General features: G+C 62.9%; 51 protein-coding genes, 4 tRNA genes and 2 pseudogenes (1 of these 57 running past the window's edge). 21 read left to right on the top strand and 36 right to left on the bottom strand.

From position 1 onward, the window contains the following. A protein-coding gene (gene rpsT, locus MHX66_RS05815) for a 30S ribosomal protein S20 (RefSeq protein WP_005296442.1) crosses the window boundary here: on the top strand, nt 1–156 show its 3' portion. Its footprint begins 108 nt before the window's first position; the window shows 156 of its 264 coding nt (coding positions 109–264); the start codon falls outside the window, past its left edge; the stop codon is at nt 154–156. A 213-nt stretch (nt 157–369) separates the two neighbouring features. Continuing rightward, complete coding sequence (locus MHX66_RS05810) at nt 370–1,407, top strand: ADP-ribosylglycohydrolase family protein (RefSeq protein ID WP_239201106.1); 1,038 nt, start codon at nt 370–372, stop codon at nt 1,405–1,407. A gap of 16 nt (nt 1,408–1,423) precedes the next feature. On the opposite strand, the gene holA is transcribed toward MHX66_RS05810, so the two are convergent. The 7 genes from holA to nadD all read right to left on the bottom strand — a co-directional run bounded on the left by holA (nt 1,424) and on the right by nadD (nt 8,491). Next, nucleotides 1,424–2,407 (bottom strand): DNA polymerase III subunit delta, encoded by a 984-nt coding sequence (holA, locus tag MHX66_RS05805; protein ID WP_239201104.1) that lies wholly within the window; start codon nt 2,405–2,407, stop codon nt 1,424–1,426. A 34-nt stretch (nt 2,408–2,441) separates the two neighbouring features. Continuing rightward, nucleotides 2,442–4,427, bottom strand: coding sequence for a ComEC/Rec2 family competence protein (locus tag MHX66_RS05800; RefSeq protein ID WP_239201103.1), 1,986 nt, complete (start codon nt 4,425–4,427; stop codon nt 2,442–2,444). After that, nucleotides 4,411–5,298, bottom strand: a complete 888-nt coding sequence (locus MHX66_RS05795) for a ComEA family DNA-binding protein (RefSeq protein WP_239201102.1) — start codon at nt 5,296–5,298, stop codon at nt 4,411–4,413. Before MHX66_RS05795 ends, MHX66_RS05800 begins: the two co-directional genes overlap by 17 nt. 136 nt (nt 5,299–5,434) lie before the next feature. Beyond that, entirely contained in the window at nt 5,435–6,490 is a 1,056-nt protein-coding gene (locus tag MHX66_RS05790; RefSeq protein WP_239201101.1) for a DegV family protein, read from the bottom strand. A gap of 3 nt (nt 6,491–6,493) precedes the next feature. Beyond that, entirely contained in the window at nt 6,494–7,303 is an 810-nt protein-coding gene (locus MHX66_RS05785) for a histidine phosphatase family protein (RefSeq protein ID WP_239201100.1), read from the bottom strand. A 19-nt stretch (nt 7,304–7,322) separates the two neighbouring features. Next, on the bottom strand, nt 7,323–7,796 hold the full coding sequence (gene rsfS / locus MHX66_RS05780) for a ribosome silencing factor (RefSeq protein WP_005296457.1): 474 nt from the start codon (nt 7,794–7,796) through the stop codon (nt 7,323–7,325). Between the two features lie 56 nt (nt 7,797–7,852). Further along, nucleotides 7,853–8,491: a nicotinate-nucleotide adenylyltransferase gene (gene nadD, locus MHX66_RS05775; RefSeq protein ID WP_347934549.1), complete on the bottom strand. Its 639-nt coding sequence runs from the start codon at nt 8,489–8,491 to the stop codon at nt 7,853–7,855. Between the two features lie 146 nt (nt 8,492–8,637). Here nadD and MHX66_RS05770 point away from each other — a divergent pair, with 146 nt between their 5' ends. After that, nucleotides 8,638–9,480: a YwiC-like family protein gene (locus MHX66_RS05770; RefSeq protein ID WP_239201099.1), complete on the top strand. Its 843-nt coding sequence runs from the start codon at nt 8,638–8,640 to the stop codon at nt 9,478–9,480. A 58-nt stretch (nt 9,481–9,538) separates the two neighbouring features. Here the strand turns inward: MHX66_RS05770 and MHX66_RS05765 are convergent, their stop codons facing one another. After that, nucleotides 9,539–10,843 (bottom strand): glutamate-5-semialdehyde dehydrogenase, encoded by a 1,305-nt coding sequence (locus MHX66_RS05765; RefSeq protein ID WP_239201098.1) that lies wholly within the window; start codon nt 10,841–10,843, stop codon nt 9,539–9,541. A gap of 166 nt (nt 10,844–11,009) precedes the next feature. On the opposite strand from MHX66_RS05765, the gene MHX66_RS05760 reads away from it, so the two are divergent. Further along, nucleotides 11,010–11,372, top strand: coding sequence for a DoxX family protein (locus MHX66_RS05760; RefSeq protein ID WP_239201097.1), 363 nt, complete (start codon nt 11,010–11,012; stop codon nt 11,370–11,372). 80 nt (nt 11,373–11,452) lie between these two features. Here MHX66_RS05760 and proB read toward each other — a convergent pair whose 3' ends face one another. Together proB and obgE are read right to left on the bottom strand one after the other, a co-directional pair. Next, on the bottom strand, nt 11,453–12,712 hold the full coding sequence (gene proB / locus MHX66_RS05755) for a glutamate 5-kinase (RefSeq protein ID WP_370646280.1): 1,260 nt from the start codon (nt 12,710–12,712) through the stop codon (nt 11,453–11,455). Between the two features lie 138 nt (nt 12,713–12,850). Further along, on the bottom strand, nt 12,851–14,362 hold the full coding sequence (gene obgE, locus MHX66_RS05750; protein ID WP_239201084.1) for a GTPase ObgE: 1,512 nt from the start codon (nt 14,360–14,362) through the stop codon (nt 12,851–12,853). Between the two features lie 218 nt (nt 14,363–14,580). Between obgE and MHX66_RS05745 the strand changes: the two genes are divergently transcribed. Genes MHX66_RS05745 through MHX66_RS05735 form a run of 3 tightly spaced genes read left to right on the top strand, consistent with a single transcriptional unit; the run spans nt 14,581 to nt 17,694 of the window. After that, the gene (locus MHX66_RS05745) at nt 14,581–15,765 is read left to right on the top strand and encodes an ABC transporter substrate-binding protein (RefSeq protein WP_239201082.1); all 1,185 of its coding nucleotides are present in this window, start codon (nt 14,581–14,583) and stop codon (nt 15,763–15,765) included. Nucleotides 15,766–15,783: 18 nt separating this feature from the next. Beyond that, complete coding sequence (locus tag MHX66_RS05740) at nt 15,784–16,911, top strand: iron ABC transporter permease (RefSeq protein WP_239201080.1); 1,128 nt, start codon at nt 15,784–15,786, stop codon at nt 16,909–16,911. A 3-nt stretch (nt 16,912–16,914) separates the two neighbouring features. Beyond that, on the top strand, nt 16,915–17,694 hold the full coding sequence (locus MHX66_RS05735; RefSeq protein WP_239201078.1) for an ABC transporter ATP-binding protein: 780 nt from the start codon (nt 16,915–16,917) through the stop codon (nt 17,692–17,694). Between the two features lie 184 nt (nt 17,695–17,878). On the opposite strand, the gene rpmA is transcribed toward MHX66_RS05735, so the two are convergent. From rpmA to MHX66_RS05720, 3 genes are all read right to left on the bottom strand, one after another. Continuing rightward, nucleotides 17,879–18,145, bottom strand: coding sequence for a 50S ribosomal protein L27 (rpmA, locus tag MHX66_RS05730; RefSeq protein WP_005296479.1), 267 nt, complete (start codon nt 18,143–18,145; stop codon nt 17,879–17,881). A gap of 45 nt (nt 18,146–18,190) precedes the next feature. Then, nucleotides 18,191–18,493: a 50S ribosomal protein L21 gene (rplU, locus tag MHX66_RS05725; protein WP_005296481.1), complete on the bottom strand. Its 303-nt coding sequence runs from the start codon at nt 18,491–18,493 to the stop codon at nt 18,191–18,193. A gap of 277 nt (nt 18,494–18,770) precedes the next feature. Beyond that, entirely contained in the window at nt 18,771–21,830 is a 3,060-nt protein-coding gene (locus tag MHX66_RS05720) for an Rne/Rng family ribonuclease (RefSeq protein ID WP_239201077.1), read from the bottom strand. A 160-nt stretch (nt 21,831–21,990) separates the two neighbouring features. On the opposite strand from MHX66_RS05720, the gene MHX66_RS05715 reads away from it, so the two are divergent. Then, nucleotides 21,991–22,755, top strand: a complete 765-nt coding sequence (locus MHX66_RS05715; protein WP_239201072.1) for a hypothetical protein — start codon at nt 21,991–21,993, stop codon at nt 22,753–22,755. A 77-nt stretch (nt 22,756–22,832) separates the two neighbouring features. Here the strand turns inward: MHX66_RS05715 and ndk are convergent, their stop codons facing one another. The 7 genes from ndk to MHX66_RS05680 all read right to left on the bottom strand — a co-directional run bounded on the left by ndk (nt 22,833) and on the right by MHX66_RS05680 (nt 31,897). Further along, nucleotides 22,833–23,243, bottom strand: a complete 411-nt coding sequence (ndk, locus tag MHX66_RS05710) for a nucleoside-diphosphate kinase (protein ID WP_034973318.1) — start codon at nt 23,241–23,243, stop codon at nt 22,833–22,835. 54 nt (nt 23,244–23,297) lie between these two features. Continuing rightward, nucleotides 23,298–24,632, bottom strand: a complete 1,335-nt coding sequence (locus MHX66_RS05705; protein WP_239201071.1) for a peptidoglycan recognition family protein — start codon at nt 24,630–24,632, stop codon at nt 23,298–23,300. Nucleotides 24,633–24,745: 113 nt separating this feature from the next. Further along, nucleotides 24,746–25,144, bottom strand: coding sequence for a DUF4233 domain-containing protein (locus MHX66_RS05700; RefSeq protein ID WP_239201197.1), 399 nt, complete (start codon nt 25,142–25,144; stop codon nt 24,746–24,748). Between the two features lie 198 nt (nt 25,145–25,342). Then, entirely contained in the window at nt 25,343–26,896 is a 1,554-nt protein-coding gene (locus tag MHX66_RS05695; protein WP_239201070.1) for a folylpolyglutamate synthase/dihydrofolate synthase family protein, read from the bottom strand. Beyond that, a complete protein-coding gene (locus MHX66_RS05690) occupies nt 26,893–29,691 on the bottom strand; it encodes a valine--tRNA ligase (protein WP_239201068.1) in 2,799 nt (932 codons plus the stop codon). The genes MHX66_RS05695 and MHX66_RS05690 overlap by 4 nt, the downstream gene beginning before the upstream one ends. 20 nt (nt 29,692–29,711) lie before the next feature. After that, nucleotides 29,712–30,815 carry an alpha/beta hydrolase gene (locus MHX66_RS05685; protein WP_239201066.1) on the bottom strand — a complete coding sequence of 368 codons (1,104 nt, stop codon included), beginning with the start codon at nt 30,813–30,815 and terminating at the stop codon, nt 29,712–29,714. Between the two features lie 89 nt (nt 30,816–30,904). Continuing rightward, nucleotides 30,905–31,897 (bottom strand): malate dehydrogenase, encoded by a 993-nt coding sequence (locus MHX66_RS05680; RefSeq protein WP_239201064.1) that lies wholly within the window; start codon nt 31,895–31,897, stop codon nt 30,905–30,907. Between the two features lie 175 nt (nt 31,898–32,072). On the opposite strand from MHX66_RS05680, the gene MHX66_RS05675 reads away from it, so the two are divergent. Continuing rightward, the gene (locus MHX66_RS05675) at nt 32,073–32,882 is read left to right on the top strand and encodes a hypothetical protein (protein WP_239201062.1); all 810 of its coding nucleotides are present in this window, start codon (nt 32,073–32,075) and stop codon (nt 32,880–32,882) included. On the opposite strand, the gene clpX is transcribed toward MHX66_RS05675, so the two are convergent. The 6 genes from clpX to MHX66_RS05645 all read right to left on the bottom strand — a co-directional run bounded on the left by clpX (nt 32,879) and on the right by MHX66_RS05645 (nt 37,794). Then, the gene (gene clpX, locus MHX66_RS05670) at nt 32,879–34,153 is read right to left on the bottom strand and encodes an ATP-dependent Clp protease ATP-binding subunit ClpX (RefSeq protein WP_011273210.1); all 1,275 of its coding nucleotides are present in this window, start codon (nt 34,151–34,153) and stop codon (nt 32,879–32,881) included. The genes MHX66_RS05675 and clpX overlap by 4 nt on opposite strands. 140 nt (nt 34,154–34,293) lie before the next feature. Next, on the bottom strand, nt 34,294–34,923 hold the full coding sequence (locus MHX66_RS05665) for an ATP-dependent Clp protease proteolytic subunit (RefSeq protein ID WP_011273209.1): 630 nt from the start codon (nt 34,921–34,923) through the stop codon (nt 34,294–34,296). Nucleotides 34,924–34,926: 3 nt separating this feature from the next. Beyond that, nucleotides 34,927–35,493, bottom strand: a complete 567-nt coding sequence (locus tag MHX66_RS05660) for an ATP-dependent Clp protease proteolytic subunit (RefSeq protein ID WP_239201060.1) — start codon at nt 35,491–35,493, stop codon at nt 34,927–34,929. 206 nt (nt 35,494–35,699) lie between these two features. Beyond that, on the bottom strand, nt 35,700–37,262 hold the full coding sequence (gene tig, locus MHX66_RS05655) for a trigger factor (protein WP_239201058.1): 1,563 nt from the start codon (nt 37,260–37,262) through the stop codon (nt 35,700–35,702). A 258-nt stretch (nt 37,263–37,520) separates the two neighbouring features. Beyond that, nucleotides 37,521–37,594, bottom strand: a tRNA-Pro gene (locus MHX66_RS05650). Between the two features lie 125 nt (nt 37,595–37,719). Further along, a tRNA-Gly gene (locus MHX66_RS05645) sits at nt 37,720–37,794 on the bottom strand. A gap of 182 nt (nt 37,795–37,976) precedes the next feature. Here MHX66_RS05645 and MHX66_RS05640 point away from each other — a divergent pair. Next, nucleotides 37,977–38,213, top strand: coding sequence for a hypothetical protein (locus MHX66_RS05640; protein WP_239201051.1), 237 nt, complete (start codon nt 37,977–37,979; stop codon nt 38,211–38,213). 34 nt (nt 38,214–38,247) lie between these two features. Here MHX66_RS05640 and MHX66_RS05635 read toward each other — a convergent pair whose 3' ends face one another. Together MHX66_RS05635 and MHX66_RS05630 are read right to left on the bottom strand one after the other, a co-directional pair. Next, nucleotides 38,248–38,721 carry a ribose-5-phosphate isomerase gene (locus MHX66_RS05635; protein WP_239201050.1) on the bottom strand — a complete coding sequence of 158 codons (474 nt, stop codon included), beginning with the start codon at nt 38,719–38,721 and terminating at the stop codon, nt 38,248–38,250. A gap of 93 nt (nt 38,722–38,814) precedes the next feature. Beyond that, nucleotides 38,815–39,477 (bottom strand): disulfide bond formation protein DsbA, encoded by a 663-nt coding sequence (locus MHX66_RS05630; RefSeq protein WP_304504315.1) that lies wholly within the window; start codon nt 39,475–39,477, stop codon nt 38,815–38,817. A 42-nt stretch (nt 39,478–39,519) separates the two neighbouring features. On the opposite strand from MHX66_RS05630, the gene pepN reads away from it, so the two are divergent. The 3 genes from pepN (at nt 39,520) to MHX66_RS05615 (ending at nt 43,504) form a co-directional block, all read left to right on the top strand. Further along, on the top strand, nt 39,520–42,216 hold the full coding sequence (pepN, locus tag MHX66_RS05625) for an aminopeptidase N (protein ID WP_239201040.1): 2,697 nt from the start codon (nt 39,520–39,522) through the stop codon (nt 42,214–42,216). A 101-nt stretch (nt 42,217–42,317) separates the two neighbouring features. Then, nucleotides 42,318–42,707: a globin gene (locus MHX66_RS05620; RefSeq protein ID WP_239201038.1), complete on the top strand. Its 390-nt coding sequence runs from the start codon at nt 42,318–42,320 to the stop codon at nt 42,705–42,707. A 2-nt stretch (nt 42,708–42,709) separates the two neighbouring features. Continuing rightward, nucleotides 42,710–43,504, top strand: a complete 795-nt coding sequence (locus MHX66_RS05615) for a TSUP family transporter (RefSeq protein WP_239201036.1) — start codon at nt 42,710–42,712, stop codon at nt 43,502–43,504. A gap of 46 nt (nt 43,505–43,550) precedes the next feature. Here MHX66_RS05615 and MHX66_RS05610 read toward each other — a convergent pair whose 3' ends face one another. The 6 genes and pseudogenes from MHX66_RS05610 to MHX66_RS05585 all read right to left on the bottom strand — a co-directional run bounded on the left by MHX66_RS05610 (nt 43,551) and on the right by MHX66_RS05585 (nt 49,913). Continuing rightward, a complete protein-coding gene (locus MHX66_RS05610) occupies nt 43,551–44,252 on the bottom strand; it encodes a hypothetical protein (protein WP_239201034.1) in 702 nt (233 codons plus the stop codon). A gap of 93 nt (nt 44,253–44,345) precedes the next feature. Next, nucleotides 44,346–44,645, bottom strand: coding sequence for a hypothetical protein (locus MHX66_RS05605; protein WP_239201208.1), 300 nt, complete (start codon nt 44,643–44,645; stop codon nt 44,346–44,348). A gap of 89 nt (nt 44,646–44,734) precedes the next feature. Further along, nucleotides 44,735–44,827, bottom strand: a pseudogene (locus tag MHX66_RS05600) (acyl-CoA thioesterase); the annotation flags it as partial. Between the two features lie 207 nt (nt 44,828–45,034). Further along, nucleotides 45,035–46,705 (bottom strand): energy-dependent translational throttle protein EttA, encoded by a 1,671-nt coding sequence (gene ettA, locus MHX66_RS05595; RefSeq protein WP_239201032.1) that lies wholly within the window; start codon nt 46,703–46,705, stop codon nt 45,035–45,037. A gap of 166 nt (nt 46,706–46,871) precedes the next feature. Beyond that, nucleotides 46,872–47,387, bottom strand: a complete 516-nt coding sequence (ssb, locus tag MHX66_RS05590; RefSeq protein ID WP_239201031.1) for a single-stranded DNA-binding protein — start codon at nt 47,385–47,387, stop codon at nt 46,872–46,874. A 183-nt stretch (nt 47,388–47,570) separates the two neighbouring features. Further along, nucleotides 47,571–49,913, bottom strand: coding sequence for a cytochrome c oxidase assembly protein (locus tag MHX66_RS05585; RefSeq protein WP_239201027.1), 2,343 nt, complete (start codon nt 49,911–49,913; stop codon nt 47,571–47,573). A gap of 199 nt (nt 49,914–50,112) precedes the next feature. On the opposite strand from MHX66_RS05585, the gene MHX66_RS05580 reads away from it, so the two are divergent. Together MHX66_RS05580 and MHX66_RS05575 are read left to right on the top strand one after the other, a co-directional pair. Further along, a tRNA-Arg gene (locus MHX66_RS05580) sits at nt 50,113–50,189 on the top strand. A 178-nt stretch (nt 50,190–50,367) separates the two neighbouring features. Next, a complete protein-coding gene (locus tag MHX66_RS05575) occupies nt 50,368–51,873 on the top strand; it encodes an ABC-F family ATP-binding cassette domain-containing protein (protein WP_239201025.1) in 1,506 nt (501 codons plus the stop codon). 195 nt (nt 51,874–52,068) lie between these two features. Here the strand turns inward: MHX66_RS05575 and MHX66_RS05570 are convergent, their stop codons facing one another. Then, on the bottom strand, nt 52,069–52,923 hold the full coding sequence (locus MHX66_RS05570) for a DUF6882 domain-containing protein (protein ID WP_239201023.1): 855 nt from the start codon (nt 52,921–52,923) through the stop codon (nt 52,069–52,071). A gap of 132 nt (nt 52,924–53,055) precedes the next feature. Here MHX66_RS05570 and MHX66_RS10625 point away from each other — a divergent pair, with 132 nt between their 5' ends. The 5 genes from MHX66_RS10625 to MHX66_RS05545 all read left to right on the top strand — a co-directional run bounded on the left by MHX66_RS10625 (nt 53,056) and on the right by MHX66_RS05545 (nt 56,012). Continuing rightward, nucleotides 53,056–53,700 (top strand): CPBP family intramembrane glutamic endopeptidase, encoded by a 645-nt coding sequence (locus tag MHX66_RS10625; RefSeq protein WP_239201022.1) that lies wholly within the window; start codon nt 53,056–53,058, stop codon nt 53,698–53,700. A 113-nt stretch (nt 53,701–53,813) separates the two neighbouring features. Continuing rightward, nucleotides 53,814–54,617 (top strand): mycolate reductase, encoded by an 804-nt coding sequence (gene cmrA, locus MHX66_RS05560; RefSeq protein ID WP_239201195.1) that lies wholly within the window; start codon nt 53,814–53,816, stop codon nt 54,615–54,617. Between the two features lie 57 nt (nt 54,618–54,674). Next, complete coding sequence (gene orn, locus MHX66_RS05555) at nt 54,675–55,307, top strand: oligoribonuclease (RefSeq protein WP_370646277.1); 633 nt, start codon at nt 54,675–54,677, stop codon at nt 55,305–55,307. Nucleotides 55,308–55,411: 104 nt separating this feature from the next. Then, nucleotides 55,412–55,487, top strand: a tRNA-His gene (locus MHX66_RS05550). A gap of 27 nt (nt 55,488–55,514) precedes the next feature. Then, nucleotides 55,515–56,012: a flavin reductase family protein gene (locus MHX66_RS05545; RefSeq protein WP_239201021.1), complete on the top strand. Its 498-nt coding sequence runs from the start codon at nt 55,515–55,517 to the stop codon at nt 56,010–56,012. A gap of 150 nt (nt 56,013–56,162) precedes the next feature. Here the strand turns inward: MHX66_RS05545 and MHX66_RS05540 are convergent, their stop codons facing one another. Beyond that, entirely contained in the window at nt 56,163–56,381 is a 219-nt protein-coding gene (locus MHX66_RS05540) for a heavy-metal-associated domain-containing protein (protein WP_239201020.1), read from the bottom strand. Nucleotides 56,382–56,584: 203 nt separating this feature from the next. Here MHX66_RS05540 and MHX66_RS05535 point away from each other — a divergent pair. Next, a pseudogene (locus MHX66_RS05535) lies at nt 56,585–56,738 on the top strand (IS256 family transposase); the annotation flags it as partial.

Genomic DNA, 56,738 nt, shown 5'->3' with positions numbered 1-56,738 from the left:
GCCGCCGTTGAGGCTGGCGACAAGGAAGCCGCTGAGGCTCAGCTGCGCGTCGCTTCCCGCTTCTACGACAAGGCCGTCACCAAGGGCACCATCCACCGCAACAACGCGGCAAACAAGAAGTCCGGCATGGCCGCTCGCTTCAACAAGATGGCCTAAGGTTTATCCAAAAGATTCTCCAGCCGGCACTTGCCTGAATCGAGGCCCGCACCCTTCTACAGAGGTTGAGACGTTGCGTCACAAAGCAACAACAGCAACAATCTCCCCCGGGTGCGGGTTTTCGTTATGCCCTAAGCTTAAGAGCTAGATTAGGGCTGGATACAGCCACAGCTGACCGCTGCTAATGACTTTTCAAAGGAGTTCGACAAAGGGATGAAGGATCGCTTCCGCTCAGCCCTACTCGGCACCGCCCTGGGCGATGCGTGGGGTTACCCGTACTTGAACGAGCCGCAGCCCGAGCGCACCCCGCTACCCGATTCGCTGGTGATCAGCGACGCTACGCAGATGACCCTGGCCCTGTGCGCCGCTATGGCGGAGATTGACGACGGGGACCTGGACCGCGAAGAGGGCATGCAGGCCATCGGCCAGCACTTCATCAACTACCACGGCGACAGGGACTACGACCGTCACCCCGGGGCTTCGAACACCGAGTCTCTGGAGCGGCTGAGCCTGCTCGGGGCGGAGCACTGGGACGATGTGGCGACGCACTCGGGTGGCGCCGGTGCCGTGATGCGCGTGGCCGCCAGTGCTTTGCTCGCTCCCGCCGATGAAGGCGTGGGCTGGTCCGTCCTGCAGGGCATCTTGACTCACGACTCGGGCGTGGCCCGCGCGGCATGCGCCATGGTGGCCTGCATGCTGGCTGCGAAGAAGGGCACCCGCCTGCTCGACGTCGCAGAGGGACTGGCTGGCGACGAAAACTTCGATAACGATAGCCTGCTGACCAACGAGGAGAAGCTGGACATCCTCACGGACCTGGACGAGGCCCTAATCACGGATCTGACCGGCCCTGACGTTCCGCTGAGTGAGCTGATCTCGCGGGTCAGCGCCGTGCACGAGCACCTCACCCCGTTCCTGCAGCAGGGCGACTTCGAGGAGCTGTACCGCCATAGCGGCAAGTTCGTGCAGATTCTAGGTCGTGGGTGGGACGCAGGCTCCTGCACCGCCTCTGCCCTACTGCTGGCGCAACTGTACCTGGATAATCAGGATCAGTACGCCCCGCACGACTTCCTGCACGTTGCCGTGAACTGGCCGGGCAACCGCAGTACTCGCGCGTCGCTGACCGGCGCGCTGATCGGCTCCCACCTGGAGGGTGGCGTTGACGCATGGGAGGAAACCCGCGAGTACGATTTCGAATCCCGCTACGACGACGCTGTGCACTGCGGCGTGTGGAAGGGCTTCAGCGCCCGGTAGCGCTATACCCGCTGCGCTATCTGCGCGCTGGCTGCCCGCCAGCGACGTAGGCGATTTTCCGCACCGCGTCCTCGACCGCGAAGTCGGGGTCGGCGCTGTGGCCCTTCACTCCCGCGTCTAGCTCCGCGGTGATCTGCACCGCCTGCGCGATCATGGGGGTGGTCCAGCGCCGGGCGGTGCGGATCGTTTTATCCAGCTTCCACGGTGCCATGCCGAACTTCGCCGCATCCCGGCGGGAGTTGATGTTGCCCGCGCCCGCCACCTTCGCGATGTCCGCGATCCCGGAGCTCAGCGCGCTGGCCAGCAGAACCGGCGCCACGCCCAGCTGTAGCGCCCGGCGCGCCAGCGCCACTGCGGCGCGGACGTTTCCGGCGATGGCGTAGTCGGCTACTTCGAAGCCGCTGACCTCCGCTTTGCCCTGGTAGTAGCGCTTCACCGCTGCAGCGTCCACGTGGCCGTCCGTATCTGCGATCAGCTGGCTGATGGCGCTGGCCAGCTGGCGGAGGTCGCTGCCCACCACGTCCAGCAGCAGCTCGCACACTTCACGGGTTACCCGCGCGCCCTGGCTGCGGAACTCTTGGTCGATGAAGGCCAGCTGTTCGCGGCCTTTGAGCGCCCCGGCTTGGAATACCACCGCGCCGAGTTTCGGCCAGCTATCCACCAGCTTCTTGTTGCGCCCCTTGCCGGTGTGCACGATGATCAGCACCACCCCGTCGGCCGGGTCCTTGATAGCTTGTTCCAGCAGCCCGACGATCTCCTTGCCCGTATCCTCCACGCCGGTGACGACCACAATGCGGTCTTCGGCGAACAGGCTGGGGCTTAGCAGTTCGGCCAGTTCGGGTGCACTGAGTTCCGAGGCTTTGCGCATCTCTACCGGCAGGTTTGGGTCTCCGCTGGCGGCCCGCGCTTGGTCGACGATGCCCTGCCTGCGCCGTTCGGCCAGGAAGTCATCGCCGCCGACGATCAGGTTGATGGGTGCGGGATGCTCGGGGCGGTTCATGGGTTCGATCTTGCCAGATCTGCGCGCGCGACTTCTAACGGATCTCCACCTTGTCCTTGCACGGGTAGTACACGGGCACCCCGTTGGGCATAAAGCTGGGTCTGTCGTGGGGTTTCCCGCACTGCGTCACAATCACCGCCACCTGTTGCGTTCCCCCTTTCTCCGCCACGGATGTGTCGATCTGTTGCTGTTGCCGCATCGCCTGGTCATCGTCTCGAACCTGAAACACTGCCTTGCCGGTAAGGTCCACCGGCCCTGTCTGGATTGCTGCGGGCGCGTCTGGTTTTTCTAGTTTTATGACGCCCCCTCGTCCCCACACCCCTATCATCAGCACCCCGCACATAAGCGTGGCCCAGCCCCACCGGAGGGTGCGCCAGTAGCTGGCGTAGCGCACGCTCGCCAGCACTACCGCCAGCAGTGCGCTGGCGATGCCCGCCCATGCCCATCCGCCTGGGGTGGCAAGCATAGGCGCGCTAGACCCCGTGCGGGCCACCTGCAGCACCCATGCCGCGCATGGCACCGCGGGGGCGACGATGAGCTTGGCCAGCAGCATCGTCACCGGTGGATAGATCGCCGCCAGCAGTGCTGCCATGAGCCCCAGTACGGTGATCACTGGAACCACCGCCGTCACCGCCAGGTTGCAGAGGACCGCGACCAGGGAGACTTTCCCCGTCATATGAACAATGATCGGAATGGTCACCAGGTCCGCTGCGATAGCCACCAGAACCATGCGCACCACCATCGCCTGCAGCTGGGTGGGCCGCTCGTGCACGGGCAGCCAGGGAAACAGCGGCATCCTCGCCAGCACGGCTTTCGACCACCAGGGAAGCACCCCCACGATGCCCGCCGTTGCCGCCACCGAGAGCACGAAGGCGTAGCTAATGGCCATGCCCGGGGAAAGCACCATCAGCGCGATGATGGCCGCACTCAAGGAGGCGATGATGTCCGTCCAGCGGGCAGAGGCCACTGCCACCAGGCCGACGCTGCCCATGATCGCCGCGCGCAGCACACTGGGTTCCGGGCCGACCAGCAGCACGAAGGCCACCAGGGCGCCGGCTGCCACCAGCAGCTGGGTGAGGCGCCCCGCCCGGCAGGCCGTGGCCAGCACCAACGCGGCTCCAGTGACTACCGCGACATTGGAGCCCGAGACCGCGCTGAGGTGGCTTAGCCCAGTGACGGTGAACTGGTTGCGCAGGGTGGAATCCTGCATGCTGACGTCCCCCATCACCATGCCGGGCAGGATCTTCCCGGCTTCCCACGGCAGGTCAGTGCACAGCGCGTGGAAGCCTCCGCGCAGCCAAGCGGTGACGCCCCATATGCCCTCCGGCTCGGTGATGTTCTCCGGCGCCCGGGTGGCGGACAGGGTGACGGGAACCATCTCTGCCCCGCGGGCGGGGCGCATGGTGGCGGCAATGTCGAAGCTCATGCCGGGTTGGAGAGCCGTGAAATCGCTTGCGTCCACTGCACGGACCGCATCACCGCCAGCGCCGACTGCGCCTGCGTCTGTGGCACCGGCTCCGGCTTCGGTTCCGGCCAAATCGGGGCGCAGAAAGAGTGGCACCTCCCCCAGGCCGTCGACGTCCACGGGGACCAGCACCGTCCCCTCAGCGACCTGTTTCGGCAAGCCCGCCACCGTTACCCGCTGCTGCACACTGCCCGCTGTAGTGGAGAGGTCCTGCAGCAGCGGCTGGGCGTCAATAAGTAAGATCCGCCACCACGTGCCCAGGCCCACCGCGCTGGCGACGGCCCCGACAGTCGCAACGCTGCGCGCGAGGAGGCGGCGCCACGGGGCTCCGTAACTGCGGCGGGAGTGCCACCACCACGCAACGCTGGCGAGCGTGATGAGTCCTCCTACGACAAGTGGCCAGAAGCTGCGGGTGAGGATGATCGCGGCGGCCATGAGCCAGCAGCCAAGCGCGACGGGGACGAGCCGCAGATCAACACCGCGGGCTTTGGTAACGGCCTCTGGACTGAACGGCTCCGGCGCGCCCAACGCCAGCGAGCTAGATAGTGACGGCATCGCGCATCGCCTCGAACTTCGCCGGGCCGATGCCGCGGACGTCCAGGAGCTGCTCGATGCTGGTGAAGGAGCCGTTGGATTCTCGCCAAGCGATGATGGCCTCGGCGGTGGCGGGGCCAATGCCGCTGATGGTCTCCAGCTGCGCGGCGTCGGCGGTGTTGAGGTTCACTTTGCCGTCTGCGCCGTCGGCTTTACCTCCCTGCGCTGCTGACCCGCTGCCTGCCCCACCAGGTTTCGTCCCGTCCGCACCTGCGCCTCCGGCTCCACCCGGCGCGGCTTGCGCTCCACCGGCGTACACCACGCGCGAGCCACGATCATCCACCACGATCTGCATGCCATCGCTGACCGGCTCCGCCAGATTGATGCCCAACACGACCGCCTTAGGCAAACCGCCGCCTGCGGCTTCTATGGCCTCGCCCACCCGGGTGCTCGCCTGCACCCGAAGCAGCCCGGGGTGATGCACCATCCCCTGCACACTCACCACGACTTCCTGGTTATCGTCCTGCTCGATTGCCTGGCCGCCATCCCCCGCCGGGGCCAACCCCGTCCCGTCTGCCGTCGCGGCACCACCCGCACCTGTTTCAGTGGTGCCACCAGGTACCCCGGGCTCGCCAGTGGTCGCCCGTATATCGGCGCCGCCTACTCCCGCCCCGTCATCCGAATCTTGCCGTTGGCAGGCGAAGAACGTGACGCTGATGAGGACCGCCACGACCACCGTGACGATAAGCCCCCTGGATGCCGTGCTGCCTATGACCGTGTGCGTGTCTAGGTCAACGTTGGCGAGCTCATGCTCCGGCATGGGCTGGGCTAAGGCTTCGGCGCGGGCGCGAACCTTGTCGGCAGAACTCTGCCGCATACGTCGTGTGGACATGCGCCGATCAGACCATGCCCTATAGACCGCCAGCCGTCAGGCACCGCAAACGGCACGTCAAAACCCCAGGAGGCTGTGGAAAACTCCTCCCCTGTGGATAACCCGCGAGTAGAAGCTCCCTGTAGTCTCTCCTGAGCTACTCGGTGTCGCTGCTCTCTGCGCTGTTATCCTCGGCCTTCTCGCCGTTCGCCTCGGGCGCCTCCGGCGCCTCTGCAGTCTCGGCGGACTTATCTGCCACTGCCTCGGCAGAATCGTCTGCTTCTGTGTCGGTCGCCTCGACATTCTCCGCCGTACCTCGCAGCGTCGCCACCACGCCCAGTGCCCCCTGCCCCACGTGCAGCTGCAGGACCTCCGGGATTCTCACAATACTGACCTCTACCTGCGGCAAGGACTTCCAGGTCTCTATCCGAACCTGCCTGCGCAGCGAGTGCGGGCGCGGCTCCGGCAGATCGGTTGGGGCCTCCAGCTGGTTCAGCTGCTCAATCATCTCCCCCAGCCGCGCCGATAGATCCACTGCCTGGTCCTCGGCATCGCTGTGGTGCACGGCAATCTGCACGTCCCGCGGGTTGCCCTTGCCCGCCACGGCCTCGTCGATCACCAGGCGGCGCACCAGGTCCACCACGCGATCCATCGCCTTGGCCTGGGTGCGGGTCTTCGCCGCCAATGTCAGCTTGCCCTCAGTCACCTGCAGAATCGGCTTGATCGCCAGCGTGGAGGTCAGCAGCGCCTGCCCCACCGACAGGCGCCCGCCCTTGCGCAGCACATCCAGCTGGTGGACGTACAACCACAGGGAGGAGTTCTTCAGCGACTCCTCCGCCACCGCCACCACGGTGTCCAGGTCCGCACCTTCGCGCGCGGCCTCGGCGGCGCTCAGCGCAGCGAAGCCCAGCACCATGCCGATGCTCTTGGTATCCAGAACTTTCACCTGGCCGTCGAACACTCCCGCCGCCACGCACGCATTGGCATAGGTCGCGGACAGCTGCTTGGAAAGGTGCAGTGCCACCACACCCGCATCCCCACCGCGTTCCATCAGGCGGGCGTAGCTCGCGGTCAACTCCAGGCTGCTCAGGCTCGAGGTTGTCTGTTCTTCCCCTTCGCCCTCCACGTGCAAGTCCAGCACAGTGATGCCGGCCTTCTCCGCAAGCTCCTTCGTCAGGCAGCAGGAGGAATCGGTGACAATCTGGACAGTCACTACCTACCTACCTTCGCTGGGGTTGTGCGGGTTGGAGCGGGTGGCGTCATTACCCAAAGAGCTAGGGGCAGCACCTGGAAGGGCACCCTCGTCCGGGCTTGCGTCGGTGGCCACGCCCAAGTTCCAGCCCTCCAGGTGCCACTGCGGCAGCTTCCACCAGTCGGCGCGGCTGGAAGGCACCAGTGGCACCGTGCTTCCGTCGACCGCCACCGGGGTGGTGCCGGCCGCCTCACCAGTAAAGCGTGGGCGGGCCAACAGCTGCGACCAGCAGGCATTACCCAGGCCGGTGAACACCGGGTAGTAGCGCACCGGCAGGTCCAGCAGGCGGGCGGTAAGAGCACCGATCGTGCCGCCGTGGGCGACGATCATCACGTCGCCCTTGTCGAAGACATCGGTAGCCATGATCTCCTCGATCACAGAGTAGGCGCGCTCGGCAACCTCCAGGCGCGTCTCTCCGCCCGGCGGAGCCCACTGCGGATCGTGGCGCCAATACGCACGCTGGCCGGGGAAGTCGCGGTCCACCTCTTCGCGCGAGGCCCCCTGCCACTGCCCCAGATCCGTCTCCCGCAGGCGGGTATCGGTCGTCACCTCGCAGCCGAAGGGCTCGGCCAAGATCAGCGCCGTATCGTAGGCGCGCTTCAGGTCGCTGGCGATCACCCGCGCGATGCGCTTATCCCCCAGCATCTGCGCGGTGACCTTGGCCTGCTGCACGCCCACCGGGGACAGGTCAGTATCCAGCTGTCCCTGCATACGCCCCGTGGCGTTGTACTCCGTCTGTCCGTGACGGACCAAAAAGACCCTGCGCTCGCCCATGGTGAAGACTTATCAGCTTCTACAGCTCGTCCGCATCCGGGGCGGGTCCGGCCAGCGGCAGGTCGTCAATGCTGGTGGCCTCCAGAACGTCCACTTCTGCATCGGCATCCCAGTTGCTTCCGCGGTCCACCTGCTCCACGCCCTCGACCTCGATCTGCGGAGCATCGCGCCACAGGCGGTCTAGCGCGTAGAACTCGCGCTCTTCCTTGCGCTGGACGTGCACCACAACGTTGCCGTAGTCCAGCAGCACCCAGTGGCCCTCGCCGCGCCCCTCACGGCGGGTTGGCTTGGGGCCGTCCTGGCCCACCTCGTATTCCACCTCGTCGACGATGGAGTTCACCATGCGCTCGTTATCGCCGCTGACGATGACGAACACGTCCGTAATGGCCAAACGGTCCGAGACATCGAGGACCAGAATGTCCTCCCCCAACTTCTCGGCCGCTGCGCGCGCCGCCACTCCGGCGAGCGCGATCGAATCTGCAGTAGCAGTCAAAAAATTTCAGCCCTTCATGATTGGTTTAAAACACATCCAGTCTAGCAACCCACCAGCTATTCGCTGGGAACGTACATGCCGTGCTTGGCGATGTACTGCACCACGCCGTCGGGCACCAGGTACCACACGGGGCGGCCATTCGTCGCCCGCTCGCGCACGTCGGTGGAACTAATGGCCATGGCGGGGATCTCCACCAAGGACAGGCGCCCGGCTGCGACTTCCTGCGATAGCGGATCGTCGCTGCCCTCGTCGCCCTTCGGCAGTTCATAGCCGGGGCGGGTAACACCCACGAAGTGCGCCAGGTCGAAGATCTTCTCCCAGTCCCGCCACGTCACAATCTTCTGCAGCGCGTCGGCGCCAGTGATGAAGAACAGCTCGGCCTCGGGGTATTGGGCGCGGATGTCCGCCAGGGTATCCACGGTGTACGTATCCCCACCGCGGTCGATATCCACCCGAGAGACCAGGAAGCGGGGGTTCGAGGCCGTGGCGACCACCGTCATCAGGTAGCGATCCTCCGCTGCGGAAACCTTCTTGTGCTTCTTCTGCCACGGCTGGCCGGTGGGCACGTAGATCACCACATCCAGGTCAAACAGGTCCGCAACCTCGCTGCCGGCCACCAGGTGCCCGTTGTGGATGGGATCGAAGGTGCCGCCCATGATGCCGACCCGGGTGGGCTGTGTGGTGGTCTTCTGCACTGTTGCTTCTGCCTTCTCTTCTTCCGGGCCGCGCTTCCGGCCGCCCGGGGCTTTATGTTTCCTGCCGGAAGATTCTAGTCTGGGGATGTGTGGGCGTTCGATCGCCCAAATTATAGGTGAAACAGCAGGGAGTGTCCGATCTAGCGATGAGTACGAACGCTTGGGTCCCAAATCAGCACGGTGCATGGGCGATGCTCATTTTGCCGATCGCCACGGGGCTGATCACCGCCGCTGTTATCGCTCCGTCCTACGGCAATCCGGTGCAGTGGTTGGCGCTGACCTTCATGCCTCTGGCCTGGATTTTCGGCTACTTCACGTTCTTCGCCTTCGGCCTGTGGTTCAAAACCCGCGCACCCGCCCGCCGTCGCGCTTACCTCTGGCCCACGCTGACGTACGGGGCTCTAACCGCCATATTCTCCGCGATTGTGCTGTATCTGCAGCCGCGATTGCTGTGGTGGTGCGTGCCGTTTGTGCCACTGATCGCGGTGGCTCTGATGGAGGTCTTCAGGAGGCGCCCCCGTAGCCTCATCTCCGGTATCTCCACCACGGTGGCAAGTGCCCTCATGTACATCGTCGCGGTCTCTGCCAGCGGTTTCTCCATCCTGCCGTGGTTCTTCAGCGAGGCCCCCGTCGCCGTTTGGGTAACCACACTGGTCATCGGCTTGTACTTCACGGGCACGATTTTCTACGTGAAGACCATTATCCGCGAGAGGGATAACGCGCCCTTCGAGCGGGTTTCGCTGCGTTACCACCGCATCGCGTTGTTGATCACGCTCATCACCTCGCTAACGGCCGCTATCGACGGTGGTTACACCGCCAGCGGCCCGCTAATGATCCTGGTGATGGCCGCCGCTGCCCTGCGCGCCAAGCTGATCCCACCGATCGCCAAGGCTAACCCCCGCGAGTGGACGCCCAAGAAGGTCGGCATGTGGGAGATACCGATGTGTCTGGTCCTGGCAGTCGGCGCGAGCCTTACGCTCGTGGTGTAGCTGTTCTTTCTTTATGACGCCCATTTATCAACCGGAGAAGTGAGCGCCAGCGCCACACTTAGGGGCGAACCTGGCCTTCGCCGTTGATAACCCACTTGGTGCTCGTCAGCTCCGGCAGCCCCATCGGGCCGCGGGCGTGCAGCTTCTGGGTGGAGATGCCGATCTCCGCACCGAAGCCGAACATCTCTCCGTCCGTCCAGGCGGTAGAGGTGTTGATGGAGATTGCGGCTGCGTCGACGTACTGCTCAAAGTAGCTAGTGGTCTTGTAGTCGCGGGCGGCAATCCCCTCGGTGTGGCTGGTGCCGTAACGGTTGATGTGGGTCACGGCTTCCTCCACGCCGTCGACGATGGCCACTGCAATGTCAAAGCTCAGGTACTCGTCGGTCCAGTCGGTTTCCTCCGCCTGGACGACGTCGTTGATCAGCGGATCCAGCTGCTTCTTCTCACCGTGCAGGGTCACGCCGGCCTTCTGCAGCTCCTCCAGTACGTAGATCTTGTCCGGGTCCGGCAGGGCGGAATCCAGCAGCACAACCTCGGTAGCGTTGCAGACGGAGCAACGGCGGGTCTTGCCGTTAATAACCAGCTTGGTGGCTTCCTCGATGTCCGCAGAGGAGTCAATGTAGAAGTGGCAGTTGCCCGTACCGGTCTCGATAGTGGGCACGGTAGCACCCAGCACCACTGCGTTGATCAGCCCAGCGCCGCCGCGCGGGATAACCAGATCCACCAGGCCACGGGCGGTAATTAGGTCCTGCACCGAGTCGTGGGTATCGCACGGCAGCAGCTGCACCAGCTCACGCGGCAGGTTGTGGCTTTCGGCAACATCCTGCAGGATCTGCACCAGTTTTTCATTGGTATGGCGAGCAGACTTGGAGCCGCGCAGCAGCGGCACGTTGCCGGACTTGATGGCCAGGCCGAAAGCATCGACGGTAACGTTGGGGCGAGCCTCGTAGACCATGCCCATCACACCCAGCGGCACACGCACCTGCTTCATACGCAGACCGTTGGGACGGGTGTGTCCGCGGACGATTTCGCCCACCGGATCCGATAGCCCGATGACCTGGCGCAGGCCGCCGGCAATACCGGAAATGCGCTCGGTATCCAGCGCAAGGCGGTCCAACAGGGAGTCGGCGAAGCCGCGCTCCTTGCCCGCTGCAATATCCTTCTCGTTGGCGGCGATAATGTCCGCCGCATTAGCCTCCAGCGCATCTGCTGCGTCAGCCAGCAGATCGTTCTTCTGCTGGGTGTTCAGCAGCAGCTGGGAACTGACCTCCTTGGCCTTTTTAGCCTTGGCTAGAACTTCGTCGCGTTCTGCCTGGCGTTCTGGGGAAAGGGTGTTCTCTTTAGCTTCGTTGGAGTTTGTCATACCAACCCATGCTAGCGAACTAGCCCCTAAGCTGCGGCACGTTGTTGGAAACCTGAATGCAGCATCGGTTCCTTGAGGGTAGTGTGACTTAAAGCACCGCTTCCCCGAAGTTGAAGCATATTTTCATGAACTGCTTTATCTTCGACTTTCGCAGAAAGGAATCCGAATGAGTTCCCTAGCAACACGCGGCAGCTACCTTTTGGCTGCCGTTCTCGCCGGTGACGCATTGATCTCCGTCAAGCCGCCTAAGTTCATACGCCGTTGCCTGGAGGGCGTTAAGTTTCCCGAAGATTGGTGGTGGGCGCTGATCGCGATCAAGTCTCTCGCAGCCACAGGGCTGGTTTACGGTGCGGCTACCGGCAACGCTTCAGTCGCGACAACCGTCTCAGTAGGTGTACTGGGCTATTTCCTTTCCGCAATCATCGCTCACATTAAGGCGAACTTCCTCGGATCAGAATTCTGGATCAACTGCCTGGGAATGACGGCTCTTAGCGCAGGCGTCCTTTCCTTTAATGCGAAGTCCATGTAGGGGCTTGCTTCGCCACACAACGGCACCGCCGCGCAGCTAACGCGGCTTCAGCCCCTCCGGGCCAAGGGATCACACCCCTACTAACCCTTTAGCTGCGCTCGGTTAGCGTAATGGGACATGTAGTCGGCGTGCACCACGGGCCTCCGGGCGAACTCGGGTAGGTCGGAGGTCGACTGGCCAATCAGGTCGTGCAGCATGGCGGAATCGTATGCCACCTCACCACGGCCGACGATGTTGCCATCCGGCCCCACCAGGTCCACCACGTCGCGCTGCGAGAAGTCGCCCTCGACCTTGGTGATACCCACCGACAGAAGGGACTTGTGATTCTCGGTCACTGCATGCACCGCGCCGGCATCCAGGTGCAGCTGGCCATAAGAATCTGCGGCGTACAGCACCCAGAACTTCCATGCGCTCAGGCGATCCTGATCCGGCCAGAAGCAGGTTCCTACCTCCGCGGTATCCAGGGCCGCGCCGATGTTCTCCGTGGAAGTCAGCAGCACCGGCACGCCCGCGCGGGAAGCCAGGCGGGCAGCCGATACCTTCGCCGCCATGCCTCCGGTGCCCAGGCGGCCACCGTCGCCAGCAGCCACGCCCTTCAGGTCCTTGGAACTCTTCACCTCGGCGATGAACTGGGCGCCCGGCTCGGCCGGGTTGCGGTCGTACAGGCCGTCCACGTCGGACAGCAGCACGCAGGCATCCGCGAAAGCCAGGTGGCTCACCAAAGCAGCCAGGCGGTCGTTATCACCGAAGCGCATCTCAGAGGTAGCGACCGTATCGTTCTCGTTGACAATCGGCACGGCCTTCAGCTGGCGCAAACGGTCAATGGTGCGCTGGGCATTGCGTGCGCGGTCGCGCTCTGCGGCGTCCGAAGCAGTAAGAAGAACCTGGCCGATAGTGCGACCGTAACGGGCGAAACTACGCGCCCACTCCTGGGCCAACAGCACCTGGCCGACAGACGCGGCGGCCTGCTTGGTAGCCAGGTCGGTGGGGCGCTGGGCGAGCTCCAGAGGCCCCATGCCACAGGCCACAGCACCAGAGGAAACGACGATGAGGTCGGTGTCGCGCGCCATGCGCGCCTCCAGCGCGTCGGCGATCATGTCGATCTGGTTCGGATCCACACGGCCGTCGTCGTCGGTCAGGGAGGAAGAGCCGATCTTCACCACCAGGCGGCGAGCGTGGGCGATGTCGGCGCGGACAGAGGAATCGTGCCCCATCGCCGGATCGTCTTCGTCCGCCTCCGGCTCGGGGAATTCAATGGACGTCGCGGGCACCACTGGGCCCGGCTCGTGCACTGGCCTTTGCCCGTAGGTCGGCACGGGCGTGGCTAATTCGGGAGTCATCTCCCCCGGTCCTGCGTAGCTAAACGCGGACTGGGCTGAACTGAACTCTTTTTCGTCTGCAATGTCGGAATCGGAGGATGACATACACACTAGTATGCCAGCCCCGCTCCCGGGGTTGTGCAGATTGGTTCAACGTGGCTACCCCTGCCAGCGTTCGCGCTCTGCGACCTCCCCGTCGCCGAAATCGTTCTCGTCGATCAGGCCGCGGCGGGCCTGCGAGGCGCGCTTGCGTTCCTCCGGTGTGGCGCGGGTGTTCTGCTCCAGGCGGATGTCAGAACCACGACCGCTGCGCATCACATCTACACCGGCAGCGGTTTGCGGGTCCCACTCGAAGGTGATCTCTCCGATCGTTACCTCGCTGCCCGCGTCCGCGCCGGCCTTGTAGAGTGCTTCCTCCACGCCGGCCTTCGCCAGACGGTCGGCCAGGTAGCCCACGGCCTCGTCGTTTTCGAAGTCGGTCTGGCGGATCCAGCGTTCGATCTTCTCTCCGTGGACGATGAAGGCATCCCCGGCGGAGGGGTCAGCTTCCACCTCGAAGTCGGCGAAACGCCCGCCGGAGCGCTTGCGCAACCCCTTCGGGGTAATCACCTGCGCGGGCTTCTCCTCCACCGGATTGGCCTTGCGGTGGGCCTTCACGATGTCCAGCAGCGCATACTTCAGCTCGTCCAAGCCCTTGTGCGCCACGGTGGAGATGCGGAAGATCGGCCAGCCGAACTCCTTGAGCTCTTCTTCCTGCAGGTCGGCCATGTCGGCAGCATCTGGCACGTCCATCTTGTTCAGGATGATCACGCGCGGGCGCTCGCGTAGGTCGCCCAGCCCGGAGTCGCTCGCCAGCTCCTCCTGGTAGTTGGCCAGCTCCTTCTCCAGGGCCTTGATGTCCGCGACCGGATCGCGGTCTGCCTCCAGCGAGGCGGCGTCCACAACATGGGCCAAAACGGCGGTGCGCTCAATATGGCGCAGGAAGTCCAACCCCAGGCCTTTGCCTTCGCTGGCGCCGGGGATCAGGCCCGGCACGTCGGCGACGGTGAACACCTCGTGGCCGACGTTGACCACACCCAGGTTCGGCACCAGGGTCGTAAACGGGTAGTCCGCGATCTTCGGCTTCGCGGCCGACAGCACGGAAATCAGCGAGCTCTTACCTGCCGACGGGAAGCCCACCAGTCCGACGTCTGCCATGGACTTGAGTTCGAGGATGACGTCTTTTGCCTCGCCAGGTTCGCCCAGTAGCGCGAAGCCCGGGGCCTTCCTGCTTTTGGACGCCAACGCTGCGTTTCCCAACCCACCGTGTCCGCCCGCGGCGACGATCATCCGCGTGCCTTTGCCTGTCAGGTCGGCGATCGCCTCGCCCTTGGAGTTAAGCACCACGGTGCCCTCCGGCACTTGGAGTACGAGGTCTTCCCCGCGCGCGCCGTGTCGGTGATCGCCAGCGCCGTTGTTGCCACGCTGAGCCTTGATGTGAGGGTGGAAGTGGAAGTCCAACAGGGTGTGCACCTGTGAGGAGACTTCCAGGATGATGTCTCCGCCGTGGCCGCCGTTACCGCCGTCGGGGCCACCGAGGGGGACGAACTTCTCGCGGTGAACAGAGGCGCAGCCGTGGCCGCCGTCACCGGCCTGCAGATGCAGCACTACGCGATCAACGAACTGTGGCATAGCTTTCCCTTGCTTTCTTTTCGCCCCAATTAATACTTCGAGCTCCGAGTCTATCTGTGTTTGGGGTAGCGGCCTAAAAGGTGGAGAATCCGAACCCTGTGTTTCCTCCATAGGCATACGTGAACTATAGTTAGCCTACCCTTGCCACTGGTAAGGCTAAGCTAAGCATGAGAGTGGGCTCGGCCCAGCCTCTCACACCCCTCACGTAAGGATGAACAATGCGTTTTTCTCCGCTTCGCAAAGTCTGCATCGGCGTCGTAGCAGCAACCACTGCCCTCGGCCTCGCAGCCTGCGGCGCATCTAACCCCAGCGACGGCAACGCTTCCGGCGCTAGTAAGTCCGGCTCCGCCATCACCATCACCGATGTGACCGGCCGGCAGGTCACCTTCGACTCTCGCCCAGAGAAGATCCTCCTCGCAGAGGGTCGCGGACTATTCGCCACCTCCATCTTGAACAAGGAAAACCCAACGGAGCACATCGTGGCCATCGGCTCCGACATGCACTCCGCCGCTCCCACCTTCGAAGAGAAACTCTCCAAGGCGGACAAAAAGTACAGCGACCTCCCGACCGTTGGAAACATTTCTAAGGGCGATGTGACCGTAGAGAACCTACTTGCCCACAAACCGGACGTCACCGTACTTTCCCTAGATCACAAGAAGGCCGCCGAAGAATCCGGCCTACTGGACAAGATGGATCAGGCTGGACTGAAGTACGTATTCAGTGACTTCCGCCAAAAGCCGCTGGAGAACACCACCAAGACGATGAGCCTCTACGGTCAACTGCTAGGCAAGGAAGATAAAGCCAAGGAGTTCAACGACTTCTACTCCGGCAAGGTTAAGGACGTCACCGACCGTGCAAACAAGGCAAAAGACAAGCCGAAGACCCTGGTCTGGCGCGCGGCGGGCATGAAGGACTGCTGCGGCACTGTGAAGAACTCCAACCTCGGCGATCTGGTCAACGCTGCGGGAGGAAAGAACATCGGCGACGACCTGCTGGACACGGAATCCGGGGACCTCACCGCAGAGAAGGTCCTCGCCGAACAGCCAGAGCAGATCATTGCCACAGGCGGCGCATGGGCCAAGGATCCCGAAAAGCCCGAGGTGCTGCCGCACGTGGAGCTCGGCTACACGGCCAAGCCCGACGTATCTGAGAAGACCCTCAAGGGACTGCTGGCCACGCCTGGTTTTAATTCGTTGAATGCTCCCAAGGAGGGCAAGCTACACGCGGTCTACCACCAGTTCTACGATTCCCCGTTTAACGTTTTCGCCCTTGAGCAGTTCGCACAATGGCTGCACCCCGAACTGTTCCAGGAACTAGACGTAGAGAAGGACTTCGCGGACTTCCACACGAACTGGCTGCCGTTCGAGTACTCCGGAACGTTCTTCACCTCCACCAAAAGCTAACCCCAAGAAGTAACCCCCATGTCCCACCTTTTAATCCCAGACAAGTCATCAACGGACGAAGGCGAGATATCCAACGCTCACGATGCTGCGCTTCCGGCCGGAGCCAGCGCAGTCGTCGAACAGTATCGTCGCCAGGCCAGGCGGAAAATCCTCGCCATTTTCGCGCTATCCATCGCTGCTTTCGCAGCCTTCGCCGTCGCCACGATCGTCGGCCCCATCGACCTGAGCTTGATGGAACTATGGAAGGCACTCATCGACCCCAACGGTGTCGATGAGACCACCCACACCGTCCTATGGAACCTACGCCTGCCTGCGTCAGTGATGGCCGTTCTCATCGGCGCCTCGCTCTCCCTATCCGGGGCGCACATGCAAACCATCCTGGATAACCCGCTAGCGGAACCGTTCACCCTTGGCATCTCCGCAGCAGCGGCGTTCGGCGGAGCCGCATCCATTGTGTTGGGCTGGACGGTGCTGGCTAACCCGCAGTTCAACCTCGCAGCCGTGGCTTGGGTGGCCTCGCTAGTGGCGGTATTTATCGTGGCGGGCGCTTCATTGTGGCGCGGTGCCAGCGCAGAATCTATGATTCTGCTCGGAATTGCGCTGGTGTTCTTGTTCCAGGCAATGCTTTCCCTGATGCAATACCGCGCGACAACCGAGGCACTGCAGCAGATCGTATTCTGGACGATGGGTTCGCTCCAGCGCGCGAACTGGACGTCTAACGCCATCATCTTCGGTGCGTTGGCAGTCGCGATTCCTTTCACCATCCTGAATTCGTGGAAGCTCACTGCCCTACGACTGGGCGATGATCGCGCGGCGGCGCTGGGAATCAACGTCCAGCGCTTGCGCGTCACCACACTCATAGTCTCCTCCCTACTGGCAGCCAGCGCGGTAGCGTTCGCGGGCGTGATCGGCTTCATCGGCCTGGTCGGCCCCCACGTCGCCCGCATGCTCGTCGGCGAGGATCAGCGCTACTTCGCCCCTGCATCCATGGCGGCCGGAGCTCTGTTGCTGGCCGCTGCACACGCGGTATCGATCACTGCGGTTCCTGGCGTGGCGGTGCCGATCGGCATCATCACATCCTTGGTGGGAGTTCCTTTCTTCCTCATTCTGGTGTTCGTCCGCCGACGCACGGTCTGGGGGTCCTAGCCCATGCTGACTATCGAAGATATCCACGTCCGCTACGGCAAGAATCCGGTTCTGCAGGGAGTATCCGCTTCCGGCTTTCAGCCGGGGTCCATCACCGGCCTGTTGGGGCCCAATGCCGCGGGAAAGTCCACCCTGGTGAAGACGATTGCTGGGATACAGCGGGCGTCATCAGGCACCTGCCGAGTCACCAGCAACGGCGAGGAACTATCCGGCACTAACCGGCGCGACGCGATTGGCTATGTTCCGCAAGACCTGCTGTCCAGTGCTTCCCTGACGGCCTTCGAATCGATCCTCGTGGCGACGAAACGATCGACACGCCGGGCAGCGGCCGCAACCGCACAGGAACAAGCGGCCGCAGTGCTGGAGCGGCTGGGGATTACACACCTGGCTTCGCGTTATGTTCACGAGCTGTCGGGTGGGCAGCGACAGCTGGTCGCCGTGGGACAGATGCTGGTGCGCGAGCCCGAGGTGCTACTTCTGGACGAGCCGACGTCTGCCCTTGATCTGCGGCACCAGGTGGAACTGTTGCAGCTCATCCGCCAAGAGGTATCCCAAAAGGATTCGATCGCGCTGATTGCGATTCACGACTTGAACTTAGCGGCGCGATACTGTGATCAGCTTATTGTGCTCCACCGGGGGCGCCTAATGGCGCAGGGGCAACCTTCCGAGGTGCTGACTCCTGGCCTGCTAGACGAGGTCTACGGACTGCGGGCGAAGGTGCTTAACGATGATGGCACGCCAGTGATCTGCCCTGTCGAGGAGTCAACGCCGAGCCTTAAGTAGCATTGACTACTCCAAGACAAGCCCCGGTTCCGCCGGGGCTATTTTCATGGCTAATATGAAGGATTTCATTACAGTATGGAAACGCAAAAACCCAGTGCACGCACTTAGTGCGTCCACTGGATTTTCAAGCTCTACGTGGGCTCAACCGAAGCTATGCCAAGAGCTAGCGAAGGCTAGCGAGAGCTTAGGCCTCGACTGCCTCGTTCTCGACGATGTTCACCACGCGGCGACGACGCTTGGTAGCGAACTGTACGGCGCCGGCCTTCAGGGCGAACAGAGTGTCGTCGCCACCACGGCCAACGTTCTCACCCGGGTGGAAAGAGGTGCCACGCTGGCGGATCAGGATCTCGCCGGCCTTGACCTGCTGGCCGCCGAAGCGCTTCACACCGAGACGCTTGGACTCGGAGTCACGGCCGTTGTTGGAGCTAGATGCACCCTTCTTGTGTGCCATTAGTCTCTCCCTCCTTAAGGAAGAAAATCGAAGTGTCTCGGTAGTTTACTTGATACCGGTGACCTTCAGAACCGTGAGGCTCTGACGGTGGCCGAAGCGGCGCTTGTAACCGGTCTTGTTGCGGTAGTGCATGCCGCGGATCTTCGGTCCACGAACATGCTCAACGATCTCAGCGTTGACGTTGACAGATGCCAGCTTGTCACCGGTGGTGACGTTTGCGCCATCGACGACGAGAACCGGGGTGAGAGCCACGGACGAACCCGGCTCACCCTCGATCTTCTCGACCTTGACGAGGTCACCTTCGGCAACCTTGTACTGCTTTCCGCCGGTCTTGACGATCGCGTACATGTAGGGCTACCCCTTTATTTCTCTAATCGGCTCAGGCAGCCCCCTGCGGGAAGGAAGCATCCTGACTGTTACTTTTGCTTAGCTGCGTTCGTTCCCCCAAAAGCGCCCGGGGCACTTCTGTGCACACTGTGCGAGCACAACTTGCTAGAAGCTAGTGCACTCGCGCAGTCCCCGGCGACGCGCGCGTTAAGGCTGGTCACCGGCGGAACGAACAGCGACTGGTTAAGACTACCCGGTCAGGGGGCTAAAAACCAAATCCCTTTGCTTTCGCTCGGAACTAGTTCGTCTTGCGCACCACTCGCCGGCGACGGCCACGCGAACGGGGCTTCTCACCGCCCTTTTCGGCGCTATTGTTTGTGACGCCGAAGTCCTCCGGTCGCGGGGCAAAATCAGACTTAGAGTTGCCTCTTGTCTGTCGCTTCCGGCGTGGGGATTCCTCGAACTTGCGCTTCGCTTCCTCGTAACTGGATTGGTTGGCGGCGGAAGAGTGGGCGTCCCGCCCCGAAGAAGAACGAGCACTGCGCGCGTTCGTGTGCGCCGAACGCACTACGCGGCGGCGACGGCGCACCCTGTTAGCCGCGACCTTATTCTGCTCCGGCCGCTCTGCGTTGTCGGCTGCCGAAGGCTCGTCCGGATCCTCCTGGGCGGACCGCTTGCGGGCGCTGGCGACGATGCCTTCGATGTCGCTGGCACGATTGCGCGCCTTAGCGTTACCTCCCCGCTTCTGTGACTGCTCCTGCTTTGGTTCCGGCTGCTCCTCCTGCCGCTCGGATCCCTGGGCAGCGAGCGGGGTACCGCGACGAACCACACGGCGCACGCGACGGCGAGTGCCCTGCAGAGACTGTGGCCGCTGAGTCTGCTCGGTCTGCTCGGTCTGCTTATCCTCGCGCTGGCCACGCTCCGGAGCCTTACCCTGGCCTCGCTCCTTGAGCTGCCCCTTGGACTGCCCCTTGGGCTGATCCTTGGACTGCCCCTTGGGCTGGTTCTTGCCCTGGTTTTTAGCCTGCTGGCGCTCCTTGCGGTGCCCGTGGTCGCGTCGCGGCTCCGGGTCCTTCTGCTCCACCGGGTCCGGATGCATGATGAACCCGCGTCCATCGCAAGCCTCACATGGGGTGGAGAAAGTTTCCAGCAGACCAGTACCCAATCGCTTGCGGGTCAACTGCACCAGACCCAGCGAGGTCACTTCACCCAACTTGTGGCGCGTGCGGTCGCGGCCTAGGAACTCCGACAGGCGGCGCAGCACCAGATCCTGGTTCTGCTGCAGCAGCATGTCGATGAAGTCCACGACGATCATGCCACCGATGTCGCGCAGACGCAGCTGGCGGACGATCTCTTCGGCCGCCTCCAGGTTGTTCTCCGTGACCGTGGCCTCGAGGTTGCCACCGCTACCCACAAAGGAACCGGTATTCACGTCGATGACCGTCATGGCCTCAGTGTGGTCGATGATCAGGTAACCGCCCGACGGCAGCCACACCTTGCGAGCCATAGCCTTTTCCAGTTGCTGGTCCAGGTCCAACGGTGCGAAGGCATCCTGGCCGTCGTGCTTGCCGCGGTTCCACTTGTGTACGCGGTCCATCAGCTCCGGGGAGGTGCGCCCCAGGTAATCGCGCACGGCCTGCCAGGACTTATCGCCGTCGATGATGAGCTCGGAGAAGTCCGCGTTGAAAACATCACGCACGACCTGGATCAGCATGTTCGGCTCTTCGTAGAGCGTCACCGGCTTGGAGCCCTTGGAGTTGCGCTCCTTGTTCTCGAGCTTCTGGATCTCCTGCCAACGCTTCTCCAGGCGCTGCACGTCCTCAGTGATCTGCTCTTCCGTTGCATTCTCTGCAGCGGTGCGGATGATCGCGCCGCCATCGCCGGTGATGACCTCACCCAGGATGTCCTTCAGACGCTTGCGCTCGCCTGCGGGAAGCTTGCGGGAAATGCCGGCGGTCGTGCCCGCCGGGAAGTACACCAGGTAGCGGCCCGCAAAGTTAATGCGGTTGGTCAGGCGCGCACCCTTGTGTCCGATCGGGTCCTTCAGCACCTGCACCAGGATCTGATCACCCGGGCGCAGCGCCTGGTCGATCTTGCGGCTCTTGGAGTGCAGGTGGGACGAACGCCAATCCATCTCGCCTGCGTACAGCACGGCGTTGCGGCCCGTGCCGATGTCCACGAAGGCTGCCTCCATGCTGCCCAGCACGTTTTGCACGCGGCCGAGGTACACGTTGCCAATCAGCGACTGGTGCGTCGCATCCGCCACGAAATGTTCAACCAGCTGACCATCTTCTACCACGCCGACCTGAGTCATCATGCCCTTGTGATCGGTGCGCTCCGAGTCACGGACGATCATCGTGCGCTCCACGGATTCGCGGCGGGCCAGGAACTCGGCGCGGGTGATGGCCTTGTAGTTCTTGTCGCGGTTCTTTGCTCGCCAGCGGCGCTGCGATTCGAGGCGGGTTGAGCCCTTCATCTTCACCGGCTCGTCCACCAGGTCTTCGGTGGCACGCTCGGCCGGGTGGAGATCCTCGGGCGCGATGTTCTTCGCGGGGGTCTCTTCGGCTTTCTCTTCTGACGCCCGCTCCTCCGCCCGGCGCGCACTTCCTACGCGGCGTACGACTCGGCGGACTCGACGGCGCCGCACCGGCTTCTGCTCGGAATTTTCTTCCTGTGCCTTCTCCTCCTGCGCCTTTTCTTCCTGAGGCTTCGCTACCTGGGCTGCTGCCCGCTCCGACTTCTTCTCCGGCTTCTGCTCTGGTTCCTCAGCCTGCTGCGGCTTCTTGGCAGACTTCTTTACAGCGCGCTTCGCCGTCTTCTTCACAGAGCGCTTGGCGGTTCGCTTGGCCGGCTTCTTCTCCGACTTTTCAGAAGTCTCCTCAGCAACCGCTTCAGGAGCCACCTCAGTAGCATCCTCTACAGCCTGCTCCACCTGCTCTTTCTGCTCGGCAGGCTCGACAGACTTGGAGGGCTTGGCATGCTCAGCAGGCTCAGAGGACTTCTTCGTCCGCTTCTTCGCAGTCTGCTTTGCAGACTTCTTAGTAGCCTTCTTCGCTGCCTTCTTAGCTGACTTCTTCGGCTTCTCGGCCGCAGGAGCCTCTACCTCCGCAGGCTTTTCGTCTGCTTGAGATGGCTCGGAGCTGGCACTGAGGGCGTCCAAAACAGAAAAGACCTGCGCCTGAGTCAGCGACGAGGCCGTCTTCTTCCCCTCAATGCCATGGTCCGCCAGAACACCCAGGAAGTCCGTCGCGCGGATCCCCAACTGCTTGGCAACGGTGTGGACGCGAATCTTCTCCCCCACACTGTCTCGATCAATTTTCGCAGCCTGAGCTGCAATTTCCGGGCTGATGGTCGCCACGAAATCTCCTTTTAAAGTCTTCAAAGTTTTCCTGATCGCCATGCCGCATCGTCGTTGTGGGCACCCGATCTGTACCCCATTGTCTCACATCGTCTCGAATCCATCCGACAACCCATCCGACAACGCTGTGTTCAAGTGCGCGACTGTTACGCTGAACGCCATGCCCAACCCATCGTCGCCCTCCGTCGCCTTCGATCAGACAGTGCTCACCGATGTCCAAAACGGCATGCGCCCCAGCAAAGCCGCGCAGTTTGTGATTTCGCTGATTTTCGGACTGATGATGTTCATCCTCTGCGCACCGATCACCGGACCATTGCCAGCGCTGGGGATCCTCGTCGCCGCCGTCCTGGCTGGCGTCGTGTGGTGGCGTTACCTGCGGCGGGGCGGCGTGCGCGGCAACGACTACTCCCCCATGAAGTCAGACGCCGAAGCCGCCCGCACCCCCTTCAGTTGGAAGGAAGAAGGCCGTTTAGTGCTAGTGCTTGCGCTCGTATTCGGCATATCGCAGGTCGCAAGCATGTTTAGCAGCCAGGGCAGGTGGGGCTTCGCCGCTATTGCCGCGCTGATCACCGTTGGGTTGATGTACTGGGTCGTTACTCTTGACGCCTGGCGCCCCACTCGCTACACCGACCCGGAAAAACTGGGGCGAGAGATGCGAATTGAGGACCCCACCGAGTGGCTACAGGCATTCCTCTACTGCCGCCGATGTGTCCCGGGCGGGCTGCAGATCCTGAGCGATACCTTGAAGGAGGATCTTTCGCGGTACGGATGGACCACTCGCAGTGCGAACGAAGCTCTGGACAAGCTAGTAGAGCAGGGCAAAGCTGTGAAAATCCGGGAGTTGCGCTCTACCGATGGGGCGAGGAAATGGGTCACGCTGACAAAGGAAGGCTCCCAAGACTTCCAGGAGCGGCACGGAGGCTAAGCCGCGCCTCGCCTTCATCAAAGCCCCTGATATGCAAAAACCGCGGACGCGCTGCGCCCGCGGTTTTTTCCAGCTGTTTACAGGTTCGGGAACCAGATGCCGATCTCGCGCTCCGCGGACTCCGGGGAGTCGGAGCCGTGAACAACGTTTTCGCCAACGGTCAGAGCGAAATCGCCGCGGATGGTGCCCGGGGTGGCCTTCTCCACTGGGTGGGTGCCACCGGCCAGCTGACGCCAAGCGGCGATAGCAGACTCGCCCTCAACGATGCCGGCAACCAGCGGAGCGGAGGTGATGAAGTCCACCAGCTCGCCGAAGAAGGGCTTATCGGCGTGCTCAGCGTAGTGCTTCTCCGCGGTCTCGCGGTCAGCGGTACGCAGGTCCAGCTCCACGAGCTTCAGACCCTTCTTTTCGATGCGGGAGATAATTTCGCCCACGTGGCCGTTCTTAACGCCGTCGGGCTTAATCAGAATCAGAGTGCGTTCAGTCATGTCAGTGATTCTACACGTGGCGTCACGGCACTACAGCGCAGCAACACCCAGGCGCTATACGCGGCTGCGCACCTGATTCATCAGTGCGTAGGCACGGTCACCCGGGCACGCGGTCGCAGTGGAGACGTCGCCCCAGTCGCGGTGACCGGTGATCGTGCGGCGGGTCAAGTTCAGGCGGGCCGCGTTGTTTACGTAGCGCACGCTACCGCGCGGGTCTAGCCCCAACCCACGGCACAGGTGGCCGAGAACGCGCACAAGAGAGTTGATGGCGGCCGGGGTGGGAGCCTGCTGCATGAAGTTCCCCAGCAGACACACACCAATATTGCCGTCGTTCGCGTTGTACACGTGACCTGCGGTGACGGACATGGGCGATGCGCCCAAGCTGCCGGACTGGAAGACCGCCTGGCCACCCGTGCCGGTGGTGCGCCCCTGGAACACAGTGCCATCCGGAGCAATCAGCAGGTGGTAGCCGATGTCTCCCCAACCGCGCCCGCCGTTGGCCCGGGAGGCGTGGAAGGCGTAGATGCTGCGGACGTTCGCGGCGTAGTCGCCGTTGGCAGGAGTGGCCATCGCCGTGTGGTGCACAGTAATGAGCTGCGCGCGGGTGAAGCGGGGAGTCCACCCCATCAGCGACTCGTTGGCACCCCACTCGCGGCGGGAAACCACGCGCAGGCCGTTGATCACGTTCGCGCCGCCAATGCCGGCACCACCCGGAGCCGGCGCACCCGGGTTGGCCAGGCCACTGGACTGCAGGATTCCGGCGATGGTGCCCGCCAGCGCCAGGGAGCCAGCCAGGCCCGCAGCTCCGGTCTCCAGGCTGCTTTGCAGTTCAGCCGGGTTGGAGGGCAGCCCCATCGGCGCAGCGTAGGGTGCAATGCCCGCGCCAAAGATCTGCTCTTCCTGCCCCTGCGGAGCCTCCACGATGTGGAGGAACAGGCGCGTCGCCGGGTCGTTCACCTCGCCGGGCAGCCATACGACAGTGGCCCCCTCGGGCAGCTCTACCGGTTCGGACTTCAGTGCGGAATCATCGCCCTCGCGGTCGTGTGCCTCGGGCTGCACCACGCGGTCCTCGGTGCGACCGTCCTGGAACTCGAAGCGCAGGGTCGCCTGCGCTGCCTCGGTCGCTGCGGGCGCAAAGGTGATGGTGAGGTACCCGGTGCCTCCGGGTAGCTCGCCCTTTTGGTTGACGCCGATTCCCGTCCCGGTGAAGCCCTCTTGCTCGGCAGGGGTCGGTGCGCCGGCAGCTCCGGCGGGATCTGCACCGGGGAGTGCGTCGTCGGCGGAGGAGAAGACCCCCATGTTGTTGCGGTTGGCGAAGAGGAGGGAGCCACCGACGCTGGCCCCCAGAGCGGTGGAGAAACGGAAAAATGCACGGCGCGTTAACGTCATGCACCGGATAATAAACCACATTCGGGGGTAGCGGGAGACTTACCCCTATTTAAGGGTATTCCCAGGTGAGTGTTACTAGTGTTAAAGGTGGTGCGAATGTGGCGTCACAAAGATTAGTCGGCGGGGGTAGTCGGGCGCCGCACGTTACCTTCCTCATCGAGGTGCTGCGAGGGCAGCAGGCCGCGCTCCATGCGGCGCATCAGGTTCGAGCGCAGGTGGTAGATGTACCACCAGCACAGAGCGAAGATCACGCCCATAGCACCCATCGCCGGGTGCACGATGAAGCCCGCGATCGCCAGCACCTGCAGGGCAATGTTCAACCAATCAGCCCACTTGGCCTTCTGCAGGAAGGCGGCGACGATCATCGCACCCCCCAGGCCGATCACGTAGGCCATGTTGAAGGTCGTGGCGGAAGCACCGGCATCCACCCGGGTGATGACGGTCAGCACCAGCAGGATCACGATGGCTTCCATGATGTGCGTTCCGGCCATCACACCGCGCAAGCCCTTCATCGGGTCGTTGGCCGGGGCCTGGCCGGGACCCAGCGGGCCGAATTCGCCCTGTCCACTGTGCCCACTCTGCCCACTGTCCTCGCCAGCCTTACTGCGGTTGTGCGGGTTCTGTGCCACGATTGTGCAGCTCCTTGGTAGATCTTCCGTTTAAAAAATTTTCCTGGCGCCGGCGAGTGTCCCGGCGCCTGTCCTGGCCGCCTACGCCGGTTCCTTGCCGAACAGCGTCCGAGCCTCCCCGGCCGTCACCACAGAGCCAGTGATCAGCACGCCAGCGCCGGACAACACGCCGTCCTCGTCGTCTTCGGCCAGTTGGGTGGCGATCTCCACGGCTCCGGGCAGGTTCGCGGCCACGTGCACGCGCTCCTCGCCGAAGGCATCCCGCGCGTACTCGGCCAGCACGTCGACCGGCAGGGCGCGCGGGGAGTTCACCTCCGTCACCACGACCTCGTCCATCACCGGCTCCAGGGCAGCCAGGATGCCGCGGGCATCCTTGTCCCCTAGCACTCCGACCACGCCGACCAGCCGGCGAAACTCGAAGTCGCGGTCGATGGCCGCAGCCAGGGCTTTCGCCCCGTGGGGGTTGTGCGAGGCGTCGATAAACACGCTCGGGGTGGAGCGCACGCGCTCCAGGCGGCCGGGCGAGGCGACGGAGGCGAAGCCCTCCCGCACCGTGTCCACGTCCAGCTGCCGCTCGGCTCCGGCGCCGAAGAATGCCTCCACGGCAGCCAGGGCCACGGCGGCGTTGCGTGCCTGGTGTTCGCCGGAGAGCGGCAGGAAGATGTCTGTGTACTCGCCAGCCAGCCCGCGGATGGTTACGGTCTGCCCGCCGACGGCGATCTGGCTGGAGACCACGCCGAACTCACTGCCGGCGCGGGCGACGGCGGAATCCTTCGCCACGGCCTCTTCCAGCAGTACTCGCATGGCCGCCGGCTCTTGCTCGGCAACGATCGTCACATTGTCCGGCGGGGTGAGCAGATCGTCAGCATCCCAGCGGGCCTTGATGATGCCCGCCTTCTCGCCCGCGATCTTCTCCAGCGTGTCGCCCAGGTAGTCCGTGTGATCCAGCCCGATCGGGGTGATCACGGCAACGTCGGAGTTCACCACGTTCGTCGCGTCCCAGCGCCCGCCCATTCCGGTCTCCACCACAGCCACGTCCACCGGCGCGTCGGCGAAGGCCGCGTAGGCCATGGCCACCAGCACCTCGAACTTGCTCATCTGCGGGCCGCCCTCGGCCTGGCTCTTCGCGTCCACCATTTCCACCATCGGCTGAATGTCGCGCCAGGTGTCCACGTAGTCGCGCGGGTGCAGTGGCTTGCCGTCGATGGCGATGCGTTCGGTGACGATCTGCAGGTGCGGGCTGGTTGTCCGCCCGGTGCGGCGGTGGAATGCGCGCATCAGCGATTCGATCATCCGCACCACGGAGGTCTTGCCGTTGGTTCCCGCAACGTGGATCACCGGGAATGCACGCTCCGGGTGGCCGAGCAGATCCATCAGCATCTCTACGCGCTCGAGCGTCGGGTCGATCTTCGTCTCCGGCCAGCGCTGATTCAGCTCCGCGTCGACCTCCGCCAGCGCGGCCAGGTCTTCGGGCGTAATGGGACGTTCTTGTACTGACGCCACCTCGGCCTCATCCGCCCCCACACCGTCGATAGGCAGGGCTAGGCCTGCCTCGTCGAGCGTGACCTCTTCCGGGTAGCTATCCCCGACCTTTTCCTCGAAGCTTTTGCCGTCGGCAATCCTGTCGTCGGTCATGCCTGCGGTAGGCCTTCCAGGCGGGCAGTGATGCGCTCGAACTCTTCCTGTGCGACGCGCTGGCGTTCGCGGATTCCTTCGACGACCTTCTCCGGTGCCTTGGACAGGAAGTTTTCGTTACCCAGCTTCTTCGCTGCGTTGTCCAGCTCCTTCTGAGCTGCCGCGAGGTCCTTCTCCAGGCGCTTGCGCTCCGCGGCAACGTCAACGGTGCCGGAGGTATCCAGCTGCACGGCGATGGTTGCCTGGGACAGTCGGACCTCAATGGACGCAGTCTCTGCGAAGCCTTCCTTCGGGATTTCCAGGCGCACCAGGGATCGCACGGCCTCCTCGAAGTCCGCCAGGTCAGCGGCAGCGAAATCCAGCGCGGCGGGCACCTTCTGGGAGGGCTTCACGCCCTGGTCGCTACGGAAGCGGCGCAGCTCGGTGACCAGCTTGTCCACGTCCGCCATGCGGCGTACCGCATCGGCATCGGTCTGCGTCCCACCGTTGGTGAGGTCGGAGGTCGGCCAGTCGGCGGTGACCAGGGAGTCGGAGTAGCCCTCTTCCCCATCGGTCAGCGCCTTCCACAGCGACTCGGTCACGAAGGGCATGGCGGGGTGCAGCAGGCGCAGCACCGCATCCAGTACGCGCCCCAGCACGATCTGGGTGCTGATGCCCCGCTGGACCTGTTCCTCCGTGGCGCTATCCCAGTCGCGCGGGATCTGCACCTTCGCAATCTCCAGGTACCAATCGCAGAACTCGCCCCAGGCAAAGCGGTATAGGTTCTCGTTCGCCAGGGAGAACTCGTAGCGATCCAGCGCGTCGTCCACCAGCTGGCGGACCTCCTCCAGGCGATCCAGGATCCAACGGTCGGCATCCGTCAGGATCTCACGGGCGGGCAGCTCGCCCACGCGCGCGCCGTTCATCAGCGCGAACTTAGTGGCGTTGTACAGCTTGGTGGCGAAGTTGCGGGAGGACTGCGCGGCATCCTCGCCCACCGGCAGGTCGGAGCCCGGGTTGGCACCGCGCGCCAGGGTGAAGCGCAGCGCATCCGCGCCGTAGTCGCGCACCCAGTCCATCGGGTCGATGCCGTTGCCCAGGGACTTTGACATCTTGCGGCCGTGCTCGTCGCGCACCAGGCCGTGCAGGAAGATGTCCTTGAACGGGATCTGCGGGCGGCCGTCCTTGCCCGTGCCCAACACCTCTGGGGTGTGCTTGGAGGCGAAGGTGGCGAACATCATCATGCGGGCGACCCAGAAGAACAGAATGTCGTAGCCCGTCACCAACACGCTGGTGGGATAGAACTTCTCCAGTTCCGGGGTCTTCTCCGGCCAACCCATCGTAGAGAACGGCCACAGGGCGGAGCTGAACCACGTGTCCAGCACGTCCTCGTCCTGGCGCCAGCCCTCGCCCGTCGGAGCTTCGTCGTCCGGGCCGCAGCACACGATCTCACCGTTCGGGCCGTACCAGATCGGAATGCGGTGGCCCCACCACAGCTGGCGGGAAATGCACCAATCGTGCATGTCGTCCACCCAGTCGAACCAGCGCGGCTCCTGGGAGGAAGGGTGGATCACCGAGTCGCCGGAGCGGATCGCATCGCCGGACATCTTCGCCAGCTCATCCACCTTGACGAACCACTGCTCGGACAGGCGCGGCTCCACGGCCTCCTTGGAGCGCTCGGAGTGGCCCACGCTGTGCACGTAGGGGAACTTGCGGGCCACGATGCGGCCCTGCTCCTCCAACGCCAGGCGGATCTTCTCGCGCGCCTCGTAGCGCTCCATGCCGTCGAACTCAGTGCCGGTGTTCGCAATGTGGCCGGTCTCGTCCATGATCACCGGCATCGGCAGGTCGTGGCGCTGGCCCATCGCAAAGTCGTTCGGGTCGTGCGCCGGGGTGATCTTCACCGCACCGGTGCCGAACTCCGGGTCCACGTAGTCGTCGGCCACCACGATCATCTGGCGGTCCGGCAGGAACGGGTGCGGCAGGGTCTTGCCCACCAGGTCCGCGTAGCGCTCATCCTCCGGGTGCACGGCAACGGCCACGTCGCCCAGCATCGTCTCCACACGAGTGGTGGCCACGACCACGTGCGGTTCGGAATCGTCCAGCGAGCCATAGCGGATGCTCACCAGCTCACCCTCGTCGTCGGAGTACACAACCTCGATGTCGGAGATCGCAGTCTGCAGCACCGGAGACCAGTTCACCATGCGATTCGCGCGGTAGATCAGGCCGGCGTCAAAAAGCTCCTTGAACATCGTCTGCACGGCGCGGGACAGGCCATCGTCCAGGGTAAAGCGCTCGCGCGACCAATCCACGGAATCACCGATGGCGCGCATCTGGCGCTGGATCACGCCGCCGTACTGATCCTTCCACTCCCAGACCTTCTCCACGAAGGCCTCGCGGCCGTAGTCGAAGCGGTCCTTGTCCTCGGTTTCCTTCAGGCTGGCCTCGACCTTCGTCTGGGTCGCGATACCCGCGTGGTCGGAGCCGGGCAGCCACAGAACCTCGAAGCCCTGCATGCGCTTGCGGCGAGCCATCGCATCCATCAGCGTGTGGTCCAGCGCGTGGCCCATGTGCAGCTGGCCGGTCACGTTCGGCGGCGGCAGCACAATGCTGAAGGGCGGCTTGTCGCTGGAAGGATCGGCCTTAAAGTAGCCGGAGTCCACCCACCCCTGGTAGAGGTTTTCCTCTACCGCGGCGGGGTCCCATGCCGCAGGTAGCTGTGCCGAGCGGTCGGCACCAATCGGGTTAGAGCCATTTGCCTTAGAACTGGAGTCACTCACGTCTGCCAAGTCTAGTAGACGGCCCGGACAGGGCATACACCCCGCCTACCACCCGCTCACCCACTGAGCGTTTGCATCTCGAGCATCGCCCGCAGCACACCCGCAGCCTCGTCCAACGCCCGCCCGGAGTTATGCCACACGCCCGAAGAATTCACGAAGGGGTGAATCAGGCCGGGGTGGCGTCGGAAAGAAACGGGCACACCTGCCTCCCGCAGCTTCTCGGCATAGGCCGTGCCCTCGTCGCGCAGCGGATCGAACCCGGCGACAGCGACATAGGCCGGAGCCACCCCACTGACATCCTCGGCAAGCAGAGGCGAAACGTCCGGGTCCAGCCGCTGCACATCGTCGGTGAGGTACTGGTCGCGGTACCACTGCATGTGTGCCTGGGTCAGGAAGTACCCCTTGGAGAACTCCTTGTGGCTGGGCGTATCCATCCTGGAAAGGTCCGTAACCGGCACAAATAGCAGCTGCGCACGCGGCTGCTCCTGGCCTTCGCGCTTACGGCGCAGGCACACCACGGCGGCCAGGTTACCTCCCGCGGAATCGCCGCCGACGGCCACCCTATTTTTATTGACGCCCTTAACCTCGCCCGCCATGGCCGCATCAACGACATCGCAGCAGTCGTCCGGCGCAGCGGGGAAAGGATGCTCCGGAGCCAGGCGGTAGTCCACGGAGAGCACGGCCACGCGGGCGGCCTCGCACAGCCAACGGCAGGTGGAATCGTGCGAGTCGAGGGAGCCGACCACCCAACCGCCGCCGTGGAAGTACACCAGGGTGGGCAGTTCCTCGTCCGGCGAGACCGCGCCAGTGGGACGGTAGTGGCGCACGCGCACGCCCCGGATCCGCTCCTCCACTACGGAGCCGACCTGGGTGACGTGCCCGCCGGCCATGTACGCAGCGTCCTCCACAACCGCGCGGGTGGCTTCGACGGGCTGCTGGGAATAGTCCGCCGGGTGCATCAGGTCGGTGACCAGGCTGGAGGCGCGGACGTCGGAATCCAGGCGATCACCGTCGGAGTTGGTGCGGGAGCCGAAGATCCGCAGAACCGGCTCGGGGATCGCGGGCAGCAGCCACCCGGCGCGGGCAGTGAGTTGGCTGAAAAGCGAGTGCTGGAGTGGTTGCGAGTGAATCGGGGCTGTGGTGTCAGTGGGATTTGTCATGCCTAACATAAAACCACCCGACCTAACGGCCGGGTGGCGATATGCGGAAAAAAGTTTTGCTACAGAAAACTACAGCGGGCTATAGGAAACTACAGCAGGCCAGCCTCCACGACAGCGGCCTTTTCCTCCTGCAGCTCCTTGATGTTTGCGTCGATGCGCTCCTGCTGCGCCGGGCTGATCTCCAGCCCCTGCACGATCTCCCACTCGCCGTTAACAGAGCGGCAGGGGAAGGAGAAGACCAGACCCTCCGGGATTCCGTAGGAGCCGTCGGAAGGCAGTGCGACGGAAACCCAGTCGCCCTCGGCGGTGCCGTTCACCCAGTCGCGCATGTGGTCCAGCGCGCCGCTTGCCGCGGAGGCTGCCGAGGAGCGCCCGCGGACCTCGATGATCTCCGCGCCGCGCTTGGCTACGCGCGGGATGAACTCATCGTTTACCCACGCCGCATCTAGCTTGTCGGCGACCTTCTCACCGTTCAGCGTCAGCTCCGTAACGTCCGGGAACTGGGAGGCGGAGTGGTTGCCCCAGACGGTCATGTTCTTCAGGTCGCGCACTGCCACGCCCAGCTTGTCCGCCACCTGCGCCAGGCCACGGTTGTGATCCAGGCGGGTCAGGGCGGTAACGCGGCGCGGGTCGAGGCCCTCTGCGTGGGCCGCAACGATCGCCGCGTTGGTGTTCGCCGGGTTACCGACGACGATCACGCGGACGTCATCGGCGGCGTGCTCGGCGATCGCCTTGCCCTGCGGGCCGAAGATCTTGCCGTTGGCGGCCAGCAGGTCGGCGCGCTCCTCACCCTTCTGGCGGGGCTTGGCGCCCACCAGGAAGACTGCGTTGGCATCCTTGAAGCCCCTGTCGAGTTCGGTGGTGGTGGTGACCTCTCCCAGCAGCGGGAAGGCGCAGTCGGCCAGCTCCAGGGCCACGCCACGGGCGGCCTGCAGGCCCTGCTCGGTCTCCAGCAGGCGCAGGTTCACTACGCGGTCGCCGAAGACCTCCCCCTTGGCGATACGGAACAGCAGGGAGTAGCCGATCTGGCCGCCGGCACCCGTGACGGTGACGGTAACGGCATTCTGGTTGTTGGTGGTCACGCGGGGCTCCTTAAGCAATGCGTTGGTGAGAATTTTCTTAAATCCTCTCCCTACTGTAATAACCTGCCCGACACCCTGCACTCTCACTGCATTCGAACATCAAACCACCCCCGCACGAGCCTGGATTAACTGCACATCGCTGCAGGCTCAGCCCCTTCATAGATAAACTGAATTGGTGCAGAATAAGCCCCACCTTCCCGCCTCTGCGGCCTGGTATGGCCTCGGCGAACAGCAGTACATCCAGGCCATGAACACCGCCGTGACCATCGCCATCCGGGTCGGTGCCGCATTCACTCCTGAACACCTGGCCGCGATCACCCAGGCCGCACGCCTGCCGCAGAACTGCGAGCTGCTGGATTCCCCGGCTCGCCTGTACGAGGAGGCGCTGCGTTATGCCCACTCCTCCATCTGGCCCGTGCCGCTAAATGGTTATGACAACCCGGAGATGGAAAGCTCCCCTGTCCGCGAGATGCGCAAGCTCGTCGCCGCCACCTACACGCGCTTTGCCACCCATCCGGACGCAGTGCGCCTGATTGTGGCGGAGAATCTGCTGGGCGATCCGGAGCTCGTCCACCGCGTAGGCGTTTTAGAGGACTCTCCAGTGGTGCTGCATCTGGATCGCGTGCTGATGCGCGGCCACGATATTGGTGCCTTCCGCAGCGGTGTGTCCGCGGAGGATACCTATGCACTCATCACTGCGCTGTGCTCCTTCGCCGTCACCCAGGGCCCAACGTTCCACGCCCTGTACGGCATGGATTCCAGCACACCCGAAAACGAGGATGGCCTGCGGACCCTGACGTGCAATGCGGTCATCGCTTTCCTCACCACCACAATGCCCACCAACCAGGGCGCGTCGTACACCCACGCTTCGCATTCTTCGGTGATTGGTACCTCGGTCGCCGCGTCGCTCTACAACCACGCACGGCATGAGGATGAAGAGGTTGATGACGCCCCCTCGGCGCCATCGGACCTATATCACGACTAGGCGCTCTTCTTGTCCCGCTTGGCGACCTCTTCGTGGGTCAGCAGGGTCGGTTCCGCCTCCCCACGGGCGCATGCGCCGGTGATGATGACCTCGCCGGTTTCCTCATCTTCAGGGATGGCGAACATGGTCGGCAGCAGCAGGGTTTCCATGATGGACCGCAGGCCGCGGGCGCCGGTCTCGCGGGCCAGTGCCTTCTGGGCAATCTCTCGCAGCGCCTCGTCCTCGAAGGTCAGGCGCACGCCGTCCATGTCGAACAGGCGCTGGTACTGGCGCACCAGGGAGTTCTTCGGCTCGGTCAGTACGCGCACGAGGGCGTCCTCGTCCAGGTGGCCGACGTGGGTCAGCACTGGCAGGCGGCCGATCAGCTCGGGGATCAGACCGAACTTCACCAGATCCTCCGGCTCCACGAACTGGAACGGGTTCGGATCCTCCTCGGACTTCGCGCTGATCTCCGCGCCGAAGCCCAGACCCTTCTTGCCGCGGCGCTCGGAAATGACCTTCTCCAACCCGGAGAACGCACCCGCCACGATGAACAGCACGTTCTTTGTGTCGAACTGGATGAACTCCTGGTTCGGGTGCTTGCGGCCGCCCTGCGGCGGAACGGCGGCAACGGTACCTTCCAGGATCTTCAGCAGGGCCTGCTGCACGCCCTCGCCGGACACGTCGCGGGTGATGGACGGGTTCTCCGACTTGCGGGAGATCTTGTCCACCTCGTCAACGTAGATGATGCCGCGCTGGGCCTTCGCCACGTCAAAGTCGGCGGCCTGGAGAAGCTTCAGCAAGATATTCTCTACGTCTTCACCGACGTAGCCGGCTTCGGTCAAACTGGTGGCGTCAGCAATGGCGAAAGGCACATCGAGCATTCGAGCGAGCGACTGCGCCAGATAGGTCTTGCCCGAACCGGTAGGCCCCAGCATCAGAATGTTGGACTTCGCCAGCTCCACCTCATCGTCGGAGCGGCGGGCAGCGGCGTTCGACTCCTCGACCTGGATGCGCTTGTAGTGGTTGTACACGGCAACGGCCAGCGTGCGCTTAGCCTCGTCCTGGCCGATCACGTAGCTATCCAGGAACTCTGCAATCGCCGCAGGCTTCGGCAGCTTCGCGGAGCTCTCCGCAGGATCGACGGCCAGCAGCTCCTCTTCGATGATCTCGTTACAAAGCTCGATGCATTCGTCGCAAATGTAAACACCAGGGCCGGCAATCAGCTTGCGGACCTGCTTCTGACTCTTTCCACAGAAGGAACACTTCAGGAGCTCTGCGCTTTCAGGCATGCGGGACATCAGGCTTTCTTGGATTGGGTAACTTGCGGGACAGCTAGATTAGCACCCTCGTAGGCCTTCAATTCTACTGCGCCACACCAAAAACCCCGCGGAAGCTGAGAGCCCCGCGGGTCGCTAGTGTTTGCCGGGCGCTAGTTCTGCGCCGACAGTTTGCGGTAGTCGAAGACCTGGTCGACGATGCCGTACTCCTTGGCCTCCTCGGCTGTCAGGATCTTGTCACGGTCGGTGTCGATGCGTACCTGCTCGGCGGACTTACCGGTGTGGCGCGCCAGGGTCTCCTCCATCAGCTTACGCATGCGCTCGATCTCCTTGGCCTGGATCTCCAGGTCGGAAACCTGGCCCTGCACACCGCCGGTGGCGGGCTGGTGGATCAGCACGCGGGCGTTCGGTAGAGCAGCGCGCTTGCCCGGGGTACCGGCGGCCAGCAGCACGGCAGCGGCGCTGGCGGCCTGGCCGAGGCACACGGTCTGCACGTCCGGGCGGACGTACTGCATCGTGTCGTAGATCGCCATCAGGCTGGTAAAGGAACCGCCGGGAGAGTTGATGTACATCGTGATGTCCCGGTCCGGGTCCAGCCCCTCCAGCACGAGCAGCTGCGCCATGATGTCGTTGGCGGAAGCGTCGTCCACCTGGGTCCCCAGGAAGATGATGCGCTCCTCGAACAGCTTGTTGTACGGGTTGGATTCCTTCGCGCCGTAGCTGGAGTGCTCCACGAACGACGGCAGGATGTATCGCATTTCTGGCATCTGCATCTCTGACATGTCTTAGCTCTCCTTCGCAGAGGTGATGACTTGGTCGACGAAACCGTATTCCTTGGCCTGCTGGGCAGTGAACCAACGGTCGCGGTCGGAATCCTTGGTGATCTGCTCAACGGTCTGGCCGGTGAACTCCGCGATCAGCTCCGCCATTTCCCGCTTGGTGTAGGCGAACTGCTCCGCCTGGATGGCGATGTCGGCGGCGGTGCCGCCCACGCCTGCGGACGGCTGGTGCATCATGATGCGGGCGTGCGGCAGGGCGTAGCGCTTACCCTTTGTGCCTGCGGAAAGCAGGAACTGGCCCATGGACGCCGCCAGGCCCATCCCGTAAGTAGCGATGTCACACGGCGCATACTTCATCGTGTCGTAGATCGCCATACCCGCGGTGACGGAGCCACCGGGAGAGTTGATGTACAGGCTGATGTCGCGCGTCGGATCCTCTGCGGACAGCAGCAGAATCTGGGCGCACAGCTCGTTGGCGATTTCATCGTCCACCTGGCTGCCCAGGAAGATGATTCGCTCGCGCAGCAGGCGCTCGTAGACTGAGTCTCTATGGTTTGGGGTTTCCGAACTCAACTTCGCTCCTTGCCGAAAGTATTACGAAAGTTCACTTTTGTATGCGCCCCAGCCTAGTCACACCCGTCGGTAAAGCGTGCCTTCCGGTGGGGTTGTTCGCTGTCAGCGCACGGTGTGGCTGCGCACCGGAGCGGGTACGGGACTGGCGGGGCAAAAAGAAAACCGCCAGAACCTCGCGTAGAGGTCCCGGCGGTCAGGGAAAACTCTTAGTCTTCCTTCTTCTCCGCTGCCTTCTTGGTGGTCTTCTTGGCAGTGGACTTCTTCGCGGTCGACTTCTTGGCCGTGCCCTTCTTGGCAGTCGACTTCTTCGCGGTGGACTTCTTGGCCGTGCCCTTCTTGGCAGTCGACTTCTTCGCGGTGGACTTCTTGGCAGGAGCTTTCTTCGGCTTCTCCTCGGCCTTATCCGCCTTGTCAGCCTCAGCCTTGTCGGCCTTCTCAGCCTCGGCCTCAACGTCACCGAAGTACTCCTTCGGGTCAACATCTGCGCCGTCGGTGTCCTTCACAGAGGTACGGGCGATGTTCAGCGCCAGTGCCTTGCCGCGGCGGACGTCAGCGAACAGGCTGCCCAGCTGGCCGGCCTGCTGTAGCTGCATGATGAACTGGTTCGGATCCATGCCGTACTGGTTTGCAGTGAAGGCGATGTGATCCATCAGCTCTTCCTGAGAAACCTCCGGCTGCTCCTTGTCCGCAACTGCGTCCAGGAACAGCTGGGTGCGCACGGAATCCTCAGCGGAGCTGCGTGCATCCTCTTCGAACTTCTCGCGCGTCATGTCCTGGGCAGCCAGCATGGACTCGAAGACCTTCTCGTCGCCACCGAACTGCTGGATGATCTGCTGGATCTGAGCGTCGACCTGCTCCTTGACAACACCCTCCGGCAGCTCAAACTCAGTCTGCTCCAGAGCCTCGGCCAGAACCTTGTCGCGGATCTCGCCCGCCTGGGTGTTCTTCAGCTGCTGCTCGACCTGACCCTTCAGGGACTCCTTCAACTCGTCCAGGGTGTCGAACTCGCTAGCCAGCTGTGCGAAGTCGTCGTCCAACTCCGGCAGCTCGCGCTCCTTGACGGAACCGAGCTTGACGGTAACCTCAGCCTCTTCGTCGGCGTGCTCGCCGGCAACCAGCTTGGAGGTGAAGGTGGACTCCTCGCCCTCCTTCATGCCAACCAGGGCGTCATCCAGGCCCTCGATCAGGGAATCGTTGCCGACCTCGTGGGACAGGCCCTCGGTGGTGGCCTCGTCGACGGTCTCGCCGTCGATGGTGGCGGACAGGTCGATGGAGACGAAGTCGCCCTTCTTCACTGCGCGATCCGCCGGCTTCAGGGTGCCGAAGCGAGCCTGCAGGTTCTTCAGCTCCGCATCGATCGCCTCGTCGTCGGCCTTCAGCGGTGCAACCTCAACGGAGATGGCGGAGAAGTCCGGAACCTCGATCTCCGGGCGGACGTCGACCTCGGCGGTGAACGTGATGTGCTTACCGTCCTCCAGCTCGGAGATCTCGATCTCCGGCTGGCCCAGGGCCTTCACGTCGTTCTCCTCGACAGCCTGGCTGTAACGAGAAGGCAGCATCTCGTTGATGACCTGATCCAGGACAACGCCACGGCCCAGGCGAGCTTCCAGAATCTTCGCCGGAACCTTGCCCTTGCGGAAGCCCGGCATGTTTACCTGCTGCGCGAGGGTTGCGTAGGCCTTGTCGAACTCTGGCTTAAGCTCCTCGAATGGAACCTCAATCGTCAGCTTGGTGCGGGTGGCGCTCAGCTTTTCTACAGAGCTCTTCACGAATGCACACTCCTGTGTATTAATAGCTTCTTTGGCACCGCGGTCTCTCGTTCATCTCGCAGCGCTTTTTACGGTCGGTGCTCAATTTTATAGAACCATCGCCAGGCGCATCACGCTGGGGTGTGGTTTTCAGGCTCCCTGGCCACGAAGCGGATCACCGAATCCCCCACCGATCCGAACTGCGAACCCCCATTTCACCTTTTCAATGCGACGAACCGCAGGGCGGCGTCACAAAGAAAAGAGTGAAAATAAAAAATGTCGGGATAACAGGATTTGAACCTGCGACCCCTCGCTCCCAAAGCGAGTGCGCTACCAAACTGCGCCATATCCCGATCCTTGCACACCCCGAAGGGACGTTGCGCCCGCTACTTTACTGGCTGGTTGCTGGGAAATACAAAACGGCAGCTCCCCCGTCGTCGCGCTCGCCTGTGCGCTCGGGGGAACTGCCTAAAAAGATTGGAGGGAATGACGGGAATCGAACCCGCGTCTTCAGCTTGGAAGGCTGAGGTATTAGCCACTATACGACATTCCCATTGGAAGCTAGCTTCCGTTACGTTGTGCGATGTTACACCATACACCCCGCTATCCAGCAAAATCGCCCCAGCACAGTTGGCGAAAATAGCCCACAACCTGCGTGGTTGCGGGGGTATGCAGGTGTAGCAAATGCGCCACTCTAATTGTACGGGTTACCTATCGGCGGTACATTCTAGTTTTATGGAACCAATTATCGTCGACAAAAACACCGGCACGGAGCTCTGGACCGCATCACAGTGCGCTGAGTACTCCGGCACAGCTCGTGGCACCTTCACCAGCTATGCAGGCCGCGGTCGCGCGCCCCGGCCAGTGGCCAAGTACAACGGGCTGACCCTATGGGATTCCAACGTGGTCAAGGAATGGCAGCAAAAACGCGATGGCGCCCCGACCTCGTCGGGCACCACCGCGCAGAAGTAGACCTCGCGAGTGGATCTCGAGGAGAAGTAATTCTTTAGCTCTCCGGCAGAGCGGGGGCCTCCCCCGTGCGCTCGTACTCAGCCAGGATGTCGATGCGGCGCTGGTGGCGCTCCGCCTCGGACCACGGCTGGGTGACGAAAGCATCGACAATCGCCAGCGCCTCCTCCTCGGAGTGCATACGACCGCCCAGTCCGATCAGCTGGGCGTTGTTGTGTTCACGGGCCAGCTTTGCGGTCTCCACGGACCACGCCAGCGCACAGCGGGCGCCCGGAACCTTGTTGGCAGCGATCTGCTCGCCGTTGCCGGAACCGCCGAGCACGATGCCCAGCGAGCCCTCGTCTTCCACCACGGACTTGGCCGCTGCGATGCAGAACGCCGGGTAGTCGTCGTTCGCGTCGTAGGTGTGGGCGCCACAGTCCACAACCTCGAAGCCCCTGGAGGTCAAGTGATCCTTGATCACGTTCTTCATCTCAAAACCGGCATGATCTGCACCTAGGTAAATACGCATGCTGCCAGTCTAGCCGGTTGCCGGCTGCTCGCGGGGCACTACTGCCCGGAGGCTAGCGCCGGGCAGTACCCCGCGGGTGTCGTACCGCGGACGCTACTCCGCGACCGGCGCTTCGGTGCGGGAACGCTTCAGCTCGAAGAAGTGCGGGTTCGCCGCCAGGGTCACGGAGGCATCGAACATCTTGCCTGCCTCTTCCCCGCGCGGGATGCGGGTGATGACCGGCCCGAAGAAGGCCACGTCGCGCAGCTGCACGACCGGGGTGCCGACCTCGTCGCCCACCAACTCGATCGCCTTGTCCTGGGATTCGCGCAGCGGCGCGTCAACGGAGCCTTCATCGTCGGCAGCCAGGTGGCCCACCTTGGACAGCTCGGCGGGCAGCTCAGCCTCTTCCAGAGCCTCGGCGATCAGTTCGTCGTAGCCGTGCGGGTCGGTTGCATCGGCACGCTCCTCGTTGTGGATCTTGGTGCCGATGGCGGTGTACCAGGCGGAGAGCTTCTCCGGGTGCTGCTGCCAAATTGCGGTGGCCACGCGCGCCGGCGCCCACGCGGCATCCATCTTCTCGCGGTAGTCAGGGTCCAGGTCGCGCCCCTCGTTCAGGACGGAGAGGCTCATCGGCTGGAACTTCACCTCCACGTCGCGAACCTCCTGGACCTCCATCAGCCAGCGGCTGGTTACCCAGGCGAAGGGGCAGATGGCGTCGAAGAACATGGTTACGGTCTGGTTCTTTGTATCGGTCATGTTCCCCACTCTAGCCATGGCGCGGGAACCCTGTCCGGCGCGCCTACTAGGGTGGTCTGCATGACTTCCATCAACCTAACCCGTACCGAGGCCGAGCATCGCGCTAGCCTCATCAGCGATGTTCACTACACCATCCAGCTGGATCTTTCCGGCGGCGAGAAGCCCGAGAACAAGCACTTCCGCTCGCTGACCCGCATCACCTTCACCTCCGGCACTGGATCGACCTTCCTGGACCTGCGTGCGGACTCGCTGTCGCGGGTGGAGCTCGATGGCGCTGAGCTTGGGGACTTTACTTATGACGCCACTACGGGCATACCGCTCGAAGGCCTGTCTAGTGGCCAGCATGAGCTGCTGGTGGAGGCGGAAATTCCGTACTCCACCACGGGCCAGGGTCTGCACCGCTTCTTCGACCCCAGCGATGACCAGGCCTACATGTACACCCAGTTCGAGACGGCGGACGCCAAGCGGGTCTTCGCCTGCTTCGACCAGCCGGACATCAAGGCGACCTATGACGTTGAGCTCACCACGCCAGCCGAGTGGACCGTGGTGACGAACAATGAGGTTTCCGTGGCGGAGGCTGAGGGCGTCAATAAGAAAAAGCACAGTGCGACCGTGGATTACCTGCTGTCGACCTACCTCATTGCGTTCTGCGTAGGCCCGTGGCACGTGGTGCGCGACGAGTGGCGCGGCACGATCACCGAGCACCCCGAGTCCGCGGCGGCGAAGGAAAAGAACCTGCAGACCAGCGGGGAGATGCGTGTGCCGCTGGCGCTGTACTGCCGCCAGTCGCTGGCGGAGTACCTGGATGCCGACGAGCTGTTCGAGGTGACCAAGCAGGGCTTCGACTACTACGCGGATAAGTTCGGCATCGGCTACCCGTTCTACAAGTACGACCAGATCTTCTGCCCCGAATACAACATGGGTGCCATGGAGAACGCGGGTGCGGTGACGATCCGCGACGAGTACGTCTTCCGCTCCGCGGCCAGCCACTACCAGTACGAACGCCGTGCGGATACGATCCTGCACGAGCTGGCGCACATGTGGTTCGGCGACCTGGTGACGATGAAGTGGTGGGACGACCTGTGGCTGAACGAATCCTTCGCCACCTGGTCGGCAGCCATGAGCCAGGCGGGGGCGACGAAGTACGACACGGCATGGGTGACCTTCAACAGCAAGGAAAAGGCGTGGGCTTATGCACAGGACCAGCTGTCCTCGACCCACCCGGTGTTCTCTGACGCAGGCGACATCGAGACGGTGGAGGCCAACTTCGACGGCATCACCTACGCCAAGGGCGCAAGTGTGTTGAAGCAGCTGGCGGCCTACGTGGGGCTGGAGGAGTTCTTCGCTGGCATCCGCGCGCACTTCGCGGCGCACGCCTGGGATAACGCAACCTTCACGGACCTGCTGGGGGCGTTGGAGAAGGCTTCGGGGCGCGACCTTTCGGACTGGTCGGATCAGTGGCTGCGCACGACGGGCATCAACACCCTGACCCCGGTCTTTGAGGTAGCCGACGGAGCCTACAGCTCCTTTGCCGTGGAGCAGTCCGGCGCGCAGCCCGGCGCGGGTGAGACCCGCACGCACCGCATTGCTGTGGGCGTGTACAGCTATGAGGGCGGCGCCACGGGCGGCAACGGCGGAGCGCTGAAGCGCACCAAGCGCGTTGAGCTGGATATTTCCGGCGAGCGGACCGAAGTTCCGGAGCTGGCGGGCGTGCCCGCTGGCGACCTGGTGCTGGTCAACGACGACGATCTGGCCTACGGAAACATGGCGCTGGATGAGGGATCCCTGGCAACTGCGGTCGGCGACAGTGATAGCGACGGAGCTGGAGCCGGCAAGCCGAGCATCGTGCGCATCACGGATCCGATGGCGCGTGCCTTGGTGTGGTCCGCGGCATGGCAGATGACGCGCAACGCGCAGATGCGGGCGCGCGACTTCATCGGCCTGGTGGCCGGAGGCGCGGCTGAGGAAACCGAGCTGGCGGTGCTGGAGCAGATCTTGGCCCAGGCCCGCGCGGCGGCTGCAAACTACGCAGACCCGGACTGGGCGGACGACGGCTGGGCGCAGCTGCGCGAGGCCTTCCTGGCTGCAGCGCGCGAGACCGAAGGCCCGGCTCAGCTGGCGTTTGTCCGCGCCTACGTGGGCTGCGTGCACTCCGCGGAGTCCGCGGACGTGCTGCGCGCGCTGCTGGGTGAAGCTGGCGCCGAGGTGATTCCGGGGCTGAACGTGGACCAGGACCTGCGCTGGGCGATCATCATTGCGCTGACCGCCGCGGCGCGTGCCACCGGCGAGACCGCCGAGCAGGTGGAGGCGCGCATCGCCGCCGAGGAAGCCCAGGACAAGTCCTCCAGCGGTGCGGCGCTGGCGCTGCAGGCGCGCTCCTCCGTGCCGGATGAGAAGACCAAGCAGCAGGTCTGGCGCGCCCTGACCGTGGAGGCCCCGCAGCAGAGCAACCTGAGCCTGCGCCACCGCAACGCGGGCCTGGTACACGTCGGCCATGCCGACCTGTTGCAGCAGTTCAGCGACGATTACGTCGCCCACGCCGTGGAGTGGTGGAAGTCCCTTAACTCCGAGATGGCTCTGCGCACCTTGGAAGGCATCTACCCCTCCTGGGATCACAGCGATGCCACGGATGCCGCCATCGCCGAACTGGTGAAGGCGGAGGACACCCCGAGTGGCCTGCGCCGCGTGCTCTCCGAAGGCCGCGACCGAGTGGCGCGCGCCAAGGCCGCCCGCGCATTCGACGCGGCGGGAAAGTAACCGTCCGGCTGCGCCCCTGCGGCGGGGCGGCTGCGCCCCTACGGCCGTGGCCGCGCCCAACCTGCCCCGCCCGCTATCGCAGAACAGATATGGTTGGAGGCATGACTTCTAGCTTCTACGACGCTGTTGGTGAGGAGACCTTCCGCGCCATCGTGCACGAGTTCTATCGCCAGGTTCGCACCGACGATATCCTCGCGCCGATGTACCCGGAACAGGATTTCGAAGGCGCCGAGGATCGACTGCGCTGGTTCCTGGTGCAGTACTGGGGCGGCCCTGCGGAATTCAACGCTCGCCGCGGCCACCCGCGCCTGCGGATGCGCCACGCCCAATTCCGCATCGACACGGCCGCGCGCGACCGCTGGCTGGAACTTATGGGCAACGCGATGGCCACCATCGATAAGGAACAACTCCCAGACGCACACCGCGCGGCCATGTGGGAGCACATGGAGCGGGTCGCGCAGATGCTGGTCAACACTCCCGATCAGATCTGACGATGCTAGCCGAACTCTCAGCCGAGGCTATTTCCCTCCTCGCAGTGGGATCCTTCGTCGCTGGCCTGATTGATGCCATCGTCGGCGGCGGTGGCCTCGTCCTCATTCCCCTCATATTGATCGTCGCACCCGCGACGCCCGAAGCCTCGGCAATGGCGGCGAACAAGTTAGCGGCGGTTTTCGGCACTTCCTCAGCCGCTGCACGCATGCTCCGGGCATCCGATGTTCGCCAGAAGATAGATCGGCGCCTGGTTGCCTACGGAGTCCCACTGGCTTTCGTCTGCGCGGCCTCGGGTGCGCTGCTGGTAGCAGCGCTCAGCTCCGAGGTTCTGCGACCCCTGGTGATTATTCTCTTGCTGGCGGTTGGCACGTATGTCGCCCTCAAACCCAGCTTCGGCACGCCTCAACGCGCCCCATCACAGAGCCGTCGCCGGTGGCTCATCGCGCTCTTCGCGGTGGGAGCTATCGCCGCTTACGACGGCTTCTTCGGTCCGGGCACGGGCACGTTTCTCATTATCGTTTTCACCGCGCTTCTTAGCAGGTCCTTCGTGGAATCCGCCGCACTGGCGAAGGTCATCAACACTGCCACGAACCTGGGCGCGCTGACCGTTTTCGCCATCGGCGGTCACGTGCTTTGGCTGCTGGGCCTCGGCCTGGCGGTCTTCAACGTGGCGGGAGCGCAAATTGGGGCACGCCTGGTGCTTACCAAGGGAACCGGCTTTGTCCGCATCGCGCTGCTCGTCGTTGTCGTGGTCATGAGCACCAAGTTGGGCTACGACATGTACGCCGGTTCCTAAATCGCTCACGTCGCAGCACCCCCGCGTGCGGCGGCTCCCCAAACCTCTAGCGTGGCCCGGGAACCCGCGCCAGCCCACCGGGGCGTGGCGCGTACACGCTGCCAACCAGTGCATCCACCCGAATCCACGACCCGCTGGCGCTCACGCGCACATAGTCATAGTCCCGCAGCTTCTCCCCCGGCTCCGGAACCAGTCGCAGGCCGCCGAGCGCCGCGATCGTTCGCCCCTCCAGGGCAACGGAGGCGGTGGCGTCATTACCGCGCTGCACTGTGAGAACCTGCTGTTCTAGCAGGCTGCGCGCAATCCCCATCGGCCCGGAGTTCGCCTCGTTCTCCGTGGCCATGTCCGCGTGTAGGCCGCGCACCACTTCCCCCGGAACCGTGTCGATCAGCTCGAATCCCTGCTGCGGAGGCGGCGAGCCAACCCACATCAGATCCATGTCCGCACCCAGGTCAAGGGTCTGCTGTCCGGGTTCAAATGCGACGATCGCCTCCAGCGCGTCGCTGGCATAGGCCACCGTGCCGGTGCCGCCTGCCTGTCCGGGCACTCGGACGGAAGCCACGCAGCCTAGGGGCGTCGAAATAAAAAGATCCGTCGACCGCTCCCCCACAGTGCTTAAGCGCACCAGCGCGCCCGGATCCATCACCAGCGCGCGTTTCATCACCGCCCCCGCGCGCCGCATGGCACTCACTGCCGCGGTCGCGGATCGCGAATCAATTGTTCCCTGTAGATCGATTGTGACGCCCATAGTTCCCCCACCTTAGCCCTCCCCCAAAGCTTTAACTCTCGCGGGCTGGTCGCTTACCGGTCAGTGAATCAGCTCTGGGCTGAATGCGCGCTGTTAGAAGCGGGCGGCGGTGGTGGCGCGGTCGGTGACCACCTCGTGATCCTCCGGGATGAGGAATTGGTTGATGTTGTTGACATCCTGCTCGCTCCACTCGCGGGACTTCCCAGTCATCACGTCGATGCCCACCATGACCGCGTCGATGGTGCAGGTGATCCGTCCGACGGAATCCTGGACAACCTGGCGCATGGTGCAGGATTTGCGCCCGACGTCGATGAAGTAGGAGGCCACAGCCACTTCCGACTCCCCCGGCGAGAGTGGGAATGGGTAGTCGATGGTGGTGTGGCGCGCGAACATCGGGGCACGGCAATATCCATTTCCATCAGAACGTCTTTGAGGAAGACCATCCGCGCGTCCTGGCCGAATTCCAGATACTTTGCGTTGTTGACGTGCTGGTATTGGTCGAAGTCGGACCAGCGGAGCTCGCGGTGGCAGGTGTGCCAGCGAGTTCCGGTGGCCTCGTGTTCGATGAAGGGCATTGCGTTTCAAACCTCGCTTAGAACCTCACAGATAACTTTTGTTTCGTGAACCAATACTGCCACATCGTTCACACAGGTTCACGTAGTTACACGGTTTAAACGAGAAAGGCGGCGCAGGCCAGCAAATTGGCCTGCGCCGCCGAGCTACTTCAGCGCGCTGTGGTCACGCGCGGTGCCGGCGCACTGCTGCGCCGCCGAGTTTCCCGACTAGCGTGTCAGCTTGCGGTGCGTCACGCGGTGCGGACGTGCAGCCTCCGGGCCGAGGCGCTCGACCTTGTTCTTCTCGTAGTCCTCGAAGTTACCCTCGAACCAGTACCACTGGCCCTCGGCAACATTGCCCTCCCAGGCCAGGATGTGGGTACAGGTGCGGTCCAGGAACCAGCGGTCGTGCGAGATGACCACTGCACAGCCCGGGAATTGCTGCAGAGCGTTCTCCAGGGAGGACAGGGTCTCAACGTCCAGGTCGTTAGTCGGCTCATCCAGCAGGATCAGGTTGCCGCCCTGCTTCAGCGTCAGCGCCAGGTTCAGGCGGTTACGCTCACCACCGGACAGCACCTTGGAAGGCTTCTGCTGGTCCGGACCCTTGAAGCCGAACGCGGACAGGTACGCGCGGGAAGGCATCTCGTTCTGGCCGACGTGAATGAAATCCAGGCCGTCGGAAACGACCTCCCAGACAGTCTGCTCCGGGTCGATGTTCTCGCGGTTCTGGTCCACGTAGCTCAGCTGCACGGTAGAGCCGACCTTCACCTCGCCGGAGTCCGGCTGTTCCAGGCCAACGATGGTCTTAAACAGGGTGGTCTTACCTACACCGTTCGGGCCGATGACGCCCACAATGCCGTTGCGCGGCAGGGTAAACGACAGATCCTTGATCAGGGTGCGGCCGTCGAATCCCTTGTTCAGATCCTTGACCTCGACCACCTGGTTGCCCAGGCGCGGCGGGGTCGGAATCTGGATCTCTTCAAAGTCCAGCTTCTTGTACTTCTCCGCCTCGGCTGCCATCTCTTCGTAGCGCTGCAAACGGGCCTTGTTCTTCGCCTGACGGGCCTTCGCGCCGGACCGGACCCACTGCAGTTCTTCCTTGAGTCGCTTCTGCAGCTTCGCGTCCTTCTTGCCGGCGACCTCCAGACGCTTGGCCTTGGTCTCCAGGTAGGTGGAGTAGTTGCCCTCGTAGGGGTACAGCTTGCCGCGGTCGACCTCACAGATCCAGCCGGCGACGTGGTCCAGGAAGTAGCGGTCGTGGGTGACGGCCAGGACGGCACCCTTGTAGTCCTTCAAGTGCTGCTCCAACCACAGCACGGACTCGGCGTCCAGGTGGTTAGTGGGCTCGTCGAGCAGCAGCAGGTCCGGCTCGGAAAGCAGCAGCTTCGCCAGGGCCACACGGCGGCGCTCACCACCGGAGAGGTGGGTCACCGGCTCATCAGACGGCGGGCAGCGCAGCGCTTCCATGGCCTGCTCGATCTTGGAGTCCAGCTCCCACGCATCTGCAGCGTCGATCTTCTCCTGCAGAGACGTCATCTCTTCCATCAACTCGTCGGTGTAGTTGGTGGCCATCTCTTCGGCGATCTCTTCGTAGCGCTGGCGGATCTCGAAGATCTCGCCCATGCCCTCTTCGACGTTCTGGCGAACAGTCTTTTCCTCGTTCAGCGGCGGCTCCTGCAAAAGGATGCCGACGGTTGCGCCGGGGTCCAGGAAAGCCTCGCCGTTGGAGGGCTGATCGATGCCCGCCATGATCTTCAGGATGGAAGACTTACCTGCACCATTCGGGCCCACCACGCCGATCTTGGCGCCGGGGTAGAACGCCATCGTGACGTTATCCAGGATGACTTTATCGCCGTGCGCCTTGCGCACGTTCTTCATGGTGTAAATGAACTCGCCCACGGTGAACTCTTTTGACCTTTCGTGGTTAGTGTCCCAATGTATTCGCCCACCCAGTGTACGTGGTGCCACCGTGCAAAGGCCGACCTGGGCTACTCCCCCGAGCGGCCCAGGTCGGCCTCACCATTTAGCGCCCATTAAGCGCTTGGATTAGCGCTGAGACTAGCGCTTAGAACGCAGGTTCCACTTCCTCTTCCTGGCCGCCCGCGCCGACTCCCACTAGCTCCGGCGAGCCAGCTTGGTTCTGCGCTGTGTTCTGCGCCAGGTTCTGCCCAGCACCCTGCTGCGCGTTCTGCTCCACCGCCTTGCGGACGTTCACCAACACGTTCCGGGCGCTCAGGTCCGGACCCACGTGAGTCGCACGCACGCGCAGCACGCTGCGGGTCACGGGCTGGCCATCTTCGCCGTTGGCTTCCCACGTGCTCTGCACGATGCGTCCGACGACGATCACGGACATCCCCTTGCACACCGTCGCGCTGACGTTGTCGCCCAGCGCTCCCCAGCACTGCACTTCCATGTAGCACGGGTCGCCGTCCTTCCACTGCCCGTCCGCACCTTGGTAGCGGTGGTTCATCGCCACGCGGAACGTGGTGAGTGTGGGCCCGCCGTCCAGCCCTTTGATCCGAATCTGCGGGTGGTCAACCGCGTTCCCCACCAGATATGCCTGCGCCAGATTGTTGCTCATCTGACTTGTCCCCTTCCTTGTTGTCGCACCGAAGCTTGTTCCCCGGCGCGTGGCTTTATTGTTAGCGCGTTTCGGGGTTTTTCTTTTTCTTCGTGACGCCACCCTGTGGACAACTCCGCCCATCCAAGGCGCTTATCCACAGGTTGAAAAGAAGGGGGTTGACAGTTCGCGGCCGGGTGTGCGTTAGTCCGACTTTCCGCGGGATTGCTTGTCCTCGGCTTTGGTTTCGGCCTTGCCCTGAGCCTGTTTTTTGCCCTGCTCCTGAGCCTGGCGCTGGGCTTGGCTCTGGGCTTGGCTCTGGCCCCGATTTTGGGCCTTGTGTTGCGACTTGTGCTTGGCCGAGTGCAGGGAGCTCTGCACGTCCTGGTCGTGGTAATCATCGCCGTAGTATGCGCGGTTGCCAGTATCAATCTGTCCGCTGGAAAGCCCAGCCAGCATCGCGTTGTATGCCTCCAGCTCTTCGTCGCCCGTACGCTCTTCACGGCGGTCGAAACGCTTGGCCTCGCGCCGGTCGGAACGCAGCCACTGGAATCCGTGGGCGATGGAAACCACCAGCAGCGGAATCTCACCCAGAGCCCAGGTGATGCTGCCGCCTAGGTACTGCTGGTGATCTAGGTCCACGGGGAACGGGAAGTCCAGCTGGCTGTAGAACTCCGCGTTCAGCGGCTCGGAAATCTGCATCATCGCAATACCGAACCATGCGTGGAAAGTCACCATCGCAAACAGCGTCAGCATCTTGATGAACGGCGAGAGGTTCCGCGGTGCAGCATCCACGCCGATGATCACCCAATAGAAGATGTACCCCGAGATGATGAAGTGCAGCATCATAAACAGGTGGCCGGCGTGCTCACCCGCAATGGCGTCAAAAAGCGGCGAAAGATAGAGGTAATAGAAGCCGACAACGAACTGCGTTCCGGCGACAATAGGGTGCGTCAGGAAGCGCGAGAACGGGTTGTTGATGAACACGACCAACCATTCGCGCGGGCCCGCCACGCCGTCGCGGCCGGCGGCGGGCAGGGCGCGCAGTAGTAGCGTCATGGGGCCACCAAGGACCCAGAACACGGGCACGGCCATGGAGAGAATCACGTGCTGCAGCATGTGTGGGCCGAACATCGCCATGGAGTACATGCCCAGGCCGGAGCTGGTGGCGAACAGCAGGGTGACGTTGCCGACGGTCCACCAGATCAGGCGCTGGATGGGCCATTCGATGCCGCGCTTCCGGATGCTCAGCCAGGCCCACATGTACCCGGCCTGGAGGAGGATCGCACCCACGCCGAAGATGAGGTCCAGGCGGAACATGGTGAAGTAACGCCCGATACTCGGCGGCTCGGTGAGGGTGTAGCCCAGCAGTACGTCCTGCTGCGTGAGGTCAACGATCTGCTCGATCGGCGGCGGGATGCGGCCAAGAGAGACGGCAATGCCGATGGTGGCGGCCATGATGAAAATCTCCAGGGCAGCGAAGCGGATGAACGGCTTGCGCTGAGCGTTGGTGGTTTTACCGCTTTCGCCCTCGCCTTCGCGCAGCTTCGGGATGATGCGGGAGCGCTGCTCCCAACCGAACCAGGCCAGGAGCAACGTCATGACCATTTTTGCGACGATGACCAGGCCGTACTGGGTGGTGAAGAGCTCGTCCAGGTGGACACGCAGCAGTGCATTGATGAAACCGGAGATCGCGACGGCGATGATGCAGAACAGCGCCAGGGTGCTGTAACGCTGGACGATGAGGGCCAGGTGCGGGCCGCGGCGCTTCGCGTGCGCCAGCAGAGCCAGCAGGCCACCCACCCACAGCGATACGCAGATGATGTGCCAGAGCAGCGAGTTCACGCCGTAGTCGTGGTTACCGCCCGCCGCGGAGTGCCCCTCCAGGGCCAGCGGAACCAGCGAAAGAACCGACAGCGCCAGGAAGATCGGCTGCCAGATCCACTTCCGCGTGAGCAGCGACAACCCACCGGCCGCGCCAGCGAAAATGGCAACCCAGAGCCAAGCCTTTGACGCCGACACCTGATCCAGTGCAATCCCCCAGTACTCGGGCTTGAGCACCTCTGTGAGGGGGCTGCCGGAGATGTCCGACATGTACATGGGGATCAGCAGGATCGACAGGAGTGCGAAGCCGATCATTCCCCAGGTGCCCGTGCGGGCGGCGCGGAAGCCGTCGAGTGTGAGGTAGCCCTGTTTATCCGGGGGCGTGCCGAAGGCGGACATCAGGAACCCGCCGAGGCCCAGACAGCCGATGAAAATCGCCGCGCCGCGGACGAAGGGCAGGCCGATGGTGGTCAGCGGACCGGGATCCGGAATGCCCAGCAGGGCAAGCGATTCGCCGAGGAAAGAGTAGCCGATGGCCGCGCCGAAACACCCGGCGACGAGAGCGCCGATGAGGTACACGAGGCCGGGGCTGCCCAGCTTCGCGGGCTGGGTGGGGGTTTGCGCTTCCGCTTGCGCGGGCTTCGCTGTGGTTTCCGCCTGCTTCGCCTGCGCGGACTTGGCTTGCGCTGCTTGCTTAGCTTCCTGATCTGCCTGGGAGGACATGTTTGGAACCTTACCCTCCGCTCCGGACAGGGTGAACTTCCTGGTTTTGTGATGTTCGTTGCGTCACAGTGGTGGCGCATTTTGGCCGCAGATCGGTGCCACGATACCCCGGCACCGACCTGCGTGACTGCGCCACGCTTACGGTATGGCTGCCCCGCAAATTCAGCGCACGTGCGCGTGCATTATCATCTACTCGTATGCCTCCGTAGCTCAGTGGATTAGAGCAGTGGGTTTCTACCCCATGTGTCGCGGGTTCGAGTCCTGCCGGGGGCGCCATTGTCCTGACTTCGGACAACTGTTCGTTTGGGGTGTACCCCAGCAGACCATCATGCGCACTTCTACAGTTAGTGAGCATTGACACTCAGATTGGTTTGAAGTACGGTTTCGCCCTATGAAGATCCGTTCCTAATTCGACGCTTCCTTAATCATCGTTGGCTCGAAGGCGGAACTTGGCATGCATATTTCTTTTTCTCATCTCTCTTTTACCTGGCCAGACGGCACTCCTTGTTTTTCAGATTTAAGCGCCACATTCGGCGCGCATTTCACCGGCCTTGTCGGTGCTAATGGCTCAGGAAAATCGACTCTCGCTAAGGTGTTGGCCGGCATCTATCAACCCACTTCTGGTACCGTGACGGCCCCTAAAATCGGCTACCTAGACCAAGATCTAGGGCTCAAAGTGACCGACACCATCGCAGACGTATTCAAGGCTCGCGAGATTTTAGATGCCCTAGCGGAAATCGAAGCGGGCAACTACTCCGAGGAACTCGCGGCCATCGTTGCTGACAACTGGGATCTCAAGGAGAGGATCCAGGCCGCTCTTAGCGCGTCAGGATTGAACTTTTCCCTTTCTCGCAGCGTCGGCAACTTGTCGGGAGGAGAGGCCGTCGCTGTGGCGCTGACGGCGCTGTTTTTCTCCCAACCAGAGATGATCATTCTTGATGAACCCACGAATAATCTCGACGCCGCTGCCAGGGAGCGCCTTCTGCGTATGATTGACGCTTCCCCGGCGCCCATGGTCGTCATCTCGCATGATCGGGAGCTGCTCAACCACGCTGACGAGATAGCTGAGCTCTATCACGGATCATTACGTATGTTTAGCGGGAACTTTGAGCACTACCGTCAAACCATCGACCACGAACAGGAAACCGTGCGGGCCGAAGTAAGTGAGGCCAAAGCCTCCTATCACAAGGAAGTTCGCCAACGTGCCGAGATGCAGACACGGCTTGCCCGTAACGCCCGCCGAGGTAAAGAGTTCGCTACCTCCAAACGCAAGCCTGGTATGGCCATGGGAAATGATAAGAACCGATCCCAGGTCTCGTCAGCCAAGCGTACCCGTGATGCCGCAGCCTCGGTGTCACAAGCTCGGGAAGGTTATGACTTAGCACAACTTAGGTTGCGGGAGGACACTCACGTTCACATCGAGCTTCCCGATACCAGCCTTCCCAATGCCACGCGGGTTCTGAGCAGCGAGCTGTTGACAATCGTCGGCCCCGAACGCGTCCGACTCGCCGGTGCCAATGGGGCGGGAAAAACTACGTTTCTCAACCGGATTGCCAGCGGCGACGTCGACTATGCGCTTCCCCGCGGCTATTTACGTCAACGCATCACATTGCCAGCGGACAAGAGTGTGTGGGAGCTGGTCGCGGAAAGCAATCCGCAGGCTGACCCGCAGTTTATCCGCGACAAGCTAGCACAACTGTTGTTCCAGAATGACAGTGTCCACGCGCCAGTGGGGCAACTTTCCGGAGGCGAGCGGTTCCGTGCCGAGTGCGCACGCGTGCTGCTTGCTTCCCCCGCACCGCAGTTCCTGCTACTAGACGAGCCGACTAACAACTTGGATATCCCCACCGTGGACTGGCTTGTCGACGTCCTCTCCGCTTACCGCGGAGCGTTACTCGTCGTCAGCCACGATGAACACTTCTGTTCGCGCCTTTCGCTGGATCGCACCATCGAGCTTTAAACGCACTTTGCAATGGGCCAGTCGGCACACGAAAACGGGCGCATAATCGACACCTCAAATGTGCTCAGGCAGTGCTGTTATAAGTCGCGGCATCGTTGCCACTACAGTCGCGGCATCATGGACAAACTGGCGTCTCGGTTTTTCTTTTCCGGGGCGCCGGTTTCGTTTCTTAGCTTGGGTGTCTGACGGATTTCGTCAGGCACCTTCTTCTGTAAACAGCCCCTTCTTGCCAAGCTCTGCGATCGTGTCGTCTTCGTTGAAGCTCAACTCCACCACGAAGTAGCGTCCCTCGCTGTCCGCAATCTTCCACGCGCGTTGCTTGTTCTCCGGCTCGATTTCCTCGACCGTCCAGTCCTCGCGCTGATGCGCAATCCCTTCGATGCTCCACACCGGGTCGTCGCATTCCAACAATATGGCGTCGAACTTGACGAACATCACCGACAGATCCGTCTCCTCCATCGGTGGGTTGAACGAATCCATCAAGTAAATCCGGATCTCGTCTTCGTCTTCGTTCGGGATGGTTGCGTAACAAGCATGCGAACCAAAGATTTCGAACGCACTATCCCCTACATCCTCCGAAACGGCTGCCGCTGCAATTGACTGCGCATACAGCTCGTCGTCTTCTTCGCCTTCCTCATCTTCTGTGTCTTCCCCGCTACCAGGTTCAGCTTCATCGCCGTCCCACTCGGGAACCTCGTAAGGCACAACTGGGGTCGTAAACCCTGGCAGGTCTTGTTCCTCGCCCCACTCGCGCATCACTTCCGCAGCAAGGCGCCGACCAAGTTCTGCAGCTCCGGAAACAGCCGCTTCATCCGCCCATTCCCACTTGAGAGTCGCAGACTCCACGTCAACGGTCGCGACGAGTTCCACTCGAGCATTGGCGAGCTTAACCCGCCCCTGAAACTGGTAGTACTGCTCACCTTCAATTTCGCCTACGGCAATCCCCCAGTCATCGCCAACGCGGTCTTCGATCTGTTCCATGATGTGCTCACAGCGCGCATGGGCGTACAGCGCAGCGTGTTGTCCAACTCTGCGAATATCGGGAATCATGTGATTAAACTAACACCGCTTAGCTCAGCTCGCTGAGCCTGTTTCATACAGCCCATGCTTCACGCAGCCTCACCTGCGAAAGGATCCATGACCTACCGACAACTAACCCCTCCTCGCACAAAGGACGCATTAGTGTCCGTCGCAGCTCTCCTCTCCGCTTACGGGCTCCTCGCCGTCCAGGCGTTGGGCTTGGCAAAACTCTCCCTGGACAAGGGAGTAGTCCTCGGCGCTCTGCCATTCATGTTCATCATCGCCCTCGGCCTGCCCACCTGGCTTTTGGTTCTCTACCTGCGGAAACAGAACATCGAAACTGGCTTCACTTCACTCTCTAAAAGAGGTTGGCATCTGCTCTGGCAGACTCCAGTGACAATCATCGCAGCCGGTGCTGCCACGGCATTTGTCGCCTCAATCTTGGGAATGGAAAATGGCGAGCGTTCCTCGACCTTGACTAGCGCAGGCGAATCCGGGCAGACCCTCCCCATCCTCCTCGTCCTCCTGGCGTATCTGCTGCTTGGTCCGTTCCTCGAGGAGTTGGTCTTCCGTCGGGTTCTCATGGGCTACTTCGACACGCTAATGCCAGCTGCCCTGAGTGTCCTGTTCAGCTCACTGCTTTTCGGTCTGGCTCACGTCTCCCCGCCGGCTATCCTCTTTACGGCCTTCCTCGGCATCTCTTGCGCACTGATCACCAGGTGGCACGGCACACTATGGGCGGGATTCATCGTTCACATGCTGAACAACCTGGTCGTCGGGCTACTCGTCTTCGGAGTCGCTGGCTAAGCCTCTTGTCCGCACCGCCCGCTATGGTTGTAGCCATGACTGCGAATAGCCGCTTTAACCCTATTGACGCCCTCCGCTCCCTCCCCCTGGGCAAGTCCCAGAAGTCCGCAGAACTGGACCTCCCCGCCCCCACCCCGGACTCCTACGCCGTGATCACCGGCGCTTCCTCCGGCATCGGTAAGGCCATCGCCGAGGAGCTCGCCCGGCGCGGCTACGACCTACTCCTGGTCGCCCGCACCGTAGCTCCCATGCAGGAGATCGCGGACGCATTCCCGAACCGCGACGTGCAGATCCGCTCCGTCGACCTGGCGGATGCGCCCGCCCGCGCAGAGCTGCTGGAAGAGCTGCGCACCACCCCGGTCAGCATCATCATCAACTCCGCGGGCATTGCTACCTTCGGCCAGTTCAAGGACCTCGACTGGGATTACGAGCGCCTGCAGTTCGAGCTCAACGCCACCGCACTCTACGAACTCACCCAGGCCGTGCTGCCCGGCATGCTGGAACGCGGCGAGGGCGGCATCGTCAACGTCGGCTCCGCCGCCGGCAACATGGCCATCCCCGGAAACGCAACCTACGTCGGCACCAAGGCGATGGTCAACACCTTCACCGAGTCCCTGCACTACGAGCTCAAAGACCACGGCATTAAGTGCACCCTGCTGGCACCCGGCCCGGTGCGCGAGGCCCGCAAGGAAGACGAACAGCTCACCGAGGTCGACGATGCCGTCCCGGATTTCCTCTGGACCACCTACGAAGACTGCGCCATCGACACTCTCACCGCCCTGTCCAAGAACAAGCTCCGCGTAGTCCCCGGCCCGCTGTCCAAGGCCATGAATTTCGTCTCCACGTACCTGCCACGGAAGGTCACCGCGCCGATCGTGGGTAAGTTCTACGCCCAAATGGCAACCGAAAGCGACTGATTCCGAGGGGGCGTCACCAAAAAGACATAGAATTATCAACAACAGAAAGGAAGATCCGTGAACACCACCCCTAATCAAGTTGCCAAGAACGATCGACTCGTGTGGGTCGACTGCGAAATGACGGGCCTCGACCCGGACCAACACGTGCTCGTCGAGATTGCGGTGATTGTGACGGATGCGGACCTCGCCCCACTCGACGAGGGGCTGGACCTGGTGATTCACGCAACCGAACGCGACCTCGCCCGCATGGATGCCGTCGTGACGAAGATGCACGGCGAATCCGGCCTGACGGAACAGATCCGCGCCTCCGACATCACGCTGGAAGAGGCCGAGGAGCAGGTGCTCGACTACGTGAAGAAGCACGTGCCCACCGCAGGCGTGGCGCCACTGGCCGGCAACACCATCAGCGCGGACCGGAAGTTCATCAACCGCTACATGCCACACCTGGACCAGTACCTGCACTACCGCATGATCGACGTCTCCAGCCTGAAGGAGCTCGCCCGCCGCTGGTACCCGCATGTGTACAACGGCCAGCCCGCGAAGGGCATGGCGCACCGCGCACTGGCGGACATCAAGGAATCCATCCGCGAGCTGGATTACTACCGCCGCGCGATGCTCGTGGAGGCAGACCCGTCGAACGCGGAGGCCACGGCCGCGGCGAAGGCAGCGACGGAGCGCTTCCCGATCTAGCGCTGACCCTAGTACCTAGCCCCGTTTCACCCCTCGCGAACTGGCCTTTTGGTTAAGGCGCAGGGCGTGGGCTAACATGAAATCCGCTGTTTTCAACAGCAATGGTGACTGTAGTTCAGCTGGTAGAGCACTAGGTTGTGATCCTAGGTGTCGCGGGTTCGAGTCCCGTCAGTCACCCCAAATTTTTCTAAAGGTCTAGTGATGCTAATGAGTAACACCGATCTTGAAGCAGCGTTTCGAGATGTCTTCCGCGGACATCCGGCGGGGGTAACGCTAATCACCGCGACCGTCGACGGCGAGCCCGTCGGCCTGACCGCATCATCTGTTGCTTCTCTGTCGCTCGACCCACTATCAATCAGTTTCTCGCTGATGAAGCGCACGGGCTCGGCAGGCAAATTATTGCGGTCGAGCAGCATGTTGGTGCACTTTCTTAATGACGCCCAGTCCCCCATCGCGCACTCCTTCGCCACCTCAGGCGCGGACCGCTTCGCGGAATCTCAAGGGTGGGTGACTGCCGAGACGGGCGAGCCGCTACTGCCCAACTCCCGGGCCGTGATGCGGGCGCGCATTTCAGATACGGCCCGCGCGGGGGAATCTACGCTGGTGGCGGCGGAGGTTCTGGACGTGTCGGAGATCTCCGACGATTCGGCGCTGCTTTTCCTGGGCCACCAGTTCTACAGCATCGCGGGGCTGCGCCCGTTCTAGCGGCGGCGCGCTCGTGTGCAGCGCGCGCAGTTTGCGCGGCGGTGCGCCTCCCCGCTCCCACTTCGGTGCACGCGCGCTCCGCGCCGCACGCTTCGCTCGCTGCGCCCGGCGCGCCCCCACCTCCGAATCCTCCGCTCTGTACAGCGGGCGCTATGCGCGGGTGGCTTCGTAGCCGGCCTCGTCGACCGCGCCGATGACCTGCTGATCCGTCAGCTCCCCTGCTGCCCCGTCGTGCTCGAACGTCAGCAGCCCCTTGTCTGCGCTGACCTCAATGTTCGAAACACCAGGAAGCTTGGAAACTTGCTCCCTGACGGCGTTTTCGCAGTGCCCGCAGCTCATTCCGGTGACGTTGTAGGTGTATGCGCTCATGATGCTTGCCTTTCTTTGACGTTGCTTTCGTAGCCTTCTTAATATTCAGCGCTTCGGAACACGCTTTATTCCACGATATGCCTCAGCGGGCACGCCTTAGTGGAATTCTTCAGCGGACTTCACCCTCCCCTCTAGAAGGCGATGTCCGAGGGTGTCAGGAAGTTTGTGTGTGAGGCTCTGATCTCGAAGGAGTTTCACCGATAATGACTACGGTGTCACCGAAGAAAAACCATGACCAGGACAAGGTCAACAAGATCAGCGAGAAGCTGATGGAAAATCCTGAGCTTGCCAGCTTGATCGGCGAGTTATCGACCTCCACCGATGACGCCAGCGACCTGGTCAAAGGCCTGTTGCAGG

This window comes from Corynebacterium sp. ACRPH (assembly GCF_022347285.1).
In the GTDB taxonomy this organism is placed as follows: Bacteria; Actinomycetota; Actinomycetes; order Mycobacteriales; family Mycobacteriaceae; genus Corynebacterium.
Note: the sequence above shows the minus strand (reverse complement) of the source record. Positions and strands in the feature narration are given on the sequence as shown.

Excerpts from the sequence above, each read along its gene's own strand:
- MHX66_RS05810 (WP_239201106.1), top strand. The coding sequence starts at position 370 with ATGAAGGATCGCTTCCGCTCAGCCCTACTCGGCACCGCCCTGGGCGAT.
- holA (WP_239201104.1), bottom strand. The coding sequence starts at position 2,407 with ATGAACCGCCCCGAGCATCCCGCACCCATCAACCTGATCGTCGGCGGC.
- MHX66_RS05800 (WP_239201103.1), bottom strand. The coding sequence starts at position 4,427 with ATGCCGTCACTATCTAGCTCGCTGGCGTTGGGCGCGCCGGAGCCGTTC.
- MHX66_RS05795 (WP_239201102.1), bottom strand. The coding sequence starts at position 5,298 with ATGTCCACACGACGTATGCGGCAGAGTTCTGCCGACAAGGTTCGCGCC.
- MHX66_RS05785 (WP_239201100.1), bottom strand. The coding sequence starts at position 7,303 with ATGGGCGAGCGCAGGGTCTTTTTGGTCCGTCACGGACAGACGGAGTAC.
- MHX66_RS05770 (WP_239201099.1), top strand. The coding sequence starts at position 8,638 with ATGAGTACGAACGCTTGGGTCCCAAATCAGCACGGTGCATGGGCGATG.
- MHX66_RS05765 (WP_239201098.1), bottom strand. The coding sequence starts at position 10,843 with ATGACAAACTCCAACGAAGCTAAAGAGAACACCCTTTCCCCAGAACGC.
- MHX66_RS05760 (WP_239201097.1), top strand. The coding sequence starts at position 11,010 with ATGAGTTCCCTAGCAACACGCGGCAGCTACCTTTTGGCTGCCGTTCTC.
- proB (WP_370646280.1), bottom strand. The coding sequence starts at position 12,712 with ATGACTCCCGAATTAGCCACGCCCGTGCCGACCTACGGGCAAAGGCCA.
- obgE (WP_239201084.1), bottom strand. The coding sequence starts at position 14,362 with ATGCCACAGTTCGTTGATCGCGTAGTGCTGCATCTGCAGGCCGGTGAC.
- MHX66_RS05745 (WP_239201082.1), top strand. The coding sequence starts at position 14,581 with ATGCGTTTTTCTCCGCTTCGCAAAGTCTGCATCGGCGTCGTAGCAGCA.
- MHX66_RS05740 (WP_239201080.1), top strand. The coding sequence starts at position 15,784 with ATGTCCCACCTTTTAATCCCAGACAAGTCATCAACGGACGAAGGCGAG.
- MHX66_RS05735 (WP_239201078.1), top strand. The coding sequence starts at position 16,915 with ATGCTGACTATCGAAGATATCCACGTCCGCTACGGCAAGAATCCGGTT.
- rpmA (WP_005296479.1), bottom strand. The coding sequence starts at position 18,145 with ATGGCACACAAGAAGGGTGCATCTAGCTCCAACAACGGCCGTGACTCC.
- rplU (WP_005296481.1), bottom strand. The coding sequence starts at position 18,493 with ATGTACGCGATCGTCAAGACCGGCGGAAAGCAGTACAAGGTTGCCGAA.
- MHX66_RS05715 (WP_239201072.1), top strand. The coding sequence starts at position 21,991 with ATGCCCAACCCATCGTCGCCCTCCGTCGCCTTCGATCAGACAGTGCTC.
- ndk (WP_034973318.1), bottom strand. The coding sequence starts at position 23,243 with ATGACTGAACGCACTCTGATTCTGATTAAGCCCGACGGCGTTAAGAAC.
- MHX66_RS05705 (WP_239201071.1), bottom strand. The coding sequence starts at position 24,632 with ATGACGTTAACGCGCCGTGCATTTTTCCGTTTCTCCACCGCTCTGGGG.
- MHX66_RS05700 (WP_239201197.1), bottom strand. The coding sequence starts at position 25,144 with ATGAAGGGCTTGCGCGGTGTGATGGCCGGAACGCACATCATGGAAGCC.
- MHX66_RS05695 (WP_239201070.1), bottom strand. The coding sequence starts at position 26,896 with ATGACCGACGACAGGATTGCCGACGGCAAAAGCTTCGAGGAAAAGGTC.
- MHX66_RS05690 (WP_239201068.1), bottom strand. The coding sequence starts at position 29,691 with ATGCCCTGTCCGGGCCGTCTACTAGACTTGGCAGACGTGAGTGACTCC.
- MHX66_RS05685 (WP_239201066.1), bottom strand. The coding sequence starts at position 30,815 with ATGACAAATCCCACTGACACCACAGCCCCGATTCACTCGCAACCACTC.
- clpX (WP_011273210.1), bottom strand. The coding sequence starts at position 34,153 with ATGCCTGAAAGCGCAGAGCTCCTGAAGTGTTCCTTCTGTGGAAAGAGT.
- MHX66_RS05665 (WP_011273209.1), bottom strand. The coding sequence starts at position 34,923 with ATGTCAGAGATGCAGATGCCAGAAATGCGATACATCCTGCCGTCGTTC.
- MHX66_RS05640 (WP_239201051.1), top strand. The coding sequence starts at position 37,977 with ATGGAACCAATTATCGTCGACAAAAACACCGGCACGGAGCTCTGGACC.
- MHX66_RS05635 (WP_239201050.1), bottom strand. The coding sequence starts at position 38,721 with ATGCGTATTTACCTAGGTGCAGATCATGCCGGTTTTGAGATGAAGAAC.
- MHX66_RS05630 (WP_304504315.1), bottom strand. The coding sequence starts at position 39,477 with ATGGCTAGAGTGGGGAACATGACCGATACAAAGAACCAGACCGTAACC.
- pepN (WP_239201040.1), top strand. The coding sequence starts at position 39,520 with ATGACTTCCATCAACCTAACCCGTACCGAGGCCGAGCATCGCGCTAGC.
- MHX66_RS05620 (WP_239201038.1), top strand. The coding sequence starts at position 42,318 with ATGACTTCTAGCTTCTACGACGCTGTTGGTGAGGAGACCTTCCGCGCC.
- MHX66_RS05615 (WP_239201036.1), top strand. The coding sequence starts at position 42,710 with ATGCTAGCCGAACTCTCAGCCGAGGCTATTTCCCTCCTCGCAGTGGGA.
- MHX66_RS05610 (WP_239201034.1), bottom strand. The coding sequence starts at position 44,252 with ATGGGCGTCACAATCGATCTACAGGGAACAATTGATTCGCGATCCGCG.
- MHX66_RS05605 (WP_239201208.1), bottom strand. The coding sequence starts at position 44,645 with ATGTTCGCGCGCCACACCACCATCGACTACCCATTCCCACTCTCGCCG.
- ssb (WP_239201031.1), bottom strand. The coding sequence starts at position 47,387 with ATGAGCAACAATCTGGCGCAGGCATATCTGGTGGGGAACGCGGTTGAC.
- MHX66_RS05585 (WP_239201027.1), bottom strand. The coding sequence starts at position 49,913 with ATGTCCTCCCAGGCAGATCAGGAAGCTAAGCAAGCAGCGCAAGCCAAG.
- MHX66_RS05575 (WP_239201025.1), top strand. The coding sequence starts at position 50,368 with ATGCATATTTCTTTTTCTCATCTCTCTTTTACCTGGCCAGACGGCACT.
- MHX66_RS05570 (WP_239201023.1), bottom strand. The coding sequence starts at position 52,923 with ATGATTCCCGATATTCGCAGAGTTGGACAACACGCTGCGCTGTACGCC.
- MHX66_RS05545 (WP_239201021.1), top strand. The coding sequence starts at position 55,515 with ATGAGTAACACCGATCTTGAAGCAGCGTTTCGAGATGTCTTCCGCGGA.
- MHX66_RS05540 (WP_239201020.1), bottom strand. The coding sequence starts at position 56,381 with ATGAGCGCATACACCTACAACGTCACCGGAATGAGCTGCGGGCACTGC.